This is a genomic window from Streptomyces sp. NPDC033177 (assembly GCF_055577715.1).
Map to the genome: position 1 here is coordinate 281,048 of NZ_JBVIPS010000005.1, position 44,940 is coordinate 325,987.

The 44,940-nt window shown below is 70.7% G+C and carries 34 protein-coding genes and 1 riboswitch; of the genes, 9 read left to right on the top strand and 25 right to left on the bottom strand.

Going from position 1 to position 44,940, the window contains the following annotated elements; all coding sequences use genetic code 11:
• Window positions 1-161 precede the first annotated feature (161 nt).
• From ACZ5U5_RS19350 to ACZ5U5_RS19400, 11 genes are all read right to left on the bottom strand, one after another.
• Window positions 162-1,124 carry a glycine betaine ABC transporter substrate-binding protein gene (locus ACZ5U5_RS19350; RefSeq protein ID WP_469023055.1) on the bottom strand — a complete coding sequence of 321 codons (963 nt, stop codon included), beginning with the start codon at window positions 1,122-1,124 and terminating at the stop codon, window positions 162-164.
• A 47-nt stretch (window positions 1,125-1,171) separates the two neighbouring features.
• Window positions 1,172-3,190: an ABC transporter permease gene (locus tag ACZ5U5_RS19355; protein WP_469023058.1), complete on the bottom strand. Its 2,019-nt coding sequence runs from the start codon at window positions 3,188-3,190 to the stop codon at window positions 1,172-1,174.
• Window positions 3,187-4,296, bottom strand: coding sequence for a quaternary amine ABC transporter ATP-binding protein (locus ACZ5U5_RS19360; protein ID WP_469023059.1), 1,110 nt, complete (start codon window positions 4,294-4,296; stop codon window positions 3,187-3,189). The genes ACZ5U5_RS19355 and ACZ5U5_RS19360 overlap by 4 nt, the downstream gene beginning before the upstream one ends.
• Window positions 4,293-5,840, bottom strand: coding sequence for a GMC family oxidoreductase (locus ACZ5U5_RS19365; RefSeq protein ID WP_469023061.1), 1,548 nt, complete (start codon window positions 5,838-5,840; stop codon window positions 4,293-4,295). Before ACZ5U5_RS19365 ends, ACZ5U5_RS19360 begins: the two co-directional genes overlap by 4 nt.
• A 138-nt stretch (window positions 5,841-5,978) precedes the next feature.
• On the bottom strand, window positions 5,979-7,499 hold the full coding sequence (locus ACZ5U5_RS19370; protein ID WP_469023749.1) for an aldehyde dehydrogenase family protein: 1,521 nt from the start codon (window positions 7,497-7,499) through the stop codon (window positions 5,979-5,981).
• 173 nt (window positions 7,500-7,672) lie between these two features.
• Window positions 7,673-8,215 (bottom strand): hypothetical protein, encoded by a 543-nt coding sequence (locus ACZ5U5_RS19375; RefSeq protein ID WP_469023064.1) that lies wholly within the window; start codon window positions 8,213-8,215, stop codon window positions 7,673-7,675.
• On the bottom strand, window positions 8,212-8,460 hold the full coding sequence (locus tag ACZ5U5_RS19380; protein WP_160506754.1) for a helix-turn-helix transcriptional regulator: 249 nt from the start codon (window positions 8,458-8,460) through the stop codon (window positions 8,212-8,214). The genes ACZ5U5_RS19375 and ACZ5U5_RS19380 overlap by 4 nt, the downstream gene beginning before the upstream one ends.
• Window positions 8,461-8,615: 155 nt before the next feature.
• Window positions 8,616-9,605 (bottom strand): malate dehydrogenase, encoded by a 990-nt coding sequence (locus ACZ5U5_RS19385; protein ID WP_469023067.1) that lies wholly within the window; start codon window positions 9,603-9,605, stop codon window positions 8,616-8,618.
• Between the two features lie 462 nt (window positions 9,606-10,067).
• Complete coding sequence (locus tag ACZ5U5_RS19390; RefSeq protein WP_469023069.1) at window positions 10,068-11,162, bottom strand: XRE family transcriptional regulator; 1,095 nt, start codon at window positions 11,160-11,162, stop codon at window positions 10,068-10,070.
• Between the two features lie 616 nt (window positions 11,163-11,778).
• Entirely contained in the window at window positions 11,779-12,462 is a 684-nt protein-coding gene (locus ACZ5U5_RS19395) for a response regulator (protein ID WP_469023071.1), read from the bottom strand.
• Window positions 12,463-13,617 carry a sensor histidine kinase gene (locus ACZ5U5_RS19400; RefSeq protein ID WP_469023073.1) on the bottom strand — a complete coding sequence of 385 codons (1,155 nt, stop codon included), beginning with the start codon at window positions 13,615-13,617 and terminating at the stop codon, window positions 12,463-12,465. It abuts the gene before it with no gap.
• A 256-nt stretch (window positions 13,618-13,873) separates the two neighbouring features.
• Here ACZ5U5_RS19400 and ACZ5U5_RS19405 point away from each other — a divergent pair, with 256 nt between their 5' ends.
• On the top strand, window positions 13,874-14,263 hold the full coding sequence (locus ACZ5U5_RS19405; protein WP_469023075.1) for a peptidoglycan-binding domain-containing protein: 390 nt from the start codon (window positions 13,874-13,876) through the stop codon (window positions 14,261-14,263).
• An 82-nt stretch (window positions 14,264-14,345) separates the two neighbouring features.
• Here ACZ5U5_RS19405 and ACZ5U5_RS19410 read toward each other — a convergent pair whose 3' ends face one another.
• On the bottom strand, window positions 14,346-14,909 hold the full coding sequence (locus ACZ5U5_RS19410; RefSeq protein WP_469023078.1) for a DUF3017 domain-containing protein: 564 nt from the start codon (window positions 14,907-14,909) through the stop codon (window positions 14,346-14,348).
• 19 nt (window positions 14,910-14,928) lie between these two features.
• A complete protein-coding gene (locus tag ACZ5U5_RS19415; protein WP_469023080.1) occupies window positions 14,929-15,795 on the bottom strand; it encodes a bifunctional methylenetetrahydrofolate dehydrogenase/methenyltetrahydrofolate cyclohydrolase in 867 nt (288 codons plus the stop codon).
• A 265-nt stretch (window positions 15,796-16,060) separates the two neighbouring features.
• Here ACZ5U5_RS19415 and ACZ5U5_RS19420 point away from each other — a divergent pair, with 265 nt between their 5' ends.
• Window positions 16,061-16,777: an RDD family protein gene (locus ACZ5U5_RS19420; protein ID WP_469023083.1), complete on the top strand. Its 717-nt coding sequence runs from the start codon at window positions 16,061-16,063 to the stop codon at window positions 16,775-16,777.
• Window positions 16,778-16,865: 88 nt separating this feature from the next.
• On the opposite strand, the gene purH is transcribed toward ACZ5U5_RS19420, so the two are convergent.
• Window positions 16,866-18,434: a bifunctional phosphoribosylaminoimidazolecarboxamide formyltransferase/IMP cyclohydrolase gene (gene purH, locus ACZ5U5_RS19425; RefSeq protein WP_469023086.1), complete on the bottom strand. Its 1,569-nt coding sequence runs from the start codon at window positions 18,432-18,434 to the stop codon at window positions 16,866-16,868.
• Window positions 18,431-19,060: a phosphoribosylglycinamide formyltransferase gene (purN, locus tag ACZ5U5_RS19430; RefSeq protein WP_469023088.1), complete on the bottom strand. Its 630-nt coding sequence runs from the start codon at window positions 19,058-19,060 to the stop codon at window positions 18,431-18,433. Before purN ends, purH begins: the two co-directional genes overlap by 4 nt.
• 254 nt (window positions 19,061-19,314) lie before the next feature.
• Here purN and ACZ5U5_RS19435 point away from each other — a divergent pair, with 254 nt between their 5' ends.
• Complete coding sequence (locus ACZ5U5_RS19435) at window positions 19,315-20,133, top strand: hypothetical protein (protein ID WP_469023091.1); 819 nt, start codon at window positions 19,315-19,317, stop codon at window positions 20,131-20,133.
• 482 nt (window positions 20,134-20,615) lie between these two features.
• On the opposite strand, the gene ACZ5U5_RS19440 is transcribed toward ACZ5U5_RS19435, so the two are convergent.
• Window positions 20,616-22,214 (bottom strand): cell division protein PerM, encoded by a 1,599-nt coding sequence (locus tag ACZ5U5_RS19440; protein ID WP_469023093.1) that lies wholly within the window; start codon window positions 22,212-22,214, stop codon window positions 20,616-20,618.
• A gap of 150 nt (window positions 22,215-22,364) precedes the next feature.
• Between ACZ5U5_RS19440 and ACZ5U5_RS19445 the strand changes: the two genes are divergently transcribed.
• Window positions 22,365-23,594, top strand: a complete 1,230-nt coding sequence (locus ACZ5U5_RS19445) for a helix-turn-helix domain-containing protein (protein WP_469023096.1) — start codon at window positions 22,365-22,367, stop codon at window positions 23,592-23,594.
• A 181-nt stretch (window positions 23,595-23,775) separates the two neighbouring features.
• Here the strand turns inward: ACZ5U5_RS19445 and sucD are convergent, their stop codons facing one another.
• From sucD to ACZ5U5_RS19480, 7 genes are all read right to left on the bottom strand, one after another.
• Complete coding sequence (sucD, locus tag ACZ5U5_RS19450; protein ID WP_160506736.1) at window positions 23,776-24,660, bottom strand: succinate--CoA ligase subunit alpha; 885 nt, start codon at window positions 24,658-24,660, stop codon at window positions 23,776-23,778.
• A 22-nt stretch (window positions 24,661-24,682) separates the two neighbouring features.
• Window positions 24,683-25,861 carry an ADP-forming succinate--CoA ligase subunit beta gene (gene sucC, locus ACZ5U5_RS19455; protein ID WP_469023099.1) on the bottom strand — a complete coding sequence of 393 codons (1,179 nt, stop codon included), beginning with the start codon at window positions 25,859-25,861 and terminating at the stop codon, window positions 24,683-24,685.
• A 328-nt stretch (window positions 25,862-26,189) separates the two neighbouring features.
• Window positions 26,190-27,185, bottom strand: a complete 996-nt coding sequence (locus ACZ5U5_RS19460; protein ID WP_469023101.1) for a hypothetical protein — start codon at window positions 27,183-27,185, stop codon at window positions 26,190-26,192.
• A 124-nt stretch (window positions 27,186-27,309) separates the two neighbouring features.
• The gene (locus ACZ5U5_RS19465) at window positions 27,310-28,224 is read right to left on the bottom strand and encodes a hypothetical protein (protein ID WP_469023104.1); all 915 of its coding nucleotides are present in this window, start codon (window positions 28,222-28,224) and stop codon (window positions 27,310-27,312) included.
• Between the two features lie 134 nt (window positions 28,225-28,358).
• Window positions 28,359-29,507, bottom strand: a complete 1,149-nt coding sequence (locus ACZ5U5_RS19470; protein WP_469023752.1) for a vWA domain-containing protein — start codon at window positions 29,505-29,507, stop codon at window positions 28,359-28,361.
• 587 nt (window positions 29,508-30,094) lie between these two features.
• A complete protein-coding gene (locus ACZ5U5_RS19475) occupies window positions 30,095-32,521 on the bottom strand; it encodes a DUF5682 family protein (RefSeq protein WP_469023106.1) in 2,427 nt (808 codons plus the stop codon).
• 75 nt (window positions 32,522-32,596) lie between these two features.
• A complete protein-coding gene (locus ACZ5U5_RS19480; RefSeq protein ID WP_469023108.1) occupies window positions 32,597-33,742 on the bottom strand; it encodes an ATP-binding protein in 1,146 nt (381 codons plus the stop codon).
• 155 nt (window positions 33,743-33,897) lie between these two features.
• Between ACZ5U5_RS19480 and ACZ5U5_RS19485 the strand changes: the two genes are divergently transcribed.
• Together ACZ5U5_RS19485 and ACZ5U5_RS19490 are read left to right on the top strand one after the other, a co-directional pair.
• Window positions 33,898-35,280, top strand: coding sequence for an SWIM zinc finger family protein (locus tag ACZ5U5_RS19485; protein ID WP_469023111.1), 1,383 nt, complete (start codon window positions 33,898-33,900; stop codon window positions 35,278-35,280).
• Between the two features lie 102 nt (window positions 35,281-35,382).
• Window positions 35,383-37,095 carry a DUF5691 domain-containing protein gene (locus ACZ5U5_RS19490; protein ID WP_469023113.1) on the top strand — a complete coding sequence of 571 codons (1,713 nt, stop codon included), beginning with the start codon at window positions 35,383-35,385 and terminating at the stop codon, window positions 37,093-37,095.
• A gap of 47 nt (window positions 37,096-37,142) precedes the next feature.
• Here ACZ5U5_RS19490 and ACZ5U5_RS19495 read toward each other — a convergent pair whose 3' ends face one another.
• Window positions 37,143-37,559 carry a cobalamin B12-binding domain-containing protein gene (locus ACZ5U5_RS19495; RefSeq protein ID WP_160506729.1) on the bottom strand — a complete coding sequence of 139 codons (417 nt, stop codon included), beginning with the start codon at window positions 37,557-37,559 and terminating at the stop codon, window positions 37,143-37,145.
• Between the two features lie 402 nt (window positions 37,560-37,961).
• On the opposite strand from ACZ5U5_RS19495, the gene ACZ5U5_RS19500 reads away from it, so the two are divergent.
• Window positions 37,962-38,816 carry an esterase/lipase family protein gene (locus tag ACZ5U5_RS19500; RefSeq protein ID WP_469023117.1) on the top strand — a complete coding sequence of 285 codons (855 nt, stop codon included), beginning with the start codon at window positions 37,962-37,964 and terminating at the stop codon, window positions 38,814-38,816.
• Between the two features lie 207 nt (window positions 38,817-39,023).
• Window positions 39,024-40,667, top strand: coding sequence for a M23 family metallopeptidase (locus ACZ5U5_RS19505; RefSeq protein ID WP_469023119.1), 1,644 nt, complete (start codon window positions 39,024-39,026; stop codon window positions 40,665-40,667).
• A gap of 20 nt (window positions 40,668-40,687) precedes the next feature.
• On the opposite strand, the gene pcrA is transcribed toward ACZ5U5_RS19505, so the two are convergent.
• A complete protein-coding gene (gene pcrA / locus ACZ5U5_RS19510; protein ID WP_469023122.1) occupies window positions 40,688-43,216 on the bottom strand; it encodes a DNA helicase PcrA in 2,529 nt (842 codons plus the stop codon).
• 243 nt (window positions 43,217-43,459) lie between these two features.
• A riboswitch (cyclic di-AMP (ydaO/yuaA leader) is annotated at window positions 43,460-43,616 on the top strand.
• Window positions 43,617-43,624: 8 nt separating this feature from the next.
• On the opposite strand from pcrA, the gene ACZ5U5_RS19515 reads away from it, so the two are divergent.
• Window positions 43,625-44,821 (top strand): C40 family peptidase, encoded by a 1,197-nt coding sequence (locus ACZ5U5_RS19515; RefSeq protein ID WP_469023124.1) that lies wholly within the window; start codon window positions 43,625-43,627, stop codon window positions 44,819-44,821.
• The last annotated feature ends 119 nt before the right edge of the window (window positions 44,822-44,940 follow it).

Genomic DNA, 44,940 nt, shown 5'->3' on the forward strand with positions numbered 1-44,940 from the left:
AAGAAGCGTGGGGGGAGATAGGGGAAACCCGAAAGAAGGGAGTGGGGGGGGGAGAGCGGAAAGCAGACGTGGCGGTGCCGGGGTGTCCTTCGCGAAGGACACCCCGGCACCGTCATCGTCATACCGCTGCGATCAGCCGTTGGCTGCCGTCAGCGACGACGTCACTTCTTCGGGAGCCACTTCTCCCACGTCGCCTTGTTGTCCTTGATCCACTTCTCGGCCGCGGCCTCGCCGGACATCTTGTCCTTGGCGATCGACATGGCGACCTCGTTCTGCTCCTCGGTCGTCCACTTGAAGTTCTTCAGGAACTCAGCGGCGTCGCCGCCGTCCTTGGCGAAGTCGGCGTTGAAGTACTTCTGCAGCGGGGTGTTGGCGTAGCCGCACTCGGTCTTGGTCTCGGGCTCGTTGCAGCCCTCCTTGAAGGCCGGGAGCTTCACCTCGACCATCTCCATGTCGGCGTTCGCCCACAGGGGCTCCCACCAGTAGCTGATGAAGGGCTCCTTGGCGGCGTACTTGCGCTGGATCTCCTTGATCTGCGCGGCCTCGTTGCCGGTGTCCTTGATCTTGAAGTTCAGCTTGTGGTTCTTGATCAGGAACTCGTCGTACGTGGTGTACGAGGGCGCCGCGCCGATGAACTCGCCCTTGTCGCCGCTGCGGTTGCTCTTGAAGTCCTTGGCGAACTTGTTGAGGTTCTTGTAGTCCAGGATCTCCGGGTGCTTGTCCGCGTAGTACTTCGGCACGTACCAGCCGATGTGCCCGGTGACGCCCAGGTCGCCGCCCTTGACGACCGTCTTCTTCTGGTCGATGTAGAGCTTCTGCTTCTTGGGCTGGCCGTCCCAGTCCTCCAGGATCGCGTCGGCCTTGCCGTTGTTCAGGGCGTCCCAGGCGATCGGCTCGTCGAGCTGCTGGAGTTCGACCTTCTTGACGCCGACCTCGTCCTCGAGGAGCTTCTTGGCGACCTCGGCGTTGGCGCGCGCGCCGACCCACGAGGGGACCGTGATGGTGACCTCGTCGGCACCGCCGGAGGACTTCGTGTCGGCGGCGCCGCAGGCGCTGAGCGCCACCATGGACGCGGCGCCGAGACCGGCGATGATCGAAGTGCGTATCCGCTTGCTGTAGTTCACGAGATTGTTCCCTTACGTAGCAGGAGAGCGGGGTCCGGAAGCGTACGTCAGCGCAGTGCGCGTTCCTTGACGTCGGCGCCGGGCTGGGAGATGCGGTCGAGGAGCACACCGAGGCAGACGATCGCGATACCGGCCGTCATGCCGAGGCCGAGGTCACCCTTGGTGAGGCCCCTCACCACGTCCACGCCGAGCGCGCCGCCGCCGATCATGCCGCCGATGACGACCATGGACAGGACGAGGACGACACCCTGGTTGAGGGCGACGAGCAGCGCGGGCCTGGCCAGCGGCAGCTGCACCTGCCAGAGCTGCTGGCCGGTGGAGGCGCCGAGCGAGCGGGCCGCCTCCAGGGCGGAGGGATCGATCTGGCGGATGCCCTGGGCCGTGATGCGGATGACGGCGGGCAGCGCGTAGATGACCGAGGCCACCGCGGCGGCCGCGGGGTTGGAGCCGAACAGCGCGATCATCGGGATGAGATAGATGAACGCCGGCAGGGTCTGCATGGTGTCGAGCACCGGCCGGATGCCACGCTCCACCCACGACACCCGGGCCGCGAGCACACCGATGGCGAAGCCCAGGATCAGCGTGACGACCAGGGCGGCGATCACCTGCGAGAGGGTGTCCATCGAGCGGCTCCACAGCCCCATCGCGCCGATCGCGGCGAGCGCGAGCACGACGGTGACCGCCGCGCGCCAGCGGCCCGCGAGGTAGGCGAGGACACCGGCCACCAGAAGCACCGCCCACCAGGGGGTGGCGAGCAGGGCGTCGAACAGCGGGTTGATGCCGTAGTCGATGAAGGCGTTCGCCCAGGTGAGCGTGCCGCCGATGACCGGGATGCCGGAGCCGAGCTCGCGCTCGATCCAGCCGACGGCCTCGTTGATCGGCTGCGAGATGGAGACCACCCAGTTCTCCGGCCACTCCGTACGGCCGAGCGCCTGGCCGAGCACGGCGGCGCCCGCCACCACGGCGGCCATGACGGCCCACAGGACGCGCGTCGCGACGGCGCTGCGCGCGGGTGCCGCGTCGTCGACGCGTTCGCCGAACCCGGCGGTCGTGCGGTCGAGCCAGACGGCGATCAGCACGATCGCGATGCCGGCCGGTACCGCGAGGCCCACGTCGAGGGTGGAGATCGCGGTGAAGATCGGGTCGCCCAGACCACCGGCGCCGACCACCGTCGCGAGCACGACCATCGACAGACACATCATGATCGTCTGGTTGAGGCCGAGCAGCATCGGCTTGCGGGCCAGCGGAAGGCGGGCCGTCCACAGCCGCTGCCAGGCGCTGGCGCCCAGCGACTGGGAGGCCTCAAGGGCTGCCGCGTCGGCGCCGCGCAGGCCGAGCGAGGTGAGCCTGGCCATCGGCGGGGCGGCGTAGATGACGGTCGCCATGAAGACGGCCGGGGTGCCGACGTCGAACATCAAGACGAAGGGCAGCAGGTACGAGAAGGCCGGAAGCACCTGCATGGTGTCGAAGACCGGCCGCAGGATGCGCTCGGCACGGTCCGAGAGCCCGGCCGCGAGGCCGAGCAGCACACCGACGAGACCCGCGACGGCCACACAGACGACCATCAGGGCGAGGGTCTCCATCGCCTCTTCCCACACGTCGAGCACGCCGATCACGGCGAACGTGCCGAAGGCGATGCCCGCGAGGGTCAGCGCGCGGCGGCGCAGATTCGCCCCGCCCGCGTACCAGGAGATGAGCACCGCGGCGACGGTCACCCCGATGAAGCCGAGGCCCTCAAGACCGCTGAGCACGCCGTCCACCGCGGATTCCGAGGTGTTGCTGATGTGCAGCAGGAAGTACAGGAAGATCGGGTGGGTGTCGCGGTTCTGCGCCATCCAGGTGTTGACGTCGTCGAGCGGCGAACGCACGTCGAACGTCAGGTCGGAGGGCCAGGTGCCGTTGGCGGTGACGGCCGCCGAGACGACCGCGACCAGCAGGGCGCAGAGCAGCAGGATCGCCTTGGGGTTGCGCAGGAAGCCGGCCAGCGGGCCGGGTCCTTCGGCGGGCGGGCCCGGCGGGGACACGCCCTCCTTCTTCTCGATGACGGAAGTCGTGGCCGCGCTCATACGGCTGCCACCGCCTTGTCCCGGGGATCGCTGTCGAGGCCCGCGACCACCGCGAGGAGCTGCTCGTGGTCGACGATGCCGAGGGTGCGTCCGTTGTCCACGACACGGCAGTACGCGCCGCTGCGGGCCACGGCCTCGATCGCGTCGACGACCAGGGTGTCCGGGCCGATCGCGGCACCGGACTCGGCCTCGTCGCCCTCGGCGGGGCGCATGGCGCGGCGCACGGTGATGACCTGCTCGCGTGACACGTCCTGGACGAAGTCGCGGACGTAGTCGTTGGCCGGGTTGGCGACGATCTCCTCGGGGGTGCCGAGCTGCACGATGGCGCCGTCCCGCATCAGCATGATGCGGTCGCCCAGGCGCAGCGCCTCGCTCAGGTCGTGGGTGATGAAGACCATCGTGCGGCCCTCTTCGCGGTGCAGGCGGATGACCTCTTCCTGCATGTCCCGCCGGATCAGCGGGTCGAGCGCGCTGAACGGCTCGTCGAAGAGCAGGACTTCGGGGTCGACGGCGAGGGCGCGGGCCAGGCCGACGCGCTGCTGCTGGCCGCCGGAGAGCTGGGTGGGGCGGCGCTCCTCCATGCCTTCGAGGCCGACCTTGGCGACGACCTCCAGGGCCTTGGCGCGGCGCTCGGCCTTGCCGACACCCTGGATCTCCAGGCCGTACGCGACGTTGTCGAGGACCGTGCGGTGCGGAAGGAGGCCGAAGTTCTGGAAGACCATCGCGGCCTTGTGGCGGCGCAGTTCACGCAGCTGGTTCTTGTCCATGCCGAGCACGTCCTGCCCGTCCATGGATATGGATCCGCTGGTCGGCTCGATGAGCCGGGTCAGGGTCCGCACCAGGGTCGACTTGCCCGAGCCGGACAGGCCCATGACGACGAAGACCTCGCCGCGCCTGACGTCGAAGCTGACGTCCCGCACGGCCGCGGTGCAGCCGGTGCGCTCACGCAGCTCGGTGGCGGAGAGATCCGCGTACTCCTCGTTGCCCGGGATGCTCTTGGCCTTGGACCCGAAGACCTTCCACAGGTCCCGGACGGCGAACACCGGCGCGGCCTCGTCGGAGGCGGGCGTCTCGGGGCCCGGCGTCTTGTCAGTGGTGGTGGTCATCGGACATCACTCCCGGTCAGCAGTTCCGCGCACTTTTCCCCGACCATGAGCACTCCGATCATCGGGTTCACGGCAGGCATCGTCGGGAAGACGGATGCGTCCGCGATTCGGATTCCCTCGAGGCCCCGGATCCGCAGCTCCGGGTCGACCACAGCAAGTTCATCAGCGGAAGCGCCCATTCGGCAGGTTCCCGCAGGGTGATAGACGGTGTGCGCCGCCTTGCGCACGAGTTCGCTGATCTCGGCGTCGTCGGTGACGTCCGGGCCCGGGAAGACCTCGCGCTTGAGCCACTTGGCGAAGGGCTCGGCCTGCGCGACCTTGCGGGCCAGCTTGATGCCGTCGACGAGGGTCTGGCCGTCGTAGTCGACGCCGTCCTCGTCGTACTCGAAGTACTTGAAGTCGAGGGCGGGCTTCACCTCGGGGTCGGCCGACGTCAGGTAGACGCGGCCGCGCGCACGGGACTTGGGGATGTTCGGCGTCATCGAGACGCCGTGCTCCGGGCGTTCGTAGCCCAGGCGCTCCGGGTTGTCCGTGAACGGGATTTGGTAGAAGTGGAACATCAGGTCGGGGCCCTTGTGGTCCGGGTCCCGCTTCACGAACAGACCCGCGTCGGAGTCCATCGCGGAGTTGCCGGGGATCGGCCCGTTCGTCTCCCAGACGATGACCGACTCGGGGTGGTCGAGGAGGTTCTCGCCGACGCCCGGCAGGTCGTGCGTGACGGGAATGCCGAGGGCTTCGAGGTCCTTCGCCGGGCCGATGCCGGAGTGCAGGAGCAGGCGCGGCGTGTCGACGGCGCCGGCGCAGACGAGCACCTCACGGCGGGCGGTGAGCAGCTGCTCGGCGCCGTCCTTGGTACGGATGTGGACGCCGCGCGCGGTCTTGCCCGCAAGCTCCAGCTTGGTGGCCCACGTCTCCAGGAACAGGTGGAGGTTCGGGCGGTCGCCGGCCTCCATGTGGGGGTGGAGGTAGGCGACGGAGGCGGAGGAACGCTTGTTGTTCTCCGGGTGGTACGAGAGGTCGAAGAAGCCGACGCCCTCGTCGAAGGGCTTGTCGTTGAAGCCGACGACCTCGGGGACGCCGAGCGCGCTCTTGGTCGCCTCGACCCAGTCGGTGGCGATCTGGTTCTGGTCCTTCTTGGCGACGCGCACGATGTTGTTGCGCAGCTTGCCGAAGAAGGGGTCCATCGCCTTGGCGTTCCAGCCGGTGGCGCCCGCCTCTTCCCACTCGTCCCAGTCGGACGGCAGCGGCTTGAAGGAGATCAGGGTGTTGTGCGACGAGCAGCCGCCGAGGACCTTGGCGCGGCTGTGCAGGATGTGCGAGTTGCCGCGCGGCTGCTCGGTGGTGGTGTAGCCGTAGTCGAGGTCGCCGCCGAGCAGGCCGAGCCAGCGGCGCAGCGTGAGGACGTCCTCGCGGTCGATGTCGCTGGGGCCGCCCTCGATGACGGCGACGGTGACGCCCGGGTCCTCGGTGAGCCGGGACGCGATCACCGACCCGGCGGTACCGCCACCGACGATGACGTAGTCGTACTCAGTGGTCTCAGCCATGCGTGCTACTCCTCTTCCTGCGAGGTGTGGTGCCAAGGTGCTTGCGCGTATAGAGCGGGGGGCGCTCGGGGTCACGGATACAGATACGTGCGCGGGGGCGGGACTGCCGCCCCCGCGCACGCCTTGACGAGTCGGGCCTCAGCCCGCGAACCAGCGGACCGGCCGCGGGGCGAGGTTCTGGTAGATGTGCTTGGACTCGCGGTACTCGGCGAGTCCGGCGGGTCCGAGCTCGCGCCCCACGCCGCTCTTGCCGAAGCCGCCCCACTCCGCCTGCGGAAGGTAGGGGTGGAAGTCGTTGATCCAGACCGTGCCGTGCCGCAGGCGCCGGGCCATGCGGCGGCCGAGGCCCGCGTCGTTGGTCCAGACGGCGCCCGCGAGACCGTACTCGGTGTCGTTGGCGAGCGCGACCGCCTCGTCCTCGGTGCGGAAGGTCTCGACGGTCAGGACCGGGCCGAAGACCTCCTCGCGCACGACGCGCATCTCGCGGTGGCACTGGTCCAGGACGGTCGGCTCGTAGAAGTAGCCGGTCGCGGGGCGCACTTCGCTGGGCTCGGGGCGCTTGCCGCCGGTGCGCAGGACCGCGCCCTCCTCCAGTGCGGACGCGACGTACGACTCGGTCTTCTCGCGCTGCTGCTGCGAGACGAGCGGGCCGCACTCGACGCCGTCCTCGGTGCCGCGGCCGAGCTTGATGCGGCTCGCGCGGCGGGCGAGTTCGGCGACGAAGCGCTCGCGCACCGACTCCTCGATGATGAGGCGGCCACCGGCGGAGCAGACCTGCCCGCTGTGGATGAAGGCGGCGTTGAGCGCCTGGTCGACTGCGGTGTCGAAGCCTTCTTCGGTGGCGCAGGCGTCGGCGAAGACGACGTTCGGGTTCTTGCCGCCGAGTTCGAGGGCGACCTTCTTGACGCCGAGGGCCGCGGCCTGGGCGACCTTGGTGCCGGAGACGAGGCCGCCGGTGAAGGAGACCAGGTCGACGTCGGGGTGGTCGGAGAGGCGCGCGCCGACGGTGTGGCCGGGGCCCGTCACGATGTTCGCGACGCCGGCCGGGAGGCCCGCCTCGACGAGCAGCTCGATCAGCGCGACCGTCGTCAGCGGAGTGACCTCACTCGGCTTGATGACGAAGGTGTTGCCCGCGGCGAGCGCGGGGGCGATCTTCCAGCTGGCCTGGAGGAGCGGGTAGTTCCAGGGCGTGATCATCGTGCAGACGCCGACGGGCTCGTGCACGACGACGCTGTGGATGTCGTCGGACCCGGCGTCGACCACGCGGCCCGCGCCCTCGCCGATCACCAGATCGGCGAAGTAGCGGAAGGCGTCGGCGACGCAGTCGACGTCGACGCGGCCCTCCTCGACGGTCTTGCCCGCGTCGCGGCTCTCCAGAAGCCCGATCTTCTCGCGGTCGCGTACGAGGAGGTCTGCCACGCGGCGCAGCAGCGCGGCCCGTTCGGCGACGGGTGTGGCCGGCCACGGTCCGTGGTCGAAGGCCTCGCGGGCGGCGGCGATGGCCGCGTCGGTGTCCTCGGTGCCGCCCTCGGCGATCAGTGCGAACGGCTTGGCATCCGCAGGGTCGAGGATCTCGCGTGTGGCGCCGGAGAGGGCGTTACGCCACTCTCCGCCCACATGGATGGTCTGTTGTGCGGACACGTCCCGTTTGCCTTCCATTCCTGTCATACGCCCCGCCTGTCACTCGCGGTAGCCGGGGGCACATGCCCCGAGGCGGAGAAACCATGCGCATTAGATAACCGAAAGTGCGCTGTGTCACTGCGCGTGCAGGCACCTGGGGCAATACGTCCGCGTGCAGGGGCATTTGGGAACAGGGGTAGTGCTATGGACCGCTACGCGTCGATGTCGTCGAGGTCCACGGGCTCGTCCTGCACGGCGAGCCCCGCCACCCACAGGGGCATCAGCCAGTGCACGACGAACGTGGTGAAGAGCGCGGGGAAGAGCAGCCCCTCGGTGTCCCAGCCGCGGTGCGCGGCGAACCCCGCGCCGGCCGCCACCGCGAGGAGCAGCCAGAGCATGATCTGACGGGCCCGTGCCGCGACGCGGACCCGCTCCGCGCGCTGCCGCTCGTCGAGGGCGCGTTCGCGCAGTTCGAGAAGGCCGCGCGTGGCGCTGTTGATGACACCGGTGGCGACGCACCACGGCAGCAGGAGCCCGAGCATCGTCCACATCGCCCAGCGCTGGTCGCCCACGACCGTGAGCAGCCAGGCCGCGACGCTCGCCGCCGTCAGCGCGATGTGGGCGCCGACCGCGAGCCGCCTTCGCGTGGCGGTGGCGTACATCGGCGCTCCCTCGCGCCGGTTCATCAGCGCGAACATCCGCCGGTCGTACCCGGTCATCCGCTGCGTCCCCTTGGTCGCCTGCTGGCCCGTCATCCCTGACTCCTCCCGTAGACCTCGTCCGTGAGCGGGCGGAACGGCTCGAGGGAGAACAGCGCCTCCACCGGCAGCCCGAAGAACACCGCGATCTTCAGTGCCAGGTCGAGGCTCGGGTTGTACTGCCCGCGCTCGATGTAGCCGATGGTCTGGTAGTGAACCCCCACCGCCTCGGCCAGGCTCTGGCGCGACACCTTCCGCTCCGCGCGCACCATCGCCAACCTGTTGTGCACTTGCTCGCTCATGTATAAGAAGTACTACATCGAGGAGCAGGTTGGCAACGGACGGCCGCTGTTTGCGTCTGACCCCGGACGCACCTCGCCCCCGGCAGCCGATCGAGCGGCCGCCGGGGGCGAGGTGGACGAACTGCCGTACGGACCGGGCCGTACGGGAGGGCGTGCTAGATGAGGCCGAGGCCGCGAACCGCCTCGCGCTCCTCGGTGAGCTCCTTGACGGACGCGTCGATGCGCGTGCGCGAGAAGTCGTTGATCTCCAGGCCCTGGACGATCTCGTACTTGCCGTCGTTGGTGGTGACGGGGAAGGAGGAGATCAGGCCCTCCGGAACGCCGTACGAACCGTCCGACGGGATACCCATGGAGGTCCAGTCACCGGCGGCCGTGCCGTTCACCCACGTGTGGACGTGGTCGATGGCGGCGTTGGCGGCGGAGGCGGCCGAGGACGCGCCACGGGCCTCGATGATCGCGGCGCCGCGCTTGGCGACGGTCGGGATGAAGTCGTCGGCGAGCCAGGCCTGGTCGCTCACGACGTCCGCGGCGTTCTTGCCGGCGATCTCCGCGTGGAAGATGTCGGGGTACTGGGTGGCCGAGTGGTTGCCCCAGATGGTGAGGCGCTTGATGTCGGAGACCGGGGCGCCGGTCTTCTTCGACAGCTGCGACAGCGCGCGGTTGTGGTCCAGACGGGTCATCGCGGTGAAGCGCTCGGCCGGTACGTCCGGGGCGGCGGCCTGCGCGATGAGCGCGTTGGTGTTGGCCGGGTTGCCCACGACGAGGACCTTGATGTCGTCCGCGGCGTTGTCGTTGATCGCCTTGCCCTGCGGCTTGAAGATGCCGCCGTTGGCGGAGAGCAGGTCGCCGCGCTCCATGCCCTTGGTGCGCGGGCGGGCGCCGACGAGGAGGGCGACGTTGGCGCCGTCGAAGGCGACGTTCGGGTCGTCGCTGATCTCGATCGAGTTCAGCAGCGGGAAGGCGCAGTCGTCGAGCTCCATGGCGGTGCCCTCGGCGGCCTTCAGGGCCGGAGTGATCTCCAGGAGGCGAAGGTTGACCGGCACGTCCGCGCCGAGCAGGTGGCCGGAGGCGATGCGGAAGAGCAGCGCGTAGCCGATCTGGCCGGCCGCGCCGGTGACGGTGACGTTCACGGGAGTGCGGGTCATGGCGATCTCCGTAAGAAAGCTGGCGGTGAAGGTCCCTGCCCCTTGTGCGGGGTCCCCTTGTGCTGGATCCCCACCGACGCCCTCGATGATCGATCTCTTGGCATCAAGAGAGATCCGCCGCTCAGGCTATCGCGCCCCGCCGAACCCCGAGCCCCGGGAGGGTGTGGCCCACCCCACAAAGATCCAGCCTTGCCGCTGAAGGGTGATTTCCGCCGGGAAACAGCGGCTCAGAGGCCCCTGAAAAATTTCTCGTGAATCGACAGGCATGTTGTGCGTAGGTCAGGGCACACGCACGAGTACCCCCACGGGAGTGGTCACACCCCCAGGCGGCCGCCACGCTCCCCCCCCTGTGTTGGCGGCCGCCAACTCCTCCCGGTGGCCACTCCCGAGCACGACACCGGCCGCACCTGCTTCAGGTGCGGCCGGTTCGCGTGTCCGCTGCTTCGTGTCCCTACGTCGCCGCTACTTCGTGCAGCCCGTCTGGCCGGCCTTGAGGGTCGCGCACGCCTCCGCCGACGCACCGTCCTTGACGGCCACCATCGGTGTGTACGCGTCGAAGTCCGCGTTCACGGTGCCGTTCTGCTTCGCGCCGTCGCCGGTGATCGTGACCTTGTCGCCCGGAGCGGCCGTCGTGATGCGCGCCCATGCCGCACCGCACGTCTTGCTGTAGCGGACCTCGACCACAGCCTTGCCCACGGTCGCGCGTGTCGTCGTGGCGGCAAGCTCGCCGCCGCAGCCCATGGTCTCGGGGTCCTTGCCGGTGCAGCTCTTGCCGCTGCACTCGACGCCCGCGGGCAGGTCCTTGTCGCTCGTGCTCGGCGAGGCCGGCGGCTTGGCGCCTTCGTTGCTCTTGTCGTCCTTGCCGAAGTCGGTCAGGAAGACGGCGGCGGCTATGACGACGAGCGCCCCCACGACGCCCGCCAGGAACATCGTCAGCTTCCTGCGCCGCCGCTGCCGGTCGGGCGAGTCACCACCACGGGCCGGCTGAGCCGGGCCGGGCGGCGCCGCGACGCCACCCCCGCCCGCGTACGACGGGGCCTGCGGAGGCACCGTCGGCGAGACACCCGCGGGGCCGGCGACCCCGGTGACACTCCCGCCCGGACGGGCGGGGCGGTCGGCGGAGTCGACACCGGTGCCGACTCCGGCACCGGCGGCACCGCCGCGCACCGCGCCGCCGTTCCCCTTGCCCTTGCTCTTGCCGTTGGGCGGGTTAGGGCCCAACTCGCCGAGCGCGGCCCGCGCCTGGGAGATCCGGATCGCCTGCATGGTCATGTCGTGCCGCATCTCGGAGCGGCTCCAGGCGCGCTCGGCGAGCTCCCACATCGTGATGAGGTGCACCGGGTTGGTGCCCGTCACCTCGGCAAGCGCGACGATCGCACCCTTCGGGGCGAGCAGCCGCCCGTTCAGATACCGCTCCCACGACGTCTTGCTGTACCCGGTGCGGTCCGACACCGCGGCAATGCTGAGACCACTGCGGTCGACGAGTCTGCGCAGCTGACTGGCGAACTCCCTGACCTGCGGATCCAGCTCATCCGGTAGTGCCTTCCAACGAGGCATTACTCCCCCTCATCCCCCCGTACGTGCCAACGTGCCCCCGCGCGTGATTCCCCCCGCTCTGCCCATGAGGCAGCCCCCACTGCTCCCGCCATGGGCTACCCAGAGGGATGCCAAAAGTCAGGATGTCAGTTCCCGGACCGGGAGCGCACGGGAGCATTCGGGCCACGGGCGTGCACCGTCGCACTCCGTGCGGTCCGGCGTCCAGTGTCCCACCGCTGTCCCCCTCCACGATGCGGAACCCCTGGTAGCGGCCTGGGACGTCCCAACCATCCCGATAACACCGCTTGTCCCTTTTGCGAGATGCCCCTCACGCGTACGACGGCCCTAACGCATGAGGAAGTGCATCAGCCCCTCGGACAGCACCATGAGGACGAGGAAGGCCGTGACCCCGACCCTCGCACTCTGTTGCGGGCTGAGAACAGCGTTGCGGAATGGTCACCTCCGTGCCACAGGGGCAAGGCATCCCTTGAACGGAATTGGCGGGGGCATGACGCTGGTCCCCGTAGGAACGGCCCCCCACAGACCGGCGGCGCCCGTCCTCTCACGGGGGTGAGGACGGGCGCCGTCTCCCGTTCGCAGCGGCGGACGGGAGGTGTCAGAAGGTGTCGGACGTCCTTCAGCGACCGCCGCCGCCCGGCGTGACGAGGCCCGTCTCGTACGCCACCACCACCGCCTGCGCCCTGCTGTCCAGGTCGAGTTTGGTCATCGTGCGGTTGAGGTGGGTCTTGACGGTGGCCTCGCTGATGTAGAGGCGGTCGGCGATGTCCGCGTTGGACAGACCCGTGGCGATCAGCTTCAGGACCTCGACCTCGCGCAGGGTCAGCGCCCGCAGGTCCGGCGGCGGCTCGGCGCAGTCCTCGGACCCGGCCCCGGCCTGCCGGGCGAAGGCCTCGACGAGCCGGCAGGTGACACTGGGCGCGAAGAGCGCGTCGCCGCCGCCCACGGCCGCCACCGCGGCGAGCAGGCGTTCGGGCCCGGAGTCCTTGAGCAGGAAGCCCGACGCCCCGGCCCGCAGCGCCCCGTACACGTACTCGTCGAGGTCGAACGTGGTCAGCACCAGGACGCGCGGCGGCGGTTCGGGCGCCTCGGCGAGGATCTTCTCGGTGGCCACGATGCCGCTCATGCCGGGCATGCGGATGTCCATCAGGATCACGTCGGGCCGGGTCGTCGCGGCGAGCGCGACGGCTTCCGCGCCGTCCCCCGCCTCGCCGACGACATGGATGCCGGGCGCGGCACGCAGCAGCCCCACAAGACCGGCCCGGATGAGGAACTGGTCGTCGACCACGAGCACCCTGGTCATCTACGTCGCGCCGTCCCCCTGCGGTGCGGCCTGCGCGGAGGTCGGCAGGGTCAGACGCACGGCGAACCCTCCCTCGCTCCGCGGGCCGATGCTGATCGTCCCGCCGTAGAGCTTGGCCCGCTCCCGCATCCCAATCAACCCATGGCCGCTCCCCGCGCCCACTCTGTCCGGAATCACCCCCTCCCCGTCATCGGTGACCGAAACCGTCACGTGGTGCGGCTGGTAGTGCAGTTGGACCACCGTGCCGGCCCCGTGCGCGTGCTTCAGTACGTTGGTCAGGGCCTCCTGGACCACGCGATACGCGCAGAGTTCGACCCCGGGGGCGAGCTGCCGCGGGGTCCCCTCGACGCGCAGTTCCACGTCGACTCCCCCGGCGCGGATCCGCTCGACCATCTCGCCGAGCCGCGCGAGCCCCGGCATCGGGGCGTCGGGCGCGCCGCCGTCCTCCTCCCCCGCGCGCAGCACCCGCAGCATGCGGCGCAGTTCCTCCAGCGCCTCGCCGCTGGTGCCGGAGATGGTGGAGAGCGCGGCGTGGGCGGTGGCCGGGTCCGAGGCGAAGACGAACTTCGCGAGGCCCGCCTGCACGGATATCACCGACATGTGATGGGCGACGACGTCATGCAACTCCCGCGCCATGCGCCCGCGTTCCTCGGCGACCTCGCGCCGCGCCCGCTCGTCCTGCTCGCGCTTCAGCTGCCGGGCCAGTTCGGCGGACCGGCGCGCGACGTGTCCGAACCGCCAGATCACCAGGGGGAAGCCGATGGCCTGCCCGACCACGGAGGCCATGGCCGCGCCTTCGCTCACCACGCCCGAGTAGATCCAGACGGCGCTCATCAGGGCCGCGCAGGGCAGTGAGGTGCGCGGAGGCTTCAGGGCGGCGACCGTGTAGACGGCGAGCATGGGGCCGAAGGTGTTCACCACGGGCCAGTAGCCGGCGGTGACGTACGCGATCCATGCCAGGTGCACGGCGAGGAGGACGGTGAGCGGGGCCTTGCTCCGAGCTGCGATCGGGACGTTGACCAAGGCCACCAACAGGTAACCCCACGCGTCGAGTTCGGGCCACCCCTGTCGCGCCGACTCCTGCCCGAGGAGCACGGCGACCGTGGTCAGGGCGACCGCGATCGACGTATCGGCGACGAGGGGGCGGATCCGCATCGCCGCAGCGTAGCCCGGGTGCGGGCACCGCAACGTCAAACTACGGCGGTACCGCGGAAGTTGCAGGAACCGCGGAGGTACCGCGCCGGACGTGCCCGAAGCTCAACCCTGCACGGGACGACTCCCGCGCCCCGTCTCCGTAACTTCTTGCTCCAGCAGCACGGCACCGGCCGACCACCGGCGCCACACGGATCGCGGGTCGTCGGGGGACCCAACGGGGGGACCCGGCCCGCTCTCCGGGAAAGGAACCGACCTCATGAACGCACGCAAGCGCATCGCACTCGCGGCCTTCTCGGCCGTCCTGGGCAGCGGTCTCGCACTCGGCTCGGCCGGCGGCGCCACCGCCTCCCCCGCCGAGCAGAGCGTCCGCGCCGACACCCGCGCCGGTGTCTACTGCGGCTACTACAACGGCAATGCGCTGACCAAGGCAGGCCAGACGAGCAGCGCCGCGAAGAAGCGCATCAAGGAAGTCCAGTGCCTGATCAACGTCAACACCTCGTACCCGACGGTCCTCGGCGTGGACGGCAAGTTCGGCGACAAGACCTACAACGCGGTGGTGAAGGTACAGCAGAAGGCGCGCATCTCCGACGACGGGCAGGTCGGCAAGAACACCTGGAAGAAGCTGCGCAACGGGGTCTTCTGGTAAACGGAGCGGCCTCATGACGACGGTGGCCCGTCCTCCCCGGGGGAGAGGACGGGCCACCGTCACGTGCGCGTGCCGCGCACCTCTAGGTGTCGATCGTCCGATGCAGCGCGTCGCCCAGGAACGGAAGCTCCAGCCACGGCTTCGGCTGTGCCATCAGCGCGAGCAGCACGATGACGACGCCGAGCGCCCCGTACGTGACCATGTCCGTGAAGCGCGACCGCACCGCCAGCATGCCGACGCCGGGCAGCGCCCACCGCATGACGGCGCCCGTGATCAGCGCGAGGCCGATCAGGATCGTGCCGATGCGGAACACGTCGAAGGCCGTGAGCAGCAACCCGAGCCCCACCATCGAGAGCACGGTGAGCAGCGGCCACTGCCGGGCGGGCGCGGGGGCGTCGCCGCCCGCGGCCCGGCCGCCGCCCTCGGGCCGCGCGGTGTCGCGGGTCAGGAGCGGAAAGCGCCGCGTGGTCTTCTGCGGCCCGTCGGGACCGGGAGCGCTGACGGCACCCTTGGCCTCGGTGTCCTCCACGGCCTCGGCCTCGCGGACGTCGGACTCCTTGACGTCGGCCTTCGTGGCGTCGGACTCCGTGGCGTCGGACTTCGTGACATCGGCCGGTGACGCCCCTTGCTCAGGTTCGGCGCTCATGGGCTCACCCCTTCCCGGTTCAGCTCGCGGCGGCGGACGCGGCGCGCTCGGCCGCCTCGACGACGTTGACGAGCAGCTGGGCGCGCGTCATCGGGCCGACACCGCCGGGGTTCGGCGAGATCCACCCGGCGACCTCGCGGACACCCGGATGCACGTCGCCGACGATCTTGCCGGACTCGTCGCGCGAGACGCCGACGTCCAGGATCGCGGCGCCCGGCTTCACGTCCTCGGGCTTGATCAGGTGCGGCACGCCCGCCGCGGCCACGATGATGTCGGCCTTCTGGAGGTGGAAGGCCAGATCGCGCGTACCGGTGTGGCACTGCGTCACCGTGGCGTTCTCCGAACGGCGGGTGAGCAGGAGCGGCATGGAGCGGCCGATCGTGACACCGCGGCCGACGACGACGACCTCGGCGCCGTTGATCTCCACGCCGTACTGACGAAGGAGCTGGATGATGCCGTAGGGCGTGCAGGGCAGCGGCGCGGGCTCGTTCAGGACGAGGCGGCCGAGGTTCATCGGGTGCAGGCCGTCGGCGTCCTTGTCCGGGTCCATCAGCTCCAGGACGCGGTTCTCGTCGATGCCCTTGGGCAACGGGAGCTGCACGATGTAGCCGGTGCAGGCCGGGTCGTCGTTGAGCTCGCGGACGACGGCCTCGATCTCCTCCTGCGTCGCGGTCGCGGGCAGTTCGCGCTGGATGGAGGCGATGCCGACCTGCGCACAGTCGCGGTGCTTCCCGGCGACGTACTTCTGGCTGCCCGGGTCGTCACCGACCAGGACAGTCCCGAGGCCGGGCGTGAAACCCCTCTCCTTCAGGGCCGCCACGCGGGCGGTCAGTTCGGACTTGATCGCGGCTGCGGTGGCCTTGCCATCGAGAATCTGGGCGGTCATGACTCCATCTTCCCGGATGAGACCCGCCCGGTACCAATCAGGTCGCCCGCGCGGGCCGACTGTGTCCCAGCCGTGTCCCGAGACCTGACCAGCTCTGTTGCACTTGCACAACGCCTGCGGCCACCGACTGGACAGAAGGGTGCCCCATTGAGAACCATGTCCCGGGCAATGCCGCGGGCAGTGTCGGGGGGCAATCCGCTCAGCAGCACGTATTCCTCCGCTCGAACCGCGTCGTCCCCGCATTGAACAACGGAGGAATTCCGCCATGAGCTTTGGCGATCCCAACAACCCGTACGGCCAGCAGCCGCCGCAGGGTCAGCCCGGCTACGGCCAGCCCCAGGGCCAGCCCGGCTACGGCTACCCGCAGCAGGCCCCGCAGGGTGTCCCGCCGCAGCAGGGCTACGGCTACCCGCAGCAGCCTGCCCAGCCGTACGGCGCGTACCCGCAGGCCCCCGGCGGCGGTTACGGTCACCCGGGCGGCGCGGGCCCCTTCGTCGCTTCCATGGGCCGCCGCTTCGGCGCCCGCGTGATCGACGGCGTGGCCTTCGGCATCATCTACACCATCCTTGCCGTGGCGGGCATCGCCGGAGCTGTGGGCGCCGCGCAGGACTGTGACCCGGGCTCGGTGAACTACGACAGCTGCATCAACGACGCGAGTTCCGACATGATGTCCTCGGTCGGCGCCATGATCGGCGCCCTCGCGGTCGTGGGTCTGCTCTACGAGTGGCTGATGACCGCCATGGTCGGTGGCACCCTCGGCAAGCTGGCCGTAGGCATCCGCGTCATCGACGCCGAGACCGGCCAGAAGCCGGGCATCGGCGCCGCGTTCGTCCGCTACATCATCCCGGTGGTGGGCTCACTCGCCTGCGGCATCGGCTCGCTGCTCGTCTACCTGTCCCCGTTCTGGGACAAGACGGGGCGTCAGCAGGGCTGGCACGACAAGGCGGCGAAGACCATGGTGGTCCAGCGCTCCAACAACTAGCCCGTCTGCGGGACCGGTTGAACACGCCAAGGCCGCGCATCCCCCTTACGAGGGGGCGCGGCCTTTGGCATGTCCTGTTGGTCGGACCTCAGTGGAAGAAGTGCCGCGTACCCGTGAAGTACATCGTCACGCCCGCCTTCTTCGCGGCCTCGACGACCAGCTCGTCGCGGACCGAACCGCCGGGCTGCACCACGGCCTTGACGCCCGCGGCGGTCAGGATCTCCAGGCCGTCGGGGAACGGGAAGAACGCGTCCGAGGCGGCGTACGCACCGTGCGCGCGCTCCTCGCCCGCCCGCTCGACGGCGAGCTTCGCGGAGTCGACGCGGTTGACCTGACCCATGCCGACGCCTACCGAGGCGCCGTCCTTGGCGAGCAGGATCGCGTTGGACTTCACCGCGCGCGACGCCTTCCAGGCGAAGGCCAGTTCGGCGAGCTCGCCCGCGTTCAGGGCGTCGCCCGTGGCGAGCGTCCAGTTGGCGGGGTTGTCGCCGTCGGCCTGGAGGCGGTCGGTGACCTGGAGGAGCGCGCCGCCGTCGATCTGCTTGACCTCCACCGTGTTGGCCGGGGCCTGGTGGGCGCGCAGGACGCGGATGTTCTTCTTCTTGGTGAGGACTTCGAGTGCGCCGTCCTCGAACTCGGGCGCGACGATGACCTCGGTGAAGATGTCGGCGACCTGCTCCGCCATCTCCTTGGAGACCGGACGGTTGACGGCGATCACACCGCCGAACGCGGAGAGCGGGTCGCAGGCGTGCGCCTTGCGGTGCGCCTCGGCGACGTTCGCGCCGATCGCGATGCCGCACGGGTTGGCGTGCTTGATGATCGCGACGCAGGGGTCGTCGTGGTCGTACGCGGCACGGCGCGCGGCGTCCGTGTCCGTGTAGTTGTTGTACGACATCTCCTTGCCGTGCAGCTGCTCGGCCTCGGCGAGGCCGCCGTTGCCGTCGACGTAGAGGGCGGCACCCTGGTGCGGGTTCTCGCCGTACCGCAGGACGTTCTTGCGGGCGTACGCGCTGCCGAGGAACTCGGGGAAGTCCGTGCCGTCGCTCGCGTAGTCGTCGGCGAACCAGGTCGCGACCGCGAGGTCGTACTCGGCGGTGTGGCGGAACGCTTCAGCGGCGAGGCGCTTGCGCGCGGTCAGGTCGAAGCCTCCGTCACGGACGGCGGCGAGCACGTCGGTGTACCGGGCGGGGCTCGTGATGACCGACACCGAGGGGTGGTTCTTGGCTGCGGCCCGGACCATCGAGGGGCCGCCGATGTCGATCTGCTCCACGCACTCGTCGGGCGTGGCGCCGGACGCGACGGTCGCCTTGAAGGGGTAGAGGTTCACGACGACCAGCTGGAACGGCTCGATGCCGAGGTCGGCGAGCTGGCGCTGGTGGTCGTCGAGGCGCAGGTCGGCGAGGATGCCGGCGTGCACGCGGGGGTGCAGCGTCTTGACCCGGCCGTCCAGGCACTCGGGGAAGCCGGTGAGCTCCTCGACCTTGGTGACGGGCACCCCGGTGGCGGCGATCTTCGCGGCGGTCGAACCGGTCGAGACGAGCTCGACGCCGGCCTCGTGCAGCCCGCGCGCGAGCTCCTCGAGCCCGGTCTTGTCATAGACGCTGATGAGCGCGCGCTTGATCGGGCGCTGCGAGCCGTGCGTACCTTCGGCGGTCACGGGATAAGTACCTTTCGTCCCTCAATGCGGTAGCCGTTACGGGCCAGACGCCCCACGACATCGACGAGCAGCCTTCGCTCGACTTCCTTGATGCGCTCGTGCAGAGCGCTCTCGTCGTCCTCATCCCCGACCGGGACCACGCCCTGGGCGATGATCGGGCCGGTGTCGACGCCGTCGTCGACGAAGTGGACGGTGCATCCCGTGACCTTCGCGCCGTACGCGAGCGCGTCGCGCACGCCGTGGGCCCCCGGGAAGCTGGGCAGCAGGGCGGGGTGCGTATTGACGAACCGGCCGCCGAACCGAGCGAGGAATTCCTTCCCCACGATCTTCATGAACCCGGCCGACACGACCAGATCGGGTGCGTACGAGGCGGTCGCCTCGGCGAGCGCCGCGTCCCACTCGCCGCGGGTCGCGTGGTCCTTCACCCGGCAGACGAAGGTGGGAATCCCGGCGCTCTCGGCACGTTCGAGCCCCACGATGCCGTCGCGGTCGGCGCCGACGGCGACGATCTCGGCGCCGTAGCCGGCCGACCCGTCCGTCGCGATCTTGTCGAGCAGAGCCTGCAGATTCGTGCCTGATCCGGAGACCAGCACGACCAGGCGCTTGGCCACAGGGCTCTTGGCCACAGCGGGGCCCTTTCTCGGGAGGTGCGTCTTTGTAGGGTCGTACAAAGGCTTCGCATCTTCCGATACGGGGAACTCTACGAAGCGGCCGACCGTCAGCAACGATACCGGCACACGGTGCGGCCCCTCACGGGACGGGGGCGCGGCCGGAAGGTAGCGTCTGCACCAAGACGTCACATGACGTCACACCGCCCAGAAGCTTGCTCGCCGGGCTTGCCCGACCGGGCTTACTCGACCAAGGGGAAGACGCACACCTGATGCCGGACCGTAGCCTCCGCCTTCCGCTGTCCCTCGCGTCCGCACTGACGCACGCAGGGGAGCGCGGCTCGACGCTGCTGCGCGACGGCCGCCCGTCGTCCCCGCCGCAGGACTCCCAGGGCTCCGGGGGCTCCGAGGGCTCTGATTCCTCGGACAGCTCCGGGTCCTCGAAGGACGACAATCCCTTCGCGCCGCCGCCGGAGGGAACCCCGGACCAGCCGTGGCGGCCCCGCCCCGGCAACGGCGGCGACAGCCCTGACGACAAGGGCCGTTCCCCCTGGGGCAGCCAGTGGAGCGACCGCCAGCCCGGCCGCTCCCAGGGCGGCGGCTTCGGCGAGCGCCCCGGCAAGGAGGGGGGCCAGGGTTCCGACGGAAGCTCCGGGCCCGGTTCCGGCATGCGCTGGGACCCGACCGACCCGGCCCAGCGCCGCGCTCGGTACGCCCTGCTCTCCGGCATGTGGGCCTTCTTCTTCGCGCTCTTCGGCTGGCGGTACGTGGCTCTGCTCCTGGGCGCGCTCGCGCTGCACTGGGGCATCAGCTCGCTGCGGTCGAAGCCGAAGCAGCCGGATCCGACGGCTCCGGCCGCGCAGCAGCCGGCGGCCGAGCCCACCGGCACGAAGCCGCAGACCACGGCGGCGGTCAGCGGCCTGGTGACGGCGTCGCTCGCGCTGGCGATGGTGGCGGCGACGTTCGCGGCGCAGCTGGTGTACCGGGACTACTACACGTGCGTGAACGACTCCCTCACGAGCCAGTCGAAGCAGGAGTGCAACGACCTCCTGCCGAAGCAGTTGCGCCCGTTGCTGGGGGAGCGGGACTGATCCTGGCCGGGGGGCCTCGGCCCCACCGCCCCCGGCATCGCGCCGCGCGCCGCCGGGGGCCTCCGCCCGACCGCCCCCGGCTTCGCGCCGCGTGCCTGAACGCCGCTGCGCGGCGCGTGCCGTGAGCGCCGCGTGCCTGAGCGCCGCTGCGCGGCGAATCTTTCCCGCCCACCCACCCGATTACCCCGCGGCGAATCGCACCCGCCCACCCCCGCTGGTCGCCGTGCAGCGAATCTCGACCGCGCACACCGCCCGGCCCCTGCGGCGAATCTCAACCGCGCACCTACGCGTCCCCGGCGGTAAAAGCTCTCCCACCCGCCCACCCGATTGCCCCGCGGCGAATCTCCCCCGCCCACCCGAGTACCCGCGGGGTAACGGGTGGGTGGGTGGGGAAGCTTTTGCCGCGTAGCGGCGGGTTGGGTGGTGGGCGCCGCAGCGAGGCGACGCCGGCCGCCCCGCAGGGGTAGTGGGCCGCCGGCCCCTTAAGCCCCCGGCGGCCGCTCGCCACCCGCGTCCCGCAGGGCCGCCCACCGCGCCTCGCGTGACGCGTCGTCATGCCAGTCCGCCACCGGACCAGGCGTAGCCGCGGACGTACCCGAAGGCGACTGCGGCAGGAAGTCGTACGGCTCGAACGGATCCGGTGCGGGCGAAGGCGCCGGAGGCTGCGGTCCCTGGCGGCGGCGGGGAAGGCGAGGCAGGCGTAGACGGGGAGCCCGCAGCCGCAGTTGAGGGACCCGCGGCTTCGGCAGACGGAGCCACGGCAGGCGAGGCGTGGCCCGGCGCGTCCGCAGGCGCCAGGACCGCGCCGCCAAGGCGAACGGAACGCCCACCACCGCCACCCACCCCAGCGTCGCCGCCCCCGTCTGCCACCACACCGGCCCGAACTCGGCGAGGACGGCCACCCCCATCGGGCCACCCGCCAACGCCGCGAGGCCCGCCATGAACACCCCGCACAGCGCCGCCGCCGCCAGGGCGACCAGCGCCGTCCGGCCCGGGGTCCACGCCTTGCCGCGCTCACCGGAGACAGGCGCCGCCGCCCCCGCCGTGAACCACGCCAGGACGAGCCCCCCGGCCAGCGGCACCGCGCCCACCGCCCACGTCAACGGCGTACCGGGCCCCTGCGCAGGCACCGCCGCGAGCAGCGGGAACTCCGGCAGCATCGGGGCCGAACTCACGGCGAGCGGCGCCGCCACACTCCCCGTGCCGAGCGCGAAGCCGGGGCCGAGGCCGTACGCCGCGCCCCACACGGCCGCGTTCGGCACCAACGCCATGGCCAGCAGGAGCACTGCGAAACGGCCCGACCACACGTCCGTGACCTGCGCGAACGACGCCCTCGCCAGGCCGCCGTGCAGCACGAGCGACACCGCCACAAGGAGCGCTCCCCCACCGACGAGCACCACCGTCCCGGCCGACGCGGCCCGCGTGACGGCGCGTACGTGCCGGCGTACGAGGAAGGGACGTACCACCGCGGGCAGCGCGCGCAGACCGCCCCGCACCACACCCGGCAGCGGTTCCCGGGGCCGCCCGACCGCGGTCCACACCCCCACCGCCGCCGCACAGGTCACGACCATCGGCAGATGCAGCACCGCGCTCGGCCACGACGGCCGCAGTTCGCCCCCGGCCGCGTACAGCGTCGCGGCGGTGCCGACCAGCAGGTAGCCGCCGACGACCCCGCACCACGCGGTCCGCGGCGCCATGCCGCGCTCCTCCGGGTCCGCCGCGTCCCGCGCGGCGCGGTGCGCGAGCCAGCCCGGCAGCACCATCAGGAGCAGAGGCGTGATGCCGACCGGCGCCGGGGCACCGGAGACCGTGTCCGTGCGGATCAGCTCCGTGCCGTGGGCGATCAGCCACACCGCGGCAGCGACATGCAGCGCTCCGTCGGGCCCGCTGTCGGGATAGGGCGAGCTGATCCAGAGGACCATCACCAGGACGGCGCAGACGCCCAGGCCGAGCCCGGCCGCGACAGCGCCGCCGAACAGGCACGTCGCCAGTCCGGGTGAGCGGTCCCTGAACCGTTCGACGAGTGACTTGAGGGGCGGCAACGGTGAGCTGCGGTCGGTGAGGTGAGTCACACCGGCCATGCTCCCAACGACACGCGCTTTCTCCCTGTAACAGGCGAATACCGGATGTGTCGCACAAGATACGTTTATGTACTTTTTCGTACGACGGACCGGTCGCGCCCGGCTGCCCGCCGCACGAACGCCCACGGCCCACGGCGCGGAGAGTCCGACATGACCCAGAGCCCTGCCACACCGTTGCCGTCCCCCAAGGAACGCCGACGTCTGCGCGAGGCGAAGTCCCTGAGCCAGGCCGAGATCGCCGCCCGGGTGGGCGTCACCAGGGAGACGGTCCGCTCCTGGGAGGCCGGCCGCTCGAAGCCACGCGGCCGCAAGCGTGACATCTACGCGAAGCTGCTCGCCGAGCTCGCGAACGAGCAGACCGTCGCGAGCGAGCGCGCGGGCGAGCGTTCCGCACGGCGCCCCAGCTGGGCCCGGGACGCACCCCCCGCCATCGACGCCAAGGACGGCAAGTCCCCCGCGCGCATCCCGGTCGGCGCGGCGATGAACGGTCACACCCGGCCCGAACCGGTGGTGCGGACACCGGCCGCCGCCCCACCCGGGGCCGAGCCTGAGCCTGAGCCGTCCAGGCCCCCCGCGGGAGCCATCACCCCCGCCGAAGCCTTCGACACGCTCTGCGTGACCTGCGCCCCCGGCCTCGTACGCCAGACCTACCTCCTCACCGGCCGCCGCACCCTCGCCCAGGAATCGGTGGAACGCGCCTTCCAGCTCGCCTGGCAGCGCTGGCCCGAGGTCGCCGTGGACCGCGACCCGGCGGGCTGGGTGCGCGCGGCGGCGTACGAGTACGCGATGTCCCCCTGGCACCGCCTCCGCCCCACCCACCGGCACCCCGACGCCCCGCCCGCCGAGGCGGCCGACCGTGCCTTCCTCAAGGTTCTGATGAGCCTGCCGCCCGCGCAGCGCCGCGCCCTCCTGCTGTACGACGGCATCGGCCTCGACCTGCCCGAGACCGCGGCCGAGACGGAGGCGAGCACGCCCGCGACGGCCAACCGGCTGCTGAACGCGCGCGAGGCGATCGCCGAGAAGCTCCCCGACCAGGCATCGACACCCGAAGCCCTGCACCAGCGCCTCGGCGAACTGTGCGGCGCGGAGAAACTACGGCCGCCGAACGCGGCCCGGGTACGCACCGGCAGCGAGCACCGCGCCCGCTTCTGGACCCGCGCGGCAATCGCCTTCACCGCCCTGATCGTCGGCGCGACGGCCCTCACCCTGAGATCGGCCCCCACGCACTACGAACCACCCCAGTCCCCCGGCAAGGCCATCAGCGGCGTCCCCCCACACATGGGCCCCGGCCACCTGACGTACGCAGACCAACTCCTCCACAAGAAACTCCGCGAAGACTTGTCGAGCGGCCCGGAAAGACTCACACCACAGGCGAGATGAAGGCCCCACAAGGGGCGCGGGGAACGGCGCAATCTTTCAGGGGCGCGGGGAACTGCGCAGGCATTTAGGGGCGCGGGGAACTGCGCGACGCCAGCCACGGCCGGCCCGCAGGCAAAAGAAGGTGGGCCCGCATCTCACGCAAGAGAGATGCGGGCCCACCTTCAAAAGCTCAGCCCAAGCCTCAGCCGGCCAGAATGGCCCGCGCAAGCTTCGCCGTCTCGGTAGGCGTCTTGCCCACCTTCACACCGGCAGCCTCAAGCGCTTCCTTCTTGGCGGCAGCCGTACCGGAGGACCCGGAGACGATGGCACCGGCGTGGCCCATGGTCTTGCCCTCGGGCGCGGTGAAGCCGGCGACGTAGCCGACGACCGGCTTCGTCACGTTGGCCTTGATGTAGTCCGCCGCACGCTCCTCGGCGTCACCGCCGATCTCGCCGATCATGACGATCAGGTCGGTGTCGGGGTCAGCCTCGAACGCCTCGAGAGCGTCGATGTGCGTCGTGCCGATGACGGGGTCGCCACCGATGCCGACGGCCGAGGAGAAACCGATGTCACGGAGCTCGTACATCATCTGGTACGTCAGCGTGCCGGACTTCGAGACCAGACCGATGCGGCCCGGCTTCGTGATGTCGCCCGGGATGATGCCGGCGTTCGACTGACCCGGGGTGATGAGACCGGGGCAGTTCGGGCCGATGATGCGGGTCTTGTTGCCCTTCGACTTCGCGTACGCCCAGAAGGCGGCGGAGTCGTGGACGGCGATGCCCTCGGTGATGACGACCGCGAGGGGGATCTCGGCGTCGATCGCCTCGACGACGGCGGCCTTGGAGAAGGCCGGCGGCACGAAGAGGACGGACACGTTGGCGCCCGTGGCCTCCATGGCCTCCTTGACCGAGCCGAAGACCGGTACCTCGGTGCCGTCGAAGTCGACCTTCGTGCCCGCCTTGCGCGGGTTCACGCCGCCGACGATGTTGGTGCCGTCACCCAGCATGAGCTTGGTGTGCTTCATGCCCGTGGCACCGGTCATGCCCTGGACGATGACCTTGCTGTCCTTGTTGAGGAAGATAGCCATGGTGGTGTCTTAACCTCTTCCCTTACTTCGCAGCCGCGAGCTCGGCGGCCTTGTCGGCCGCGCCATCCATGGTGTCCACGCGCTGCACGAGCGGGTGGTTGGCGTCGCTCAGGATCTTGCGACCCAGCTCCGCGTTGTTGCCGTCGAGGCGCACGACCAGCGGCTTCTCGACCTTCTCGCCCTTCGAGGCGAGCAGCTCAAGAGCCTGCACGATGCCGTTGGCGACCTCGTCGCACGCGGTGATGCCACCGAAGACGTTGACGAAGACGGACTTGACGTCCGAGTCGCCCAGGATGATCTCCAAGCCGTTCGCCATGACCTCGGCGGAGGCGCCGCCACCGATGTCGAGGAAGTTGGCCGGCTTCACGCCGCCGTGGTTCTCACCGGCGTACGCGACGACGTCCAGCGTCGACATGACCAGACCGGCACCGTTACCGATGATGCCGACCTCGCCCTCGAGCTTGACGTAGTTGAGGTTCTTGGCCTTGGCAGCAGCCTCGAGCGGGTTGGCTGCGTCCTTGTCCTCGAGCGCCGCGTGGTCGGCCTGGCGGAAGTCGGCGTTCTCGTCGAGCGAGACCTTGCCGTCCAGGGCCAGGATGCGGCCGTCCTTGGTCTTGACGAGGGGGTTGACCTCGACGAGGAGCGCGTCCTCGGCGACGAAGGTGTCCCACAGGGTCACCATCGCCTCGGCGACACCCTCGGCCACCTCGGCCGGGAACTTCGCCTGGGCCACGATCTCGCGGGCCTTCTCGATGTTCACGCCTTCGACGGCGTTGACCGGGACCTTCGCGAGGGCCTCGGGGGTCTTCTCCGCGACCTCCTCGATGTCCATGCCGCCCTGCACCGACGCCATGGCGAGGAAGGTGCGGTTGGTGCGGTCGAGGAGGTACGAGACGTAGTACTCCGCCTCGATCTCCGGGGACAGCTCGGCGATCATCACCTTGTGGACCGTGTGGCCCTTGATGTCCATCCCGAGGATGTCCGTCGCGCGAGCGACGGCCTCGTCCGGGGTGTCGGCCAGCTTCACGCCGCCGGCCTTGCCGCGGCCACCGACCTTCACCTGGGCCTTGACGACCGACTTGCCGCCCAGCTTCTCGGTGGCCTCGCGCGCCGCCTCAGGCGTGTCGATGACTTCACCGGCCAGCACCGGTACACCGTGCTTGGCGAAGAGGTCCCTCGCCTGGTACTCGAACAGGTCCACGCGCGTCCGTCCCTTTTCCGTGATCTCGCTGCGATCTCGCTGCTTTGTGGTCAGCTGTCTGCGTGGGCGTGCCGCGGAGGGCAACGTGACTGCGCTGTCACAAGGGAGGCGTAGGACGGAGTCCGGTACGCGGCATGTCCGTCTCGCAGGTTATCGCCGTGGGCCGTGGGTCCCTAAATCGCAGATCACATTTGGGCGGTGATGACTGTCACAGATCACGGGGCCGGGGACGGAGCGGGCGGCCCCTGAGGTGACAGGGGCCGCCCGTTTGCTGCTGTTACGGCTGGTACAGCTTTGTTCTTGTGGTGTCAGACGGCGTACGTCGTGGTCAGACGGCGTACGTCGTGGCGTTGGTCGTGGTGTTGGTCGTCGCGTTGTACGCCTGCTCGTACGTCGGCAGGTAGTCCGGGGTGACTGAGCCGGCCACGCCCTGGACGCCGGAGACGGCGTTCCCGGCGAGAGTCCGCGCGTCGGGGGCGACGGTGCCCGTCAGGTCCTGCGCGAACGGCGAGACCTGGCCGACGACCCCGTCGGCGAACGGCTGGACGTCGCCCGTGACGCCGTACGCGAGCTCGCCCGCGCTGCCGCCGATGCCCTGCACGACCGGCCGCACCTGGTCGGTGACGGTCTGCACGAGCGGCGAGACCGAGCTGACGACTCCGCCCGCGAAGGGCCGCACGTCGTCGCCGACGACGCCCTGCGCCAACGGCGGGACCTCGCCGACGATCCCACCGGCGAACGGCTGGACGTCGCCGATCACGCCCTGCGCCAGGTAACCGGCGTCGCCGACCGCCTGCCCCGCGACCGGCACGACACCGTCGACGGCGGTGGCGGCGACCGGCGGCAGCACGGCGGTGGCGGTCTCGTCGACGATGGGGGTGGCGGTGTGCGCGACGGACGCGGGGGCCTTCGTCGCGGCGGCTTCGGCCTGCGGGGCGAAGGCGGAGAGCGGACCGAAGAGGTAGTCGACGGAGTCTTCGGGGGTGCGGAGGTCGGGGGTGTGGACGTTCGGGGTGCTGACGTGCGGCGTGCTGACCTCGGGGGCCTTGATGTCCTCAGGGTCCTTGGGGGCGGCGGGCTTCGCTTCGGTGACGGGGGACTTCGCGTCGGCGACGGCGGACTGCGCCTCGGTGACGGTGGACTTCGCCTCGCCCTTGGCGTCCGCGACACCGCTGGTGACGTCGTCGACCGCGTCGGACGCGTTGTCCGGCAGGGCGACGGAGTGCTGCGGCAGCTCGTCCGCACTGGCCACGGCGGAACCGAGTGCCCAGGCGCCCGTGACACCGGCGGCTATGACGATGGAACGACGAATGTTCTTGTTCATGTGTGCTTCAGATCCTTCGAATTCTGGCTGTGAATCCGACCTGGAGGCGTACGTTGGTACGTCCGGTCGGCGGGCAGACCTTTGCCACCCCCGCGCGGCAGGTCTTCGCGGGGAAAGGGCTGCCCTAGCCAGGGAATTCGGGAATGTCCCGGTGTCGTTCGCGGACCGGCGCGGAAACCTGAGCGGCTTCGACGCCCCGCAGAAGCCGCACGGGCGCACGGCTGTCGGACGTGGCGGCACAAGGATCACCGTGCCGCGTCGAACCGCCGTCCCCGGCCGACTGCCCGCCCAGCGTCCGCGCCGGATCGCCGGGCACGGAGGGGAACGGCTCCTGCCCGGTCCGGTTCGCGTCGCCCGCATCGGCGCCACTCACCTGCTGACCGGCCAGGTACGCCTCGCCGGTACCGGCGAAGGTGAGGGTGAGAGTGGAGGCGTGGGCGTGGGCGTGGTCGCCTGTCCCGTACGGGGACTTGGCCCGCGCCTCGTGCGCCGTCCCGGAAGCCGCCGCGCCCTGTCCCGCCTGGGGCGACCGTGGCTCGACGCCGCGATCCGCACCGGGGCCGACGCCAGCGCCGGGCTGCGGCAGGTCAGGAACGCCGGGTGCTCCGGGGAAGCCGGGAGCTTCCGGGAGGACCCGCTGCGGCGCGCCATCGACGACTCCGGTGACCCCGTCCACGACCGGCCGCACAACACCTCGCGCGGCTTGCGCCACGGGTCCGGCGGCACCAACCACAGGCTCTACGACGGGCTCTACGACGGGCTCGACCGCAGCATGGCGCACGGCCTCGTGCCCGTCCCGCGCGGCCTCGGCCACCCGCTCCCGCACCGGTTCCGCAGAAGGCACCGCCTCCGCGGACCGCACCGACTCCACACGTTCCGGAGCCGGTACACCATCCGCCGCCTGAGCGCGCTCGCCGCAGATAAATCCCAGCGCGAGCAACCCGGCCAGCAACAGCACCACTTGCAGCGCACGCCGCCCGGCCACGGCGCGCGTCACGCGCACAGCGGCATCGGGCAATACGACTGCTGCGGGAGTCAAGACGAGGGGGTTCCTCTGCTGGGCCGGGCGGGGCCCGAAAGCACGACATGCGCGACGCGACATGCGCGCGCTCGCTCCGGGAGTGAAGCCCGCCGATCCTCGCACGGGCTGCCCGCCCTCGCGCAAGTCCCCTGTTACCGATGCGTATTCATGTCCGGTATGGGCAGAGGGCGCTTCTCGATCGCCGCTGCCATCACCTCCGGGAAAAGGTCGGGGGTGCAGGCGAAGGCCGGCGCGTCCAGCGCCGAGAGGGCTGCCGCGTGCTCACGGTCGTACGCGGGTGTCCCCTCGTCGGAGAGCGCGAGCAGCGTCACGAACTGCACGCCGGACGCCTTCATCGCCGCGACCCGCTTCAGCATCTCGTTGCGTATGCCTCCTTCGTAGAGGTCGCTGATGAGGACGACGATGGTGTCGGCGGGCCGGGTGATCTGCGACTGGCAGTACGCGAGCGCCCGGTTGATGTCGGTACCGCCCCCCAACTGCGTGCCGAAAAGGACGTCCACCGGATCGTCGAGCTGATCGGTCAGATCGACGACGTTCGTGTCGAAGACGACGAGCCGTGTGTTGAGCGACCGCATCGAACCGAGCACGGCGCCGAACACCGAGGCGTAGACGACGGATGCGGCCATCGAGCCCGACTGGTCGATGCAGAGGATGACCTCCTTCTTCACGGACTGCGCTGCCCGCCCATACCCGATGAGGCGCTCGGGCACGATCGTCTTGTACTCCGGCAGGTAGTTCTTGAGGTTCGCCGCGATCGTGCGGTTCCAGTCGATGTCGTGGTGGCGCGGTCTGCTGACCCGGGCGCTGCGGTCGAGCGCGCCGGTGAGGGTGGCGCGGGTACGCGTGGCAATCCGCTTCTCGAGGTCCTCGACCACCTTGCGCACGACGGCCCGCGCGGTCTCCTTGGTGGTCTCCGGCATGGCCTTGTTGAGGGAGAGAAGGGTCCCCACCAGGTGTACGTCGGCTTCCACGGCCTCCAGCATCTCGGGCTCCAGGAGCAGCGTCGACAGGCCGAGCCGCTCGATGGCGTCGCGCTGCATCACCTGGACGACGGACGTGGGGAAGTACTTCCGGATGTCCCCGAGCCAGCGCGACACGGACGGCGCGGACGCCCCGAGCCCCGCCGAACGGTCCCGCGACCGCTCCTTCTTCCCTCCGTCCCTTCCCTCTCCCCCGTACAACGCCCCGAGCGCCCCGTCCATCGCCGCATCCCGCCCAACAAGCTCACACCCGGTCCCCTCACCCTCCCCTCCACCCAGTACAAGCCGCCACCGCCGCATCCGCTCCCCGGCAGCACCCCCTCCCTGCCCACCCACATCTGCCCCCGAGCCACTCCGCACTGCGCCAACACGCGCACCCTGAGCCGTGGCATCGTGCTCACCCTGAACCCCCGCAGCGTGCCCACCCTGAGCTACGGAAGCCTGCGCGCCTCGCTCTGCCCCAGCCGGCCCACCCCGAGCCACCGCATCTCCCGCACCCCGAGTCGCCGCAGCAGGCCCACCCCGAACCGCCGCAGCCTGCGCGCCGTTCACTGCCGCAGCCTCCACACCCCGAGCCACCGCAGCGTGCCCACCCTGAGCTACGGAAGCCTGCGCGCCTCGCACTGCCCCAGCCGGCCCACCCCGAGCCACCGCATCTCCCGCACCCCGAGTCGCCGCAGCAGGCCCACCCCGAGCCGCCGCAGCCTGCGCGCCGTTCACTGCCCCAGCCTCCACACCCCGAGCCGTCGCGTCTCGCGCACCCCGAACCGTCGCATCTCCCGCACCCCCAGCCACCGCATCTCCCTCCCTTCGAGCCACCGCATCTCCCGCACTCGCACCCGTCATTGCCTCAGCGCCCCCCGACCCCGCTTGAGCGACGTCCTGCGTCATCGACCCACCCCCACAAGATCGTTTCCGTCATCGGCCCCAGGTCCGCCCGCGGGCCCGCTCTCGGCGCCGGCCCCGAACCCGACCCCCAGCAACAGACTCAGCACCGGCAGCACCGCGTCCGCCCTCTCCCCGTCCAGCTCCGCCCCGAAGCCAGGTATCCCGCCGGTGATGGTCGCGGCGCCGCCTCCCGACGGGCCCCGCCGCACCAGTTCGCCCAACGTTCGACGTACTCCCGGTTCGTACGCCGAGAAGGTGCGCCGCAGCAGTGGGAGTACGTCGGTGAAGGCGCGGTCGGGGACTCCGGTCAGCCAGTCGTCGACCAGCCCGAGCAGCCGCTCATCGTGTACGAGCAACATCCCGCCACCGGAGCCGCCCCCCACGAAGCCCTCGATCCAGGCCGCGGCTTCGGCGGGATCCGTTCCCCGTGACAGGGCGAGCCCCATGAACCGGGCGGTCTCGTCCTCGGCCAACTCCGCGCTGTCCGTCAGGATCCGCACGCACCGCCCACGCACCACCCCCGCGACGCTGTCCCGCTCCCCCAGCACCCGCAGCACGGAGTACCACCGCCCCCGTATACCGGCCCCCGGTGGCGCCGACCGCACCCCCAGCTCGCCCAGCAAGCCCACCGCCTGGTGAACGGCGTCCACATGCCCCCGCATCTCGAGCGCCGCGTCCCCGTCGAGCCCCGCGCACGCGGGAGGCAGCCCGACGAACACCCGCTCGGCCAGGCCCACGGCCACCTCACCGAGGGCAACGGTGTCCGTACCCCGCACATCCCCGTACCGAAGCGACCGCACCAACGCGGGCAACGCCTGCGCCAGGTGTCCGACATCCGCGTCCAGCGCCGCCCGGTCCGCGAGGACCCGCATCACCACGGGCAGCGCGTCCGGCAACTCGGCCAGCAGACACCACTCGGCCAGCGCGGTGACATCGGCCAGCGCCCTGGCCCCGACGGCATCGGACTCCGCCCGCGCGGTGGCCGCCGCCGACACGGTCGTCCCCCAGACCCCCGCCTCCGCCACCCGCACGGAAAGCTCCGGCTCCCACCGCAGCCGCCACGTCTCCCGGAACGTCCCCGTACTCCCCCGGGACTGCACGGGCTCGCCCCAGCCGATCCCGAGCAGCCGCAGGCGATGCAACAGCCTGCTGCGCGCCGCGTCCGTGTCCTTGCGCAGGTCGAGCTCCAACTCCCGCTCCAGAGCTTCGGGCTTGAGCCGGAGCTTGCGCTGGAGCCGCGTGAGATCCCGCTGCAACGGCACCGCCGGCGCGGAGTCCGGCACCTCCCCCAGGACATCCCCGACGACGAGCTTGTCGTGCACGAGGGAGAGCGGCACGTCCGAGCCCTCACACATCACCGCCCGGATCGCGTCCATCGTCTCGGTGAGCCCCGGCAACGGACGCCCCCGCATCACGGCGAGCGTGTCCGCGAGCCGCACCGCCTCGATGACGTGCGCGGACGACACCATCCTGTCCTCGTCCCGGAGGAGCCGCGCGACCTTGGTCAGCCAGCGCTCGACGGGCCGGTCGGGCGCGCCGAACAGATGCCCGTACCAACCCGGCGAGGCGATCCCCGCGCCGTATCCGCTGGCCCGGGAGAGACGGCGGTGCGTCCAGGGCACCCAGGTCATGTCGACCTTCACCTTCGGCAGCCCCTTGAGCAGCGCCCGGTCGGCCGCGACCGTCACCTTCTGCCGCAGGGCGGGCACATGCCAGGCCCCGCACACGACCGCGACCTCGTCCGCCCCGAACTCCCGCTCGGCCGACCGCACCTGGATGCGCATGTACGCCTCGCGCACCAGGTCACGGTCGTGCCCGCCCGTCCCGTACTCCTCGCGCAACGCCCCCATGGCCTCGCCCAGCGCGTCGAACGGCGCGAACACGTCCCCGCCCCCGTGCCGGTGCTCGACGACGTCCTCCCACCACCGCTCCGGATCGTCGTACCCGGCGGTCTCGGCGAGCACCGCCAGCGGATCGATCCGCACCGCGTCGACCTCCGCGTCCCCCGCGGCCCCTGGTTCGCCCGGCTCCCCCTCCGCGGCGTCCTGTGCCCCCTCCGCCCCCTCGGCCCGCGCCAGCGAATGCGCCGCCGGAAGATCCATGAACCGGACCGGAACCCCCGCCTCCGCCGCCCACTTGATCGCGACCCACTCCGGCGAGAACTCCGCAAGCGGCCAGAACGCCGAGCGGCCCGGCTCGTCCACCACATGCGCGAGCAGCGCGACCGGCGGCCGCATCCCCTCCTCCACCGCGAGCGCCACCAGCGCGTCGGCTTCCGGCGGCCCCTCGATCAGCACCACACGCGGCGCGCCCGCCTCAAGCGCGGCCCGCACCGCACGCGCCGAACCCGGCCCGTGATGCCTCACTCCCAGCAGCAAAGGCCCCTCGCCAGCCCGTGTCGTCGTCTCCCGCACCTCGCCGCTCATGTCCGCTCCTCCCCGTCACCCGCGAACCAGCCACCGTCACACCCACCGCCACATCCACACCCACGCCCCCGTTCGTCACGCGCTCACCTCACGGCACGCGCGGTAGAAGTCCTTCCATCCGTCGCGCTCGCGGACCACCGCCTCCAGGTACTCCTGCCAGATCACCCGGTCCGCCGCCGGGTCGCGGACGACCGCGCCGAGGATGCCCGCCGCGACATCCCCCGGCCGCAGCACGCCGTCCCCGAAGTGAGCGGCCAGGGCGAGGCCGTTGGTCACGACGGAGATCGCCTCGGCCGTCGAGAGCGTGCCGCTCGGCGACTTCACCTTCGTACGCCCGTCGGCCGTCACCCCGTCCCGCAGCTCGCGGAAGACGGTGACGACGCGGCGTATCTCGTCGATCCCCTCGGGTCCGGACGGCAGGTCGAGCGAGCGTCCGATCTGGTCGACGCGCCGCGAGACGATGTCGACCTCGGCCTCGGCGGTCGCAGGCAGCGGAAGGACCACCGTGTTGAATCGGCGGCGCAGCGCGCTCGACAGGTCGTTGACCCCGCGGTCGCGGTTGTTGGCCGTGGCGATGAGGTTGAAGCCGCGTACGGCCTGCACCTCCTGGCCCAACTCCGGTATGGGAAGGGTCTTTTCCGACAGGATCGTGATCAGAGTGTCCTGTACGTCCGCGGGGATGCGGGTCAGCTCCTCGACCCGCGCCGTCATGCCGTCGGCCATGGCCCGCATGACAGGGCTCGGCACGAGCGCGTCGCGGCTGGGGCCGTGCGCGAGCAGCTGCGCGTAGTTCCAGCCGTACCGGATCGCCTCCTCCGGCGTGCCGGCCGTGCCCTGCACGAGCAGCGTCGAGTCCCCGCTGACGGCGGCCGCCAGATGCTCGGACACCCATGTCTTCGCGGTGCCGGGCACGCCGAGCAGGAGCAGGGCACGGTCCGTGGCGAGGGTGGTGACGGCGACCTCGACGATGCGGCGCGGACCCACGTACTTCGGCGAGATCACCGTCCCGTCGGGCAGCGTGCCACCGAGCAGATACGTCGCGACCGCCCATGGCGAGAGCCGCCAGCGGGCAGGCCTGGGCCGGTCGTCCTGCGCCGCGAGCAGGGCCAGTTCGGCGGCGAACGCCTGCTCGGCGTGCGGCCGCAGCGCCTCCGCGGGCGCGGTCGTGGACGCGGGCTGGTTCTCGGTCGACGAGGTCGTCGAATCGACGGACACGGTCATGGAGCGATCCCCCTCCAACTCGTCCGGGCGCATCTGGCCCGGATGTGGTTCCCACCGTGCACCACGCCACTGACAATCGACCCGCGCACGCCGCTGACCTGCACGGATACCGAGTGCGGGGTCGATTGTCAGTGGCGGGATCTACCTTCGATGACATGACTCAGCAGGGGGTGCGCTGGACGGCGGATCAGGTGCTGGCACTGGCGCCTGACGCCCCGTCACGCAAGGCGGGAAGCAAACTCGGCGTCGCCGGTCCATGGTCGGAGGCGGGCAGTTCGGGCGAGGGGGCGGTGTGGGGGCTGTGCAAGGGCAGTGGCAGCAAGCCGTATCAGACGGTCGTCGACATAGCGGACATCACCGGCGCCGCGGGCCCGGCGTACAAGTGCAGTTGTCCGAGCCGCAAGTTTCCGTGCAAACACGCGCTCGGGTTGCTGCTGCTCTGGTCGGGCGAGGACGGAGCGGTCGGTGCGGTGCCGGACGCGCAGCCGCCGGGGTGGGCCGAGGAGTGGCTGGCGGGGCGACGTAAGAGAGCGGAGACGAAGCGGACTCCGGACACCGGGCCCGGTTCGCCGGTCGCCGATCCCGAGGGCGCCCGCCGCAGGGCGGAGCGACGGGCCGAGCGGGTGACGGCGGGGGTGACGGAGCTGGAGCAGCGGCTCTCCGATCTACTGAGGGGCGGCATAGCCGCCGCTGAACAGACGGGGTACGGCCTGTGGGAGGAGACGGCCGCCCGCATGGTGGACGCCCAGGCGCCCGGACTGGCCGCGCGCGTGCGGGAGTTGGGTGCCATCCCGTCCTCGGGCCCCGGCTGGCCGGTGCGGATGCTGGAGGAGTGCGCGCTCCTGCACCTCCTCGACCAGGGCTGGCTGCACCGCGAGCGGCTGCCGGAGCCCCTGGCGGCCACGGTCCGTTCCCGCGTCGGCCTGCCCACACCGGCACAGGGCCCGCCGGTTCGGGACCACTGGCTGGTGCTCGCGCAGTACGACACGGCGGACAGCAAGCTCACCACCCGCCGGATATGGCTGTACGGCGCGGAGTCCGGGCGGACGGCCCTGCTTCTTTCGTACGGAGCCGCCGGGCGCGCACCGGCCCTCGCGCTGCCGGTGGGCCTCGCGCTGGACGCCGAACTGGCCTCGCATCCGGGTGCCGGACAGTTGCGGGCCGACCTGGGCGAGCAGTTCGGTGCTCCCACGCCGACTGCCGTCCGGCCACCGGGCGTGCAAACGGAACAGGCCGCGCGCCGCTACGGGGAGATGTTGCGGGACGACCCCTGGCTGGATTCCTGGCCGGTGACGTTGAGCGACGTCATTCCGACCCCTCACCCGGGGCCCGCGTCCGACAGCTGGCAACTGGTGGATGCGGAAGGCGGCAGGGCACTGCCCATCACCCCTTCCGCGGCCTCCCGAGCGGGCCTGTGGCGCCTGGTGGCACTCTCCGGCGGCGCTCCGGTGACGGTCTTCGGCGAGTGTGGTCACGAGGGCTTCACCCCTCTGACTGCCTGGCCGCGGGGAGCGGGAGAGGCAGTAGCCCTGTGCTGACACGAATGTGGAAGACCTGAGAGATCTGAGAGATCTGAAAGTCCGTAGCGATACCAAAAGATCAAAAAAGACCCGAGAGTCCCGCCCGGGTGAGGAGTCCACATGACCTGCACCACCGCACTCACCTCCACCGCCCTCACCGCAGCGACCGCCACCCCCTGGGAGGACCTGGTCACCGCCGCCCTCCTCGGCACCGACCGCCGCACGCCTCCCGTACGCACCCAGGACAAGGACGCGCCGACCGCCCTTCTTGACGCGGCCGCGGTGCAGACCGTGCGGCGCAGAGCCGGGCTGACCCCCGCGCCCGCGGCCACGCCTCCCGAGCCTGCCGCGGCGGACCCGAGGCCCCAGGTGCCTCCGTCGGCACGGCGCAGGCTCGCCACTCTGCTCACCGATCACCCCGGAGCGGGCGGCGGGGGACGGCGGGGTGCGGTACCCGACCTGATGGAACTGCTGCCCCAGTGGCTGGCGTTGGCCAACGACCGCGGCTTCGCGGCGCCACCCGAGCTGGTTCCCGCCCTCCTCAACGCAGCCCGCGGGCGCACCGACCTGCGACCGCAGGCCCTCGCCTTCGCGGGCCCGCGGGCTCTGTGGCTCGCGCGGCTCAACCCGGACTGGAAGTTCGCGCTCCGCTCGACTCCGGGCGGCGGTGTGGCGCTGCCCGCCCCTGAGGAGACGGCGCAGGTCCAACAGCTGTGGGAAGAGGGGCTGTTCGCCGAGCGTGTCGCTCTGCTCGGCGCCGTGCGGGCGCACGACCCGGCCGCCGCACGGGACCTGCTCGCCTCCACCTGGAGCACGGAGCGCGCGGAGGACCGTCTGATGTTCCTCGACTCCCTGCGCACCCATCTGCACGACGCGGACGAGCCGTTCCTGGAACAGGCCCTCACCGACCGCAGCCGCAACGTCCGCGCCACCGCGGCCGAGCTCCTCTCCGCACTCCCCTCGTCGGCTCTCGCCGCGCGGATGGCGGACCGGGCGGCGTCCTGCGTGGCCATAGACCATGCGCAGGGCACGAAGAACGAGCCGACGCTCACCGTCGAGTCGCCACACGAGTGCGACGCGGGCATGGAGCGCGACGGAGTCACCCCGAAGCCGCCGACCGGCCGGGGCGAACGATCTTGGTGGCTGGGTCAGTTGGTGGAGGCGGCCCCGCTCGGCATCTGGCAGGAACGGCTCGGCGGCCGTTCCCCCTCCGAGATCGTGGCGCTTCCCGTGGCCGACGACTGGCAGAGCGAGCTGCACGCCGCGTGGTGCCGCGCGGCCGTGCGGCAGCGCGACGCGGTCTGGTCCCGGGCGCTGCTCGGGGCCCCCTCGTCCCCCGACGCGGCGGGGCCCGGCGCGGCTTCGCTCGCCGAGCGCGCCAAGCTCCTCGCCGCGCTGCCGGCCGGGGAACGGGCCGACTGGGTCGCCGGGTTCATCGCGACGCACGGCCTCTCGGAGGCGTTCCAGCTGCTCGGTGTGTGCGCGCTGCCCTGGTCGGAGCCGCTGGGCAGGGCGGTGGTGGACGCGCTGAACATCGCGCGGGACGCCGGGAGTTATCCCTGGAGCTTCAGCGGGGTGATGGGTCTGGCGGAGCGCTGCCTCGACCCCGCGGAGGCGGTCCGGCTCGACGTACTGACGGCGATACCGGACGAGCCGGAGGACGCGTCACCCGGCGCGGGCGGCTACTGGTCGGAGGCTTTCCAGCGTCTTGTCAGTACGTTGCGTCTCCGCGCGGCGATGCGGGCCGAGCTGGGCACGGAGCCGGTCAAGCCGGGCGCGGAGCCGGCGAAGCCGGGCGCGGCGGCAGAGGATCCGGGGGTGCCGTCCTCTTAGGCACCCCCATCAGGAGGCCGGGCGACCTCGCCACGGGACGGCGGCCGTCAGGCGCCCGCCGGCTGACGGACGTTCGCCCGGACCCAGTCCACGATCGAAGCCGTGGTGGCTCCGGGAGTGAAGATCTCCGCGACGCCCTTCTCCTTGAGCGGCGCGATGTCCGCCTCGGGGATGATGCCGCCGCCGAACACCTTGATGTCCTCCGCGTCGCGCTCCTTGAGGAGCTCGATCACGCGCGCGAAGAGCGTGTTGTGGGCGCCGGAGAGGATGGACAGACCGATCGCGTCGGCGTCCTCCTGGATCGCGGTGTCCACCACCTGCTCGGGCGTCTGATGCAGGCCGGTGTAGATGACCTCCATACCCGCGTCACGCAGTGCCCTCGCGATCACCTTGGCTCCGCGATCATGACCGTCGAGACCCGGTTTGGCCACCACCACGCGGATCGGACCGGCTGCCACACCCATCACTGCCTCCATGTACCGATATCCATCTGTCCAAGCACTGGCACCCCGTGCCGCACCGGCCGGGGAAGTGAACGAACGTTATCTCCAGCATCTCGCACCCGGCAGTTTCGCGGTGGAGAGCGAGGGGGAAATCACACGAAGGGACACGTTCGCTGCGCGCCACTCCCGTGTCCAGCGGCTTTGGGACCGCTCGCGGGACGGCGCAAGGGGAGCCGCAACGAGGTCGCCGTGCCACCGCGCCGTCCGCCGCGCGCCGTGTGATGCGGCGCATCGGCGATCGCGCCGGTAGCGGGTGCGCGGTCGGCGCTGACCACGCACCGTCGCACGACCTCTGTCACGCCTCCCCCTATGGGCACACGGGGGTCAGAGCCGTCCCCCGGCGTGCCGACCGGGAGGTCGACCATGACCATCACGAGGGTCCTGCCCTTTCGCCCGCCCTGCTCTCTGCTGCCCGCCAGACTGGCGGGGCTCTCCGTCGCCCTGCTGAAGGCGACCGCACTTGAGGTGGCGATCCTCGCCGGGCACCTCCTCCTCTACCCGTCGGGCATCGCACAGGAACGCAGGATCGCCGCCGAACTGCCGCCTCCCGACGCCCCCCGGCTCCCCGCGGAGAGCAGGCCGCCGGTCGTCCTCCTGCACGGCTTCATCGACAACCGCTCGGTCTTCGTCCTCCTGCGCCGCTCCCTGGCCCAGCACGGCGGCCAGCACGTGGAATCCCTCAACTACTCCCCTCTCACCTGCGACATCCGCACCGCGGCCGAACTGCTCGGCCGCCACATAGAGGAGATCTGCGAGCGCACGGGCCACCACCAGGTGGACATCGTCGGGCACAGCCTCGGCGGCCTGATAGCCCGCTATTACGCGCAGCGTCTGGGCGGCGACGAGCGCGTTCGCACACTGGTCACCCTCGGTACCCCGCACGAGGGAACACGGGTCGTGCCGCTGGCCGACGCGCACCCGATCGTGCGCCAGATGCGCCCCGGATCGGAGGTGATCGAGGAGCTGCGGGAGCCCGCACCGGGCTGCCGGACCCGTTTCGTGAGCTTCTGGAGCGACCTGGACCAGCTGATGGCCCCGCTCGAGTCGGCCTGCGTCAACCACCCCGACCTGATCGCCCAGAACGTACGTGTCTCCGGTATCGGTCATCTCGCCCTGCCCGTGCACCCCGCGGTCGCCTCCGGAATCCGCCAGGCCCTCGATCTGCCTGCTCCGGGGACCCGCGCGAAGGATGCCGAGAGCGGACTCACCGTGGCCTGAGGAGCAGCTCGCGCACTCGACGGCGAGCAAAATTTGTCGAACGGAGCTCGAACGCAGGGCCAAAGCTGTGCCCGCCGACCGCCGAAAGGCGGCCGAATGCCCGTTTCCTGAGAGCACGAAACCTGCCGAAGATTGTCGCGCCCGCGTACCGCCGGGTACAGTCGCCGCACTGCTCTGCCCCCTGCTGCCGAGGCGAAAGAGAAGTTGGTGAACGACCGTCACCCGTCGGGGAGCTCGACACCCCCGGCCTCGGCACCCGCCGACCATGCGCCCTACGCGGCGTATGACCTGCAGAGCACCCAGCACGGCGCCTACACCGGTTACGACAGCTACTCCACCGGAAGCTTCGACACCACGGGCAGCTATGCGACGGCCGGTCACGACACCGGAAGCTTTGCGTCCGACCCGCTCTTCGGTGACATGCCCGGCAGCTCCTACGACACCGGCCAGTGGTCCACGACAGGGACCCAACAGACGCTGAACCACGACCCGTACGCCGCGCAGCACCAGGCCGCGTACGACACCGGTGGGTACGAGAACGGCGCTTACGACACCGGTGGTTACGACACCGGCGCCATGTGGTCGACCGGCGGCCATCAGCATCTCTCCGCCGAAATTCCTGCGCAGCAACCGGGCCCCGACGCCACCAGCCAATGGGACGCGGGCGCCTGGGACCAGCCGCAGCAGACCGGCCAGTGGGAGACCCAGGCCTTCGACACCGGTGCGTACGACGCGCCCGCGTGGAACTCCGCCGGCCAGGACATGACGTACGGGGCCGCCGCGACGCACGACGCGTACGGCACCCCCGAGACACCTGAGACGCACGAGGCGCACGGCACGTACGAGGCCCAGGACACGCCCGGAGCGCCCGACACGTACGAGGCTCCCGAACCGTACGAGCATTCGCCTTACGACACCGGGTCCTACGCCACCGCGTCGTACGACTCAAGCCTCCCCAGCCCCGATGCCTACGTCCAACCGGTTCCCGCTGAGCACGAGTTCACACCCGACGAGGCTCCCGCCGATTCACTCGGCCCGGTCGAGCCGACCCGCAGGGCTTCCGCGAGGATCGATGAGCCGCCGCTCATGGACCGTTCACACGGCTCCCGTTCCCGGGCCCGCCGCCGCTCCCCCGCCAAGCGCTCCGCGCTCTTCACCGTCGCCGTGCCGTCCGCCTGTGTGATGGGCGTCGCGGGTATCGCCGCCGCCTCCGTGGGCGACTTCGGCGGCGACGACGGCAAGGAGACGCAGGCGGCAACCGCCCCGGACCCCGCGTCGGTGCAGCCTTCCGCCGCCAACAACAAGCTCGACACGCAGCTTGCGAACCTCTCGGCGGACGCCGGTGACTTCGCCGACCGCGCGAGCCGCACGCAGGAGCGCATCGACCTCAAGGCGGAGAAGGTCGCCGCCGCGAAGAAGGCCGCCGAGGAAGCCGCGCGCAAGGAGCGCCTGCGCCCGAAGTTCTCGCTGCCGGTGAAACAGCATGGTCTGAGCGCGTACTACGGCCAGGCCGGCGTCAACTGGATGTCCGCGCACTCCGGAATCGACTTCCCGGTTTCGTACGGCACCGAGGTGCTCGCCGCCACCGACGGCACGGTCTCCACGAAGTGGAACAGCGCCTACGGCAACATGGCGATCGTGACCGCCAAGGACGGCACGGAGACGTGGTACTGCCACCTCTCCACGCACAAGATCTCCAGCGGCCCCGTCAAGGCGGGCGACCCCATCGCTTTCTCCGGGAACTCCGGCAACTCCACGGGCCCGCACCTGCACTTCGAGGTGCGTCCCGCGGGCGGCTCGGCCATCGACCCGCTGCCGTGGCTGCGCAGCCACGGCCTCGACCCGACGTAACTCCGGCCGCCCGCGCGGCCTTAGAGCTTCTCCACCGGTGCGTACCGCAGGAGGAGCCGCTTCGGCTTCGGCTCTCCGAAGTCCACCGTCGCCTCGGCGTTGGCGCCCGTCCCCTTCACCCCGACCACGGTCCCGAGGCCGAACTGGTCGTGCGTGACCCGGTCCCCGACCGCGAGCGCGACCACCGGCTTCTCCGACGCACGGCGTGTGGCGAAGCCCTGGGCGCCGCCGGTCCGCGAGCGGGACGAGGACAAGGAGGAGGCGATCCCGGCAGCGGGGCCGGAAGTCGCCGGCGCGCCCACGGAACCCTTCCGCTTCCAGTCCAGGTGCGCCTCCGGGATTTCCTCCAGGAAACGTGAGGGCGGGTTGTACGAGGGCTGTCCCCAGGCGCTGCGCATCGAGGACCGCGTCAGGTAGAGCCGCTCACGCGCGCGCGTGATGCCCACGTACGCGAGGCGGCGCTCCTCCTCCAGCTCCTTGACCTGGCCGAGGGAGCGCATGTGCGGGAAGACGCCGTCCTCCATGCCGGTCAAGAAGACGACCGGGAACTCCAGGCCCTTGGCGGTGTGCAGCGTCATCAGCGTGATGACTCCGGAGCCGTCGTCCTCCTCGTCCGGGATCTGGTCGGAGTCGGCGACGAGCGCGACCCTCTCCAGGAACTCCGAGAGCGTGCCGGACACACCAGTGCCCGCGGCCTCTTCGCCCTCGGCCTCGCCCGCGGCTTCGTCCTCGCCTTCGCCTTCGCCTTCGGAGGCGGCAGCACCGCTGTCCTGCTCGAACTCCAGGGCCACGGCGGCCAGTTCCTGGAGGTTCTCGATGCGCGTCTCGTCCTGCGGGTCGGTCGAGGCCTGCAGCTCGGCGAGATATCCGGTCCGTTCGAGCACGGCCTCAAGGACGACGGCGGGTCCCGCGCCGGACTCGACGATGGTCCGCAGCTCCTCCATCAGCACGTTGAACCGCTTGACGGCGTTGGCCGAGCGGGCCGCCATTCCGTACGCCTCGTCGACGCGCTTCAGGGCCTGGGGGAAGGAGATCTTCTCGCGCTGCGAGAGCGCGTCGATCATCGCCTCCGCGCGGTCGCCGATGCCCCTCTTGGGCACGTTCAGAATGCGCCGCAGCGGGACGGAGTCCTCCGGGTTGGCGAGCACGCGCAGATACGCGAGGACGTCCCGGACCTCCTTGCGCTCGTAGAAGCGGACGCCGCCGACGACCTTGTAGGGCAGGCCGACGCGGATGAAGATCTCTTCGAAGACACGGGACTGCGCGTTCGTCCGGTAGAAGATCGCGACGTCGCCGGCCTTCGCGTCGCCCGCGTCGGTGAGCCGGTCGATCTCGTCGGCGACGAACTGCGCCTCGTCGTGCTCGGTGTCGGCGACATAGCCGGTGATGCCCGCGCCCGCGCCCGCGTTGGTCCACAGGTTCTTGGGGCGGCGGCTCTCATTGCGCTCGATGACGGCATTGGCCGCGGTCAGGATCGTCTGCGTGGAGCGGTAGTTCTGCTCCAGGAGGATCGTGGTCGCGTCGGGGTAGTCCTCCTCGAACTGGAGGATGTTGCGGATCGTCGCGCCGCGGAAGGCATAGATCGACTGGTCCGCGTCACCCACGACACACAGCTCGGCCGGGTCGTCGCCCTCGCCTCCGGAGGGGCCCACCAGCTCGCGCACCAGGGCGTACTGGGCGTGGTTGGTGTCCTGGTACTCGTCGACCATCACGTGGCGGAAGCGGCGGCGGTAGTGCTCGGCGACGTCCGGGAACGCGCGGAACATGTGGACCGTCGTCATGATCAGGTCATCGAAGTCGAGGGCGTTCGCCTCGCGCAGCCGCGACTGGTACATCGCGTACGCCTGGGCGAGCGTCTTCTCGAAGCCGTCGGCGGCCTGGCCGGCGAAGGTCTCCTCGTCGATCAGCTCGTTCTTCAGGTTCGAGATCTTGGCACTGAAGGACTTCGGCGGGAACTTCTTCGGGTCGATGTCCAGGTCACGGCAGACCAGCGCCATCAGCCGCTTGGAGTCGGCGGCGTCGTAGATCGAGAAGGAGGAGGTGAAGCCGAGCTTCTTCGACTCGCGGCGCAGGATGCGCACGCACGCGCTGTGGAACGTCGACACCCACATCGCGTTGGCCCGCGGCCCCACGAGCTGCTCGACGCGCTCCTTCATCTCGCCCGCGGCCTTGTTCGTGAACGTGATCGCCAGGATCTGTCCCGGGTGCACGTGCCGCTCGGCCAGGAGATACGCGATGCGGTGCGTCAGGACCCGGGTCTTGCCGGAGCCGGCACCCGCGACGATGAGCAGCGGGGAGTCCGCGTGCACGACGGCCGCGCGCTGGTTCTCGTTCAGCCCGTCGAGCAGGGCCGCCGGGTCGATCACGGGGCGCGGGGCGCCGCCGCGGTAATGCGCGTCCCGGGGCACGGGCGCGTCGAACTTCCCGTCGAACAGATCATGCGGAACGGATTCCGGCGCACTGTCCTCGGGCGGCGGCGGGGGCTCCCCCTCCGAGGCCCGCGAGGGCTGGAGGTCCGCCAGGAAGCTGTCATCAAAGAGGCTGCTCATCGCCTCCCGAGTCTAGGCGGCCCCACTGACAACCCGCCCCGGGTTCCGGCCACGTCACCCCGCCTACGCCCTGCCCGCGGACGGTCACTCTCCGCTTCGGCGCGACGTGCCCGCGTCAAGAGCTTCGTAAAGTAACGAAAATGTATCGGGCATATCGAACATCAACCTTCACACGAGCCACACGAGTTGGCTAGCGTGCTCCGCGGGCCGCTCGTACTTCCACCGGCGAACCCCGCCGGGAACGGGTGGCCTCCGCCGAGTTCGATTTCCTCGGAGCCGGGGACCCACGATGAACTTGGGGTGAATCGGTCCCGTACGCAGTACGGGACCGTAGGGCAACCTTCCGGAACCACCCGCCCGAACCCGACAGCTAACCCGGTAGGCGGTCTACGGAAGGAGTCGCCTCCCTTGGCGTCGCACCGCAAGCCGCGGGCCCGCATCACCGGCCTACGCACCACTCCGGCCCTCGGCATCACGACGGCAGCCCTCACCTCCGTGGCTCTCCTGTCACAGAGCGCGCAAGCGGCACCGTCAGCGCCCCAGAAGCCCAGCCTCGAAGAGGTGCAGAAGAAGGTCGACGACCTCTACCACCAGGCGGGCGTGGCCACCCAGAAGTACAACTCGGTCAAGGAGCGCACCGACAAGCAGCGCAAGAAGGTCGACACCCTTCTCGACGATGTGGCCAAGCGCACCGACAAGCTGAACGAGGCCCGCCAGCAGCTGGGCACGTTCGCCGCGGCCCAGTACCGCACCGGCGGCGTCTCCAAGACCGCCACGATGATGCTCGCCGACGACCCGCAGGGTTACTTCGACCAGAACCACCTGTCGGACCGGCTGACCGCACGCCAGAAGCAGGCGGTCGACGACTACCAGACGCAGCAGTCCTCGGCGACGAAGCAGCGCACGAAGGCCGCCAAGAGCCTGGAGACGCTGAGCGACTCGCGGGACGATCTGCGGACGAGCAAGCAGACCGTCCAGAAGAAGCTGGGCGAGGCGCGCACGCTGCTCTCGGAGCTGACGGCCGAGGAGAAGGCACGGCTCGCGGCGATCGAGAAGAAGAAGGAAGAAGAGGCCAAGCGCAAGGCCGCAGAGCTGGCGCGCAAGCAGGAGGCCGAGGCTGAGGCCAAGCGCAAGGCGGCGGAAGAGGCCGCGGCCAAGGAGCGCGAGAAGGAGAAGGAGACCCCGGATTCGGGCTCCGGTTCCGACACCGGGACGGGCACCGGCTCCGGCTCCGGCGACACGGACAGTGGCTACGCGACAAAGGCCGCGAAGGTGATCAACTTCGCGGAGGCCCAGATCGGCAAGCCGTACGTGTGGGGCGCGACCGGGCCCGACTCCTACGACTGCTCCGGGCTCACCCAGGACGCGTGGAAGGCCGCGGGGATCACCCTGCCGCGTACGACGTGGGACCAGGTGAAGGTCGGCACGACCGTCAAGACGGCCGATGCCAAGCCCGGCGACCTGGTCTTCTTCTACGACGACATCAGCCACGTCGGGATCTACATCGGCGACGGCAAGATGATCCACGCCCCGAAGCCGGGGACGAACGTCCGCGTCGAGTCGATCTACTACATGCCGATCCACAGTGTGGTGCGCCCCGCCTGAGCACTGGCGGAGGAGTCCCTACGCGCGCGGGGGGGGGGGGGTGGGGGGGGGGGGGGGGGGGGGGGGGGGGGGGGGGGGGGGGGGGGGGGGGGGGGGGGGGGGAAAAAAAAGAGAGGGGA

What these genes read in the sequence shown, in the direction of transcription:
- ACZ5U5_RS19355 (WP_469023058.1), bottom strand. Translation starts at nt 3,190, where the DNA reads ATGAGCGCGGCCACGACTTCCGTCATCGAGAAGAAGGAGGGCGTGTCC.
- ACZ5U5_RS19360 (WP_469023059.1), bottom strand. Translation starts at nt 4,296, where the DNA reads ATGACCACCACCACTGACAAGACGCCGGGCCCCGAGACGCCCGCCTCC.
- ACZ5U5_RS19365 (WP_469023061.1), bottom strand. Translation starts at nt 5,840, where the DNA reads ATGGCTGAGACCACTGAGTACGACTACGTCATCGTCGGTGGCGGTACC.
- ACZ5U5_RS19370 (WP_469023749.1), bottom strand. Translation starts at nt 7,499, where the DNA reads ATGGAAGGCAAACGGGACGTGTCCGCACAACAGACCATCCATGTGGGC.
- ACZ5U5_RS19375 (WP_469023064.1), bottom strand. Translation starts at nt 8,215, where the DNA reads ATGACGGGCCAGCAGGCGACCAAGGGGACGCAGCGGATGACCGGGTAC.
- ACZ5U5_RS19380 (WP_160506754.1), bottom strand. Translation starts at nt 8,460, where the DNA reads ATGAGCGAGCAAGTGCACAACAGGTTGGCGATGGTGCGCGCGGAGCGG.
- ACZ5U5_RS19385 (WP_469023067.1), bottom strand. Translation starts at nt 9,605, where the DNA reads ATGACCCGCACTCCCGTGAACGTCACCGTCACCGGCGCGGCCGGCCAG.
- ACZ5U5_RS19390 (WP_469023069.1), bottom strand. Translation starts at nt 11,162, where the DNA reads ATGCCTCGTTGGAAGGCACTACCGGATGAGCTGGATCCGCAGGTCAGG.
- ACZ5U5_RS19395 (WP_469023071.1), bottom strand. Translation starts at nt 12,462, where the DNA reads ATGACCAGGGTGCTCGTGGTCGACGACCAGTTCCTCATCCGGGCCGGT.
- ACZ5U5_RS19400 (WP_469023073.1), bottom strand. Translation starts at nt 13,617, where the DNA reads ATGCGGATCCGCCCCCTCGTCGCCGATACGTCGATCGCGGTCGCCCTG.
- ACZ5U5_RS19405 (WP_469023075.1), top strand. Translation starts at nt 13,874, where the DNA reads ATGAACGCACGCAAGCGCATCGCACTCGCGGCCTTCTCGGCCGTCCTG.
- ACZ5U5_RS19410 (WP_469023078.1), bottom strand. Translation starts at nt 14,909, where the DNA reads ATGAGCGCCGAACCTGAGCAAGGGGCGTCACCGGCCGATGTCACGAAG.
- ACZ5U5_RS19415 (WP_469023080.1), bottom strand. Translation starts at nt 15,795, where the DNA reads ATGACCGCCCAGATTCTCGATGGCAAGGCCACCGCAGCCGCGATCAAG.
- ACZ5U5_RS19420 (WP_469023083.1), top strand. Translation starts at nt 16,061, where the DNA reads ATGAGCTTTGGCGATCCCAACAACCCGTACGGCCAGCAGCCGCCGCAG.
- ACZ5U5_RS19435 (WP_469023091.1), top strand. Translation starts at nt 19,315, where the DNA reads ATGCCGGACCGTAGCCTCCGCCTTCCGCTGTCCCTCGCGTCCGCACTG.
- ACZ5U5_RS19440 (WP_469023093.1), bottom strand. Translation starts at nt 22,214, where the DNA reads ATGGCCGGTGTGACTCACCTCACCGACCGCAGCTCACCGTTGCCGCCC.
- ACZ5U5_RS19445 (WP_469023096.1), top strand. Translation starts at nt 22,365, where the DNA reads ATGACCCAGAGCCCTGCCACACCGTTGCCGTCCCCCAAGGAACGCCGA.
- sucD (WP_160506736.1), bottom strand. Translation starts at nt 24,660, where the DNA reads ATGGCTATCTTCCTCAACAAGGACAGCAAGGTCATCGTCCAGGGCATG.
- ACZ5U5_RS19460 (WP_469023101.1), bottom strand. Translation starts at nt 27,185, where the DNA reads ATGAACAAGAACATTCGTCGTTCCATCGTCATAGCCGCCGGTGTCACG.
- ACZ5U5_RS19470 (WP_469023752.1), bottom strand. Translation starts at nt 29,507, where the DNA reads ATGCGGCGGTGGCGGCTTGTACTGGGTGGAGGGGAGGGTGAGGGGACC.
- ACZ5U5_RS19475 (WP_469023106.1), bottom strand. Translation starts at nt 32,521, where the DNA reads ATGAGCGGCGAGGTGCGGGAGACGACGACACGGGCTGGCGAGGGGCCT.
- ACZ5U5_RS19480 (WP_469023108.1), bottom strand. Translation starts at nt 33,742, where the DNA reads ATGACCGTGTCCGTCGATTCGACGACCTCGTCGACCGAGAACCAGCCC.
- ACZ5U5_RS19485 (WP_469023111.1), top strand. Translation starts at nt 33,898, where the DNA reads ATGACTCAGCAGGGGGTGCGCTGGACGGCGGATCAGGTGCTGGCACTG.
- ACZ5U5_RS19490 (WP_469023113.1), top strand. Translation starts at nt 35,383, where the DNA reads ATGACCTGCACCACCGCACTCACCTCCACCGCCCTCACCGCAGCGACC.
- ACZ5U5_RS19495 (WP_160506729.1), bottom strand. Translation starts at nt 37,559, where the DNA reads ATGGGTGTGGCAGCCGGTCCGATCCGCGTGGTGGTGGCCAAACCGGGT.
- ACZ5U5_RS19500 (WP_469023117.1), top strand. Translation starts at nt 37,962, where the DNA reads ATGACCATCACGAGGGTCCTGCCCTTTCGCCCGCCCTGCTCTCTGCTG.
- pcrA (WP_469023122.1), bottom strand. Translation starts at nt 43,216, where the DNA reads ATGAGCAGCCTCTTTGATGACAGCTTCCTGGCGGACCTCCAGCCCTCG.